The 57,671-nt window shown below is 37.4% G+C and carries 53 protein-coding genes and 1 tRNA gene (2 of these 54 running past the window's edge); 16 read left to right on the top strand and 38 right to left on the bottom strand.

The window, feature by feature from the left end:
• From era to M0D58_RS02830, 7 genes are all read right to left on the bottom strand, one after another.
• Positions 1-334: the 5' portion of a GTPase Era gene (gene era, locus M0D58_RS02860; RefSeq protein ID WP_072882662.1), read on the bottom strand. It extends 542 nt beyond the left edge of the window; the window shows 334 of its 876 coding nt (coding positions 1-334); the start codon lies at positions 332-334; its stop codon lies beyond the left edge, outside the window.
• Positions 335-460: 126 nt separating this feature from the next.
• Positions 461-865 (bottom strand): hypothetical protein, encoded by a 405-nt coding sequence (locus tag M0D58_RS02855; protein ID WP_248393506.1) that lies wholly within the window; start codon positions 863-865, stop codon positions 461-463.
• 827 nt (positions 866-1,692) lie between these two features.
• Positions 1,693-4,524 (bottom strand): excinuclease ABC subunit UvrA, encoded by a 2,832-nt coding sequence (gene uvrA, locus M0D58_RS02850; protein WP_248393505.1) that lies wholly within the window; start codon positions 4,522-4,524, stop codon positions 1,693-1,695.
• A 185-nt stretch (positions 4,525-4,709) separates the two neighbouring features.
• A complete protein-coding gene (locus tag M0D58_RS02845) occupies positions 4,710-5,627 on the bottom strand; it encodes a DUF3829 domain-containing protein (RefSeq protein WP_248393504.1) in 918 nt (305 codons plus the stop codon).
• A 46-nt stretch (positions 5,628-5,673) separates the two neighbouring features.
• On the bottom strand, positions 5,674-7,551 hold the full coding sequence (locus M0D58_RS02840) for a type VI secretion system baseplate subunit TssF (RefSeq protein WP_248393503.1): 1,878 nt from the start codon (positions 7,549-7,551) through the stop codon (positions 5,674-5,676).
• A gap of 24 nt (positions 7,552-7,575) precedes the next feature.
• Positions 7,576-8,016, bottom strand: coding sequence for a GPW/gp25 family protein (locus M0D58_RS02835; RefSeq protein WP_248393502.1), 441 nt, complete (start codon positions 8,014-8,016; stop codon positions 7,576-7,578).
• Between the two features lie 255 nt (positions 8,017-8,271).
• Positions 8,272-10,134: an endonuclease gene (locus M0D58_RS02830; protein ID WP_248393501.1), complete on the bottom strand. Its 1,863-nt coding sequence runs from the start codon at positions 10,132-10,134 to the stop codon at positions 8,272-8,274.
• A 191-nt stretch (positions 10,135-10,325) separates the two neighbouring features.
• On the opposite strand from M0D58_RS02830, the gene M0D58_RS02825 reads away from it, so the two are divergent.
• The 7 genes from M0D58_RS02825 (at position 10,326) to M0D58_RS02795 (ending at position 17,200) form a co-directional block, all read left to right on the top strand.
• Positions 10,326-11,465 carry an acyl-CoA dehydrogenase family protein gene (locus tag M0D58_RS02825; protein WP_248393500.1) on the top strand — a complete coding sequence of 380 codons (1,140 nt, stop codon included), beginning with the start codon at positions 10,326-10,328 and terminating at the stop codon, positions 11,463-11,465.
• Positions 11,466-11,491: 26 nt separating this feature from the next.
• Positions 11,492-11,992 (top strand): DinB family protein, encoded by a 501-nt coding sequence (locus M0D58_RS02820; RefSeq protein WP_248393499.1) that lies wholly within the window; start codon positions 11,492-11,494, stop codon positions 11,990-11,992.
• A gap of 205 nt (positions 11,993-12,197) precedes the next feature.
• Complete coding sequence (locus M0D58_RS02815) at positions 12,198-15,128, top strand: reprolysin-like metallopeptidase (RefSeq protein WP_248393498.1); 2,931 nt, start codon at positions 12,198-12,200, stop codon at positions 15,126-15,128.
• Between the two features lie 230 nt (positions 15,129-15,358).
• Entirely contained in the window at positions 15,359-15,826 is a 468-nt protein-coding gene (locus tag M0D58_RS02810) for a nucleoside triphosphate pyrophosphohydrolase family protein (protein WP_248393497.1), read from the top strand.
• A 1-nt stretch (position 15,827) separates the two neighbouring features.
• Complete coding sequence (locus M0D58_RS02805) at positions 15,828-16,394, top strand: TlpA family protein disulfide reductase (RefSeq protein WP_248393496.1); 567 nt, start codon at positions 15,828-15,830, stop codon at positions 16,392-16,394.
• Positions 16,395-16,397: 3 nt separating this feature from the next.
• Positions 16,398-17,003: a DUF4230 domain-containing protein gene (locus M0D58_RS02800; protein WP_248393495.1), complete on the top strand. Its 606-nt coding sequence runs from the start codon at positions 16,398-16,400 to the stop codon at positions 17,001-17,003.
• Between the two features lie 11 nt (positions 17,004-17,014).
• Positions 17,015-17,200 (top strand): hypothetical protein, encoded by a 186-nt coding sequence (locus M0D58_RS02795; RefSeq protein ID WP_248393494.1) that lies wholly within the window; start codon positions 17,015-17,017, stop codon positions 17,198-17,200.
• A 154-nt stretch (positions 17,201-17,354) separates the two neighbouring features.
• Here M0D58_RS02795 and leuB read toward each other — a convergent pair whose 3' ends face one another.
• From leuB to M0D58_RS02770, 5 genes are all read right to left on the bottom strand, one after another.
• Positions 17,355-18,476, bottom strand: coding sequence for a 3-isopropylmalate dehydrogenase (gene leuB, locus M0D58_RS02790; RefSeq protein WP_248393493.1), 1,122 nt, complete (start codon positions 18,474-18,476; stop codon positions 17,355-17,357).
• A complete protein-coding gene (gene leuD, locus M0D58_RS02785) occupies positions 18,460-19,065 on the bottom strand; it encodes a 3-isopropylmalate dehydratase small subunit (protein WP_248393492.1) in 606 nt (201 codons plus the stop codon). Before leuD ends, leuB begins: the two co-directional genes overlap by 17 nt.
• 57 nt (positions 19,066-19,122) lie before the next feature.
• Positions 19,123-19,269 (bottom strand): hypothetical protein, encoded by a 147-nt coding sequence (locus tag M0D58_RS02780; protein ID WP_248393491.1) that lies wholly within the window; start codon positions 19,267-19,269, stop codon positions 19,123-19,125.
• A 268-nt stretch (positions 19,270-19,537) separates the two neighbouring features.
• Positions 19,538-20,917 (bottom strand): 3-isopropylmalate dehydratase large subunit, encoded by a 1,380-nt coding sequence (gene leuC / locus M0D58_RS02775; protein ID WP_248393490.1) that lies wholly within the window; start codon positions 20,915-20,917, stop codon positions 19,538-19,540.
• A 27-nt stretch (positions 20,918-20,944) separates the two neighbouring features.
• Positions 20,945-22,108 (bottom strand): 2-isopropylmalate synthase, encoded by a 1,164-nt coding sequence (locus M0D58_RS02770; RefSeq protein ID WP_248393489.1) that lies wholly within the window; start codon positions 22,106-22,108, stop codon positions 20,945-20,947.
• 147 nt (positions 22,109-22,255) lie between these two features.
• Here M0D58_RS02770 and M0D58_RS02765 point away from each other — a divergent pair, with 147 nt between their 5' ends.
• The 8 genes from M0D58_RS02765 (at position 22,256) to M0D58_RS02730 (ending at position 31,258) form a co-directional block, all read left to right on the top strand.
• Positions 22,256-23,800: a hypothetical protein gene (locus M0D58_RS02765; protein ID WP_248393488.1), complete on the top strand. Its 1,545-nt coding sequence runs from the start codon at positions 22,256-22,258 to the stop codon at positions 23,798-23,800.
• 161 nt (positions 23,801-23,961) lie between these two features.
• Positions 23,962-25,881 carry a threonine--tRNA ligase gene (gene thrS / locus M0D58_RS02760; protein ID WP_248393487.1) on the top strand — a complete coding sequence of 640 codons (1,920 nt, stop codon included), beginning with the start codon at positions 23,962-23,964 and terminating at the stop codon, positions 25,879-25,881.
• A gap of 142 nt (positions 25,882-26,023) precedes the next feature.
• Positions 26,024-26,524, top strand: a complete 501-nt coding sequence (gene infC / locus M0D58_RS02755) for a translation initiation factor IF-3 (RefSeq protein WP_177175308.1) — start codon at positions 26,024-26,026, stop codon at positions 26,522-26,524.
• Positions 26,525-26,756: 232 nt separating this feature from the next.
• The gene (locus M0D58_RS02750) at positions 26,757-27,320 is read left to right on the top strand and encodes a hypothetical protein (protein WP_248393486.1); all 564 of its coding nucleotides are present in this window, start codon (positions 26,757-26,759) and stop codon (positions 27,318-27,320) included.
• Between the two features lie 139 nt (positions 27,321-27,459).
• A complete protein-coding gene (locus tag M0D58_RS02745; protein WP_248393485.1) occupies positions 27,460-29,229 on the top strand; it encodes a hypothetical protein in 1,770 nt (589 codons plus the stop codon).
• Positions 29,230-29,319: 90 nt separating this feature from the next.
• Positions 29,320-29,517, top strand: a complete 198-nt coding sequence (rpmI, locus tag M0D58_RS02740; RefSeq protein ID WP_002979658.1) for a 50S ribosomal protein L35 — start codon at positions 29,320-29,322, stop codon at positions 29,515-29,517.
• 120 nt (positions 29,518-29,637) lie between these two features.
• Positions 29,638-29,982 carry a 50S ribosomal protein L20 gene (gene rplT, locus M0D58_RS02735; protein ID WP_029293267.1) on the top strand — a complete coding sequence of 115 codons (345 nt, stop codon included), beginning with the start codon at positions 29,638-29,640 and terminating at the stop codon, positions 29,980-29,982.
• Between the two features lie 103 nt (positions 29,983-30,085).
• The gene (locus M0D58_RS02730; RefSeq protein ID WP_248393484.1) at positions 30,086-31,258 is read left to right on the top strand and encodes a M28 family metallopeptidase; all 1,173 of its coding nucleotides are present in this window, start codon (positions 30,086-30,088) and stop codon (positions 31,256-31,258) included.
• A 71-nt stretch (positions 31,259-31,329) separates the two neighbouring features.
• Here M0D58_RS02730 and hisIE read toward each other — a convergent pair whose 3' ends face one another.
• The 15 genes from hisIE to M0D58_RS02655 form a co-directional block, all read right to left on the bottom strand.
• Positions 31,330-31,920, bottom strand: coding sequence for a bifunctional phosphoribosyl-AMP cyclohydrolase/phosphoribosyl-ATP diphosphatase HisIE (gene hisIE / locus M0D58_RS02725; protein ID WP_248393483.1), 591 nt, complete (start codon positions 31,918-31,920; stop codon positions 31,330-31,332).
• Positions 31,917-32,669, bottom strand: a complete 753-nt coding sequence (gene hisF / locus M0D58_RS02720) for an imidazole glycerol phosphate synthase subunit HisF (RefSeq protein ID WP_248393482.1) — start codon at positions 32,667-32,669, stop codon at positions 31,917-31,919. Before hisF ends, hisIE begins: the two co-directional genes overlap by 4 nt.
• Entirely contained in the window at positions 32,662-33,384 is a 723-nt protein-coding gene (gene hisA, locus M0D58_RS02715) for a 1-(5-phosphoribosyl)-5-[(5-phosphoribosylamino)methylideneamino]imidazole-4-carboxamide isomerase (protein WP_248393481.1), read from the bottom strand. The genes hisF and hisA overlap by 8 nt, the downstream gene beginning before the upstream one ends.
• Position 33,385: 1 nt before the next feature.
• Positions 33,386-33,964 (bottom strand): imidazole glycerol phosphate synthase subunit HisH, encoded by a 579-nt coding sequence (gene hisH, locus M0D58_RS02710; protein ID WP_248393480.1) that lies wholly within the window; start codon positions 33,962-33,964, stop codon positions 33,386-33,388.
• A complete protein-coding gene (hisB, locus tag M0D58_RS02705; protein ID WP_248393479.1) occupies positions 33,964-35,058 on the bottom strand; it encodes a bifunctional histidinol-phosphatase/imidazoleglycerol-phosphate dehydratase HisB in 1,095 nt (364 codons plus the stop codon). The genes hisH and hisB overlap by 1 nt, the downstream gene beginning before the upstream one ends.
• 73 nt (positions 35,059-35,131) lie before the next feature.
• Entirely contained in the window at positions 35,132-36,157 is a 1,026-nt protein-coding gene (gene hisC, locus M0D58_RS02700; protein ID WP_248393478.1) for a histidinol-phosphate transaminase, read from the bottom strand.
• Positions 36,144-37,436, bottom strand: coding sequence for a histidinol dehydrogenase (gene hisD / locus M0D58_RS02695; protein WP_248393477.1), 1,293 nt, complete (start codon positions 37,434-37,436; stop codon positions 36,144-36,146). Before hisD ends, hisC begins: the two co-directional genes overlap by 14 nt.
• A 1-nt stretch (position 37,437) precedes the next feature.
• Positions 37,438-38,295, bottom strand: coding sequence for an ATP phosphoribosyltransferase (gene hisG, locus M0D58_RS02690; protein ID WP_248393476.1), 858 nt, complete (start codon positions 38,293-38,295; stop codon positions 37,438-37,440).
• Positions 38,296-38,543: 248 nt separating this feature from the next.
• The gene (locus tag M0D58_RS02685) at positions 38,544-39,638 is read right to left on the bottom strand and encodes a glycosyltransferase family 4 protein (RefSeq protein WP_248393475.1); all 1,095 of its coding nucleotides are present in this window, start codon (positions 39,636-39,638) and stop codon (positions 38,544-38,546) included.
• The gene (locus tag M0D58_RS02680) at positions 39,635-40,411 is read right to left on the bottom strand and encodes a polysaccharide deacetylase family protein (protein ID WP_248393474.1); all 777 of its coding nucleotides are present in this window, start codon (positions 40,409-40,411) and stop codon (positions 39,635-39,637) included. The genes M0D58_RS02685 and M0D58_RS02680 overlap by 4 nt, the downstream gene beginning before the upstream one ends.
• A gap of 1 nt (position 40,412) precedes the next feature.
• A complete protein-coding gene (locus tag M0D58_RS02675) occupies positions 40,413-41,342 on the bottom strand; it encodes a glycosyltransferase family 2 protein (RefSeq protein ID WP_248393473.1) in 930 nt (309 codons plus the stop codon).
• 5 nt (positions 41,343-41,347) lie between these two features.
• The gene (locus M0D58_RS02670) at positions 41,348-42,517 is read right to left on the bottom strand and encodes a glycosyltransferase family 87 protein (protein WP_248393472.1); all 1,170 of its coding nucleotides are present in this window, start codon (positions 42,515-42,517) and stop codon (positions 41,348-41,350) included.
• 28 nt (positions 42,518-42,545) lie between these two features.
• A complete protein-coding gene (locus M0D58_RS02665; protein WP_248393471.1) occupies positions 42,546-43,358 on the bottom strand; it encodes a 2,3,4,5-tetrahydropyridine-2,6-dicarboxylate N-succinyltransferase in 813 nt (270 codons plus the stop codon).
• 93 nt (positions 43,359-43,451) lie between these two features.
• Positions 43,452-44,024: a C40 family peptidase gene (locus M0D58_RS02660; RefSeq protein WP_248393470.1), complete on the bottom strand. Its 573-nt coding sequence runs from the start codon at positions 44,022-44,024 to the stop codon at positions 43,452-43,454.
• Positions 44,025-44,169: 145 nt separating this feature from the next.
• A complete protein-coding gene (locus M0D58_RS02655; protein WP_248393469.1) occupies positions 44,170-44,541 on the bottom strand; it encodes a hypothetical protein in 372 nt (123 codons plus the stop codon).
• Positions 44,542-44,927: 386 nt separating this feature from the next.
• Between M0D58_RS02655 and M0D58_RS02650 the strand changes: the two genes are divergently transcribed.
• Positions 44,928-45,001, top strand: a tRNA-Ala gene (locus tag M0D58_RS02650).
• 71 nt (positions 45,002-45,072) lie between these two features.
• On the opposite strand, the gene M0D58_RS02645 is transcribed toward M0D58_RS02650, so the two are convergent.
• The 11 genes from M0D58_RS02645 to M0D58_RS02595 form a co-directional block, all read right to left on the bottom strand.
• The gene (locus M0D58_RS02645) at positions 45,073-46,488 is read right to left on the bottom strand and encodes a TolC family protein (RefSeq protein WP_248393468.1); all 1,416 of its coding nucleotides are present in this window, start codon (positions 46,486-46,488) and stop codon (positions 45,073-45,075) included.
• A 79-nt stretch (positions 46,489-46,567) separates the two neighbouring features.
• Positions 46,568-49,714, bottom strand: a complete 3,147-nt coding sequence (locus tag M0D58_RS02640) for an efflux RND transporter permease subunit (protein ID WP_248393467.1) — start codon at positions 49,712-49,714, stop codon at positions 46,568-46,570.
• Positions 49,715-49,717: 3 nt separating this feature from the next.
• Entirely contained in the window at positions 49,718-50,905 is a 1,188-nt protein-coding gene (locus tag M0D58_RS02635; protein ID WP_248393466.1) for an efflux RND transporter periplasmic adaptor subunit, read from the bottom strand.
• 1 nt (position 50,906) lies between these two features.
• Positions 50,907-51,359: a transcriptional regulator gene (locus tag M0D58_RS02630; protein WP_248393465.1), complete on the bottom strand. Its 453-nt coding sequence runs from the start codon at positions 51,357-51,359 to the stop codon at positions 50,907-50,909.
• Between the two features lie 117 nt (positions 51,360-51,476).
• The gene (locus M0D58_RS02625) at positions 51,477-51,989 is read right to left on the bottom strand and encodes a GNAT family N-acetyltransferase (protein WP_248393464.1); all 513 of its coding nucleotides are present in this window, start codon (positions 51,987-51,989) and stop codon (positions 51,477-51,479) included.
• Positions 51,990-52,216: 227 nt separating this feature from the next.
• Complete coding sequence (locus M0D58_RS02620) at positions 52,217-52,447, bottom strand: DUF2007 domain-containing protein (protein ID WP_248393463.1); 231 nt, start codon at positions 52,445-52,447, stop codon at positions 52,217-52,219.
• A gap of 61 nt (positions 52,448-52,508) precedes the next feature.
• The gene (gene lat / locus M0D58_RS02615) at positions 52,509-53,831 is read right to left on the bottom strand and encodes an L-lysine 6-transaminase (protein WP_248393462.1); all 1,323 of its coding nucleotides are present in this window, start codon (positions 53,829-53,831) and stop codon (positions 52,509-52,511) included.
• A 118-nt stretch (positions 53,832-53,949) separates the two neighbouring features.
• The gene (amaB, locus tag M0D58_RS02610) at positions 53,950-55,500 is read right to left on the bottom strand and encodes an L-piperidine-6-carboxylate dehydrogenase (protein ID WP_248393461.1); all 1,551 of its coding nucleotides are present in this window, start codon (positions 55,498-55,500) and stop codon (positions 53,950-53,952) included.
• Between the two features lie 329 nt (positions 55,501-55,829).
• Positions 55,830-56,018 (bottom strand): type II toxin-antitoxin system antitoxin, encoded by a 189-nt coding sequence (locus M0D58_RS02605; RefSeq protein WP_248393460.1) that lies wholly within the window; start codon positions 56,016-56,018, stop codon positions 55,830-55,832.
• 49 nt (positions 56,019-56,067) lie between these two features.
• Complete coding sequence (locus M0D58_RS02600) at positions 56,068-56,934, bottom strand: SPFH domain-containing protein (RefSeq protein ID WP_248393459.1); 867 nt, start codon at positions 56,932-56,934, stop codon at positions 56,068-56,070.
• A 268-nt stretch (positions 56,935-57,202) separates the two neighbouring features.
• Positions 57,203-57,671, bottom strand: partial view of a cytochrome c biogenesis protein CcsA gene (locus M0D58_RS02595; protein ID WP_248393458.1) — the 3' portion only. It continues 2,786 nt past the right edge of the window; the window shows 469 of its 3,255 coding nt (coding positions 2,787-3,255); its start codon lies beyond the right edge, outside the window — the gene reads right to left on this strand; it ends in the stop codon at positions 57,203-57,205.

Genomic DNA, 57,671 nt, shown 5'->3' with positions numbered 1-57,671 from the left:
CGGGAATTTTATTCAGTTTATCAATTAAAAATTCTGAAGGCTCTGCTTTGTCGGTAACATCAACGATGAACAGGAATACGTCTGCATCCTGAAGGGAATCTTTTACAAAATCCATCATTTTTTCCTGCAAGCCATATTTTGGGTCAAGAACTCCCGGCGTATCGGAAAATACGATCTGCAAATCTTCTTCATTATAAATTCCAAAAATTCTGTGGCGTGTTGTCTGTGCTTTCTGGGTAACAATGGCCAGCTTCTCGCCCATCAACTGATTGAGTAAGGTTGATTTTCCGGCATTCGGTTTCCCGACGATATTTACAAATCCTGCTTTGTGCATAAAAATTATATTGAACTGCAAAGTTAATAAAACAAATCTGGTCTTTCGGCCTATTCTCGGGATTTAAAATAATAAGCCCCCGAAAATACTTTAATTCCGGGGGCTTTTTCAATTAAATATATACTTTTATCTGTTGTTGATATCCACTCTTACCGGCATTACATAGGTAGAAGCGATCATATTTTCGTTTAATTTTCTGCTGTCTATTCTGTATTGTAGCTTGCTCAATACGTTTTCGATTTCTCTGCTTACGTTTTTACAGTCGCCTTTGGAGTGAACATTAACAATCTTTCCGTTTTCGGCGATGTCAAATTTCACTTCAGAATTTACAATTCCCTGCTTGTAATCGGAATTGGTAAAATCGAAATTATCCATCAGAAGATTTCTTATTTCGCTGAATGCATCGGCTTTATTCAACTGTACTTCCTGAATGGTATTATTATTGGTTGCCTGCGCTTTTGCCGTATTCATTAAGGTTACCAATCCACAAACTAAAAAAGAAGCGATTACTATCTGAATTTTATTTTTCATAACTCGTTGGTTTTAAGGGTTGTTTTAAATTTTCTACTAACTCTTTACCAAAGATATATAAAAAAATTCATATTAATTTTACATACAGTTAACATTGAGTTAACATTGGAAATTAAATTATTGATTGTCAGTATTTTAAAATTTTAAAATAATTGAAAATTTAATATTGGGAGTTAATTTCGAGATGAAAAAATTTAAAAACTATTAAATTTTAGGGGTAAAGTTTGTCAAAGTTAAAATCTTTGACAAAGTGTTACCTATGGTTTTCTGTAAAAATTTATTGTAGCTTTTCTTCGATTTTACGACCAATTTCCAGATGATTGTTAAGCTGAATTATTAATTGGGATTTTTCCTTATTACAAAATACCAGAAAATACATATGGAAAAGACAGAAAGTAATATATTTTCAATCTGAAAAAAACCGAAAATATTTGTGAAGATTAATCTATTGATCCAATAGCATAGGAAAATCTGAAAGGATACCAAAAGCAACAACAGCCATACTTTTTTTAATATAAGCTTTAAACATTTTAAAATATAAGCACTTATTAAAGACAACAATAAAAAATAAATGGGCCACCAAACTGAGATTCTCAATAAGCCATAACCAAATGTACCTTCAGTTTCAACTTTTGTATATGTAAAATCTTCAAATCGTGAATCCAAATAAGATGGCATCATAAACTCTTTTGCAATAAAAAAGGTATTGAGTATTATCAGAAAAATAAAGTTGGAAATAATTAGTTTTTTCATGGTATTAGATTGTTATAAAAATAAAAAAAGGAATCTGCATTCACAAATTCCTTTATAATTAATTTAATATTTCCCTATTCTAACTCCCTCTTCAAAAACTTCCCTGTCAGACTCTTCTTCGACTTCACGATTTCCTCGGGTGTTCCCTGGGCCACGATCTGTCCGCCGTGTTTTCCGCCTTCCGGACCAACGTCGATGATGTGGTCTGCCATTTTGATGACATCCATGTTGTGTTCAATAATGATGAAGGAATTTCCTAATTCCACCAGCTGATTAATCGCATCCATCAGGATTTTTACGTCTTCAAAATGAAGTCCGGTGGTTGGTTCATCCAGAATGTATAGTGTATTTCCGGTTTGTCTTTTCGCAAGTTCCGTAGCTAATTTAATACGCTGTGCCTCTCCTCCACTTAACGTCGTTGACTGCTGTCCCAATGTGATATACCCTAAACCTACATCATGTAAGGTTTTCACTCTGGAATAAATTTTTGGAATCGGCTGGAAAAATTCCACCGCCTCATCAATCGTCATATCCAGCACATCGGAAATCGATTTTCCTTTGTAACGAACCTCTAAAGTTTCCCTGTTGAATCGCTTTCCGTTGCAGGTTTCGCAATGAACATAAACATCCGGCAGGAAATTCATTTCAATCACCTTTAATCCGCCTCCCTGACAGGTTTCACATCTTCCGCCTTTTACATTGAAAGAGAATCTTCCGGGTTTGTATCCACGGATTTTACTTTCAGGCAATTCTGCAAAAAGATTTCGGATGTCGGTGAACATTCCGGTGTAGGTTGCAGGATTGGAACGCGGCGTTCTTCCGATCGGGGTCTGGTCTACATCCACAATTTTATCGATGTTTTCAAGACCTTCAATTTTTTTGTACGGCAAAGGTTCCTGAACAGCTCTGTAAAAATGCCGGTTCAGAATCGGATATAAAGTTCCGTTGATCAGGGATGATTTTCCGCTTCCTGAGATTCCGGTAACCACCACCAGCTTTCCTAAAGGAACATTAAGGGTAACGTTTTTAAGGTTATTTCCGGTTGCACCCTTCAACACGATATTTTTACCGTTCCCTTTACGTCGTTCTTCGGGAATTTCGATCTTTCTTTTTCCGTTGATGTACTGTGCGGTGATCGTATCTGCTTTCAACAGATCTTTGGGTTTTCCCTGCCAAAGAATTTCGCCTCCGAATTTTCCGGCTCTCGGACCGATATCCAGTACCTCATCGGCTTCCAGGATCATATCTTTGTCGTGCTCCACAACCAATACGGAATTTCCGATATCACGAAGGTTTTTCAGGGAATTGATTAATCGTTCGTTGTCTCTCTGGTGGAGTCCGATACTTGGTTCATCCAAAATATAAAGAACATTCACCAGCTGCGATCCGATCTGTGTTGCCAAACGAATCCTCTGGGATTCTCCTCCGGAAAGTGTTCTGGAACTTCTGCTCAAGCTTAAATAATCCAACCCGACATCCAGCAGAAACTGAAGTCTTGTTTCGATCTCTTTTAATATTTCGTGGGCAATAATTGCATTTTTTTCGGAAAATTTATCTTTAACATCGGCCAGCCATTCTTTTAAATCAATAAGGCTTAAAGCATTAACTTCAGCAATATTTTTTCCGTCAATCTTAAAGCTGAGGCTTGAAGGCTGCAGACGTGTTCCTTTACATTCAGGGCATGTTTCTTCTGTTGTGAAATGTCTTTCAAGAAGTATCGCTTCGTAAGATTCCCTGTCTTCTATGATTTCTTCCATAAAGGCAATAAGACCATCAAAGCTTATTTTAATTTTTTTCGTAATTCCGGCGTATTTCAGGTCTTTGTTAAACTCTTTATGACAGCCGTTATACATATAATCCAATGCTTCTGCCGGAATGTCTTTCATGGGAGTGGTCATTCCCAACCCGAAGATTTCAAGAATATTTTTGATCTGGGAAAGAATCCATTTATTGGATTTAAGATCTTCCAAAGGCAGTAAACCTCCCTGGTTGATTGATAATTTAGGATTTTCAATAAAATAATCAGTGTTGATTTTTTTAATGGTTCCCAGTCCTTTACAGGTTGGACAGCTTCCTTTCGGCGAGTTGAACGAAAAGGTATTCGGTTCCGGTAAAGCGAGTGAATGACCGGTTTCGGCATCCATTAAATTTTTAGAGAAATACTCAATATCGGTACTTCCCAGCTTTTGGATTCCGATAAGGCCTTCTCCCATTTCCATTGCCGTACGCAGGGATTTTTCCATTCTGTTTTCCGAGGCACTTTCCCCGATAATCCAGCGGTCGATCACAATATCGATATCGTGGGTTTTATAACGGTCAAGTTTTAAATCATATTCAATGTCCTGCAATTCACCGTCAATTCTTGCCTGTCCATATCCTTTTTTTGCCATCTGTACGAAAAGCTCATGATAATGACCTTTTCTGGCTCTTACGACAGGAGCCATCAGCATGATCTTTTCGCCTTTATAATTTTCTTTGATGGTTTCGAGAATCTGCTCTTCGGTGTAGCTTACCAGTTTTTTTCCGGTGGTTTGGGAGTAGGCATCCGAAACTCTGGCAAAAAGGAGACGCAGGAAATCATACAATTCCGTTACGGTTCCTACAGTTGAACGCGGGTTTTTGTTCGTCGTTTTCTGTTCGATGGCAATTACCGGAGAGAGCCCTTCAATTTTGTCAACATCAGGACGTTCGAGCCCTCCAAGAAATTGTCTTGCATAGGCCGAGAATGTTTCGATATAGCGGCGTTGGCCTTCTGCAAAAATCGTATCAAAAGCCAGCGATGATTTCCCGCTTCCTGAAAGACCGGTAATCACAACAAGTTCGTTTCGGGGAATTTTGACATTGATGTTTTTCAGGTTGTGCTCGCGCGCACCGTAAACTTCTATATATTCTGTTGATTTACTCATAATTTGGTGTGATTTTACATGAAAATCACGATGTGCAAAATTACGGAATTTTATGGAATTTTCTGTGTTAAAAAACGTTAGAATATTGATCCTTCATTTCCATATGATTTTTAATTTCAAAAGATTAATCTATAAAAAAAATACCGATATGAATTTTACCGGTATAAATTATATTAATGCAGAATTTATTGTACAAAAGAATTGTAGGAACTCAGGACAGAATCATAAGCAGAACTGATCTCCTGAATATTGCTGTCAGGAATCTTACTGGCCGCTTTAGAATCCCTGATCAGCTTCCTGTACTTATCCAGAAACTCAGTCGCCCTTTTATTGAAGTTTTCAAACAGGGTTTTCTTATAAGCATATTGCTGCCCTTTCACGTCGAATTGTTTTTTTGCATTTAGATCAACTGCTTTTTCCAGTTCGTCATATTTTTTCTGCACTTCTGCTTCATTGAAACCTTGTGTATATTGTTTATCAAGCACATCCATGGTGGCATCAAGATCATTCATCACCGATTTGGATGACACAATATAATCTTTCATCGGATGATCTTTTAAGATAACTTCTTCAGCGGCTTCGGTAGCAGGTTTTATTTTGGTAACAATATTATCACCTGCCAGGAAAAATGCTTTTACTTCTTCATCAATATCTTTTTGTAAAGCCAGGGCTTTTGCTCCCTGATCGTCCTTATAATCTTCCGAAGTGATATAGGATTTTAGCTCTTCATATTTTTTATCAATACTTTCACGCTTTCTCTTATAGGTAATGAGCTCTGTTTCAATAATTTTCTGTTCACTATCAAAACCGGAAGGAACACCTTTAATTTTGCTTAAAGAATAATCTATTGAGTTAATGACCATCGGCATACTGTAGACGGTTTCTCCTTTAGATTTTTTTACTGCGGCTTCGGCATATTCAACAATGTTCTCTACATGTCTGGAAGAGCTTTTGTAGGAATCAAGGAAATTGTTGTTAAAATCAATAATGGCCTGTGACTGGTCTTCCCCAGCCTTTTCTACTGCATTTTCTATTTTATCAATTCCTTTTTTGCAGCTCACTGCTGTTACACTCACCGACAGGGCAAGTGCAATCGTCATCATTTTTTTCATAAAAATATTGATATGGTATTTATTGTATAATTATTGGTCAGGAAAAATCGGTGTCTTCATTGGTTACCTTCACTACATATTCTATGCCGTCGATGGCTTTAAGAATAATCTGGTTCCTGAGGATATTGGCCATATTTTCCCAGTAGAGTCTTCCGTAAAATGAATAATTGTTCGGGACAATTTCAACTTCTACGGTTCTTATGAAACCTTCTTTCGGCTTATTGCTGATCATGGTCCCACGTTTTACCCGGACTTCTTTCAGTTCGTCCTTCAGTACCATCCGGCAATAGTTTTTCACATCTTCCAGGGAAATAATTTTATCCCTTGTGGTTAAAGCATATTTATATGCCTGGATACTGTCGGTTCCTTTCTGCTCTTCAGCTCCACCAATGGTTTCACTGAGTAATATAAGAACCTGAGATTTCAACTGGTTGGACAATTCCGTTCCCGGACGCATGTGGTTGGCAAGGGTACAATGTGTGATCCAAAACGAAGCGTAGGTATGATCCGTTTTCTCAACCGGTTCCATAATTACATAGTTCAGCTCCTGCTTAATGCTTCTTTTAGCGTTATTTACTTTCTGAACCATGGACTTCATTTTATCAGACATTTCGCTCAGCAAACCTTTTACATTATCTCTGTTTAATAGAGAGAAAGCGGCGATTTCGTCGCGTGTGAGTTCAAGAACATTGGCAATCATGTCGACAGCGTTTCTGTTTGTAAAACGTTCCATTCCGCCTTTTCTTACGGTGTATAATCCTTTTTTAAGGTTATCGTTCGGAGTAAAAGGAATTTCGGTGTATCTTCTTCCGTCGCCATCCTGAACTTCATCAACATACAGGAAATGTTCGCCTTCATCGGTGACCAGCGGAATATTATTTCCCATAATATCGAGGCTGTATTCTGTTTTTTTCCAGCCGCGGTTATAGATCGGAAAGGCATTCAGGACGAAAGAAAAATTATCAAGGATTTCTGCGGAAAACTGTGGTGGAAACTCAAAGGTAAGCCACAGGTAGCGTTTCCCTTCAATATGTTTGGTGATTTCTTCTTTATAATCAACATAACTCAGATTCTCCGGAAGTTGGCCGGGTTCGGAAAATAATGAGTTTGAAATTCCGCTTACTTCAATAAATTTATTATGGTAAATACTTTTTACATCTTCAATGATTTTATTGCGGATAGACTGTTCGTAAAAAATCTGCTCATATCCTTCAGCCTGAGTATTTTTGTAATACGTTAATCCTTCCTTGATGAAAAGCGGATTTCCATTGCTTGTAACCGTAATGTAAGGCAATAACTTATACGTGAAATCCAGGTGCTCAAATGCCGGATTAGAGCAGTAAATGCTTATATATTTCGGAAAAGTTTCCTGGGAATATTTACTAACATCAATGCCGATTGTTACTTTGCGGTAGTCTTCAGGTTTTCCCTGAAACCTTGCAATCGGAATTTTATTCAAACGCTCATCAATGCTGTAGCAGGTATTCCCGACAAACATTATTGCGGTTTGAACGTTGTTAATTCTTACATTTCCCACTGGTGTAAAAGGAATGTTGATCTGTTTATCGGATTCCGATTTTATGGTGGATGTCATATGTTTCCTGAAGAAAAATTCAGTATGTTCCAACATAATTTCTGAAGACTCGAAAGGCTGCGTAAAAGCAATAGCATGTGCAGGAACCGGATGAGTATAGATAGACGGAGTTAACAGTTTTGCCAGTTTTTCAAGAATTCTGGCGTTTACCGTCTGTATTTCATTATTGGCTTTAAAAACTTCCGTGCTGAAAGCGTCAATCAGTAGTTTTACGAACGGATCGAGCGACTGCGGGCTTTTCAGTCCCCATACTTTAGTGGCATTCTGAAGCATTCTCGCCTTTACCGATTCTTTGGAATATATATTCTGATCTAAATTCATAGTTTGTGATTGTGGTGTTAGAAATTAATCAATTGACATCGGGCTGAGAAACAGTTCCGTAGAAAAGCTGAAACGTTCTCCTGTAGCCTCCATTTTTGCATTGATGGCAATTTTTACTTTCTTTTTGATTTCGGTATGTTCTTTTGTGTCGTACGTATGCTCCACAATCTGGATATGGGCATCAATCTGGGGATTTACAATTCGCGGTTCATATTCCTGAATCTGCCTTTTGAGACTTTTAATAAAGACCGTTTCCCAGACGGCGCTGGTAACGCCATTGTCGAATTCAAGGTTCCAGACATCATTTCCGTAATTTTCATCATATCTGTTTTCGCCTTTTTTGGTGGTGATCAAAAGCATAATATTATGGGCAATGCTTTCTCCCATATCGCATGTATCGATGCTTCCTCCTTCCGTCATCAGGGTTGACGGTACAAAAGGCATTCTGTAATTTGGTGTGTCCATAATTCTGCTTCTATATTACATCATAATTGTCGTTTGACAGAAGAGAATACCAAATTAATGATTTTTCACGAAATATAGTACAGTAAAATTCTAAAATTAATGAATGTTTTTAAACCTTTTTGATGTAAAGGGTAAAGAAATTAAGATAAATTATTTCGAATGGATAATTGTACGCTGTAATCTGTTTATTTAAGGATTCGGGGCTTCAAACAAAGTTTGAAGCCCCGAATCCTGCTTTCATTAATATCTTGAAAATTATTTTTTAATAAACTGATAAACCGCATAATCAATCTTAAGGAGATAAGATCCCGAAACAAGATTCTGTACAGGAATGCTCTTTTTATTTTTAAATGGTAAGTTTTCAGAATATATCAACTTTCCTGAAAAATCAAGGATTTGTACCGACTTAACCTGATCTGTTTTTCCTTCAACAAATATTTCATCTTTGGCCGGATTCGGATAAATTCTGAATGCGTTTCCTGATGAAATGAGATCTGACACGGAAAGCACACCCAGATTCTGGCAGTAATCGGAAGGATAAGAATCCCATTCATTATTATTGAAAACTGTGTTAGGCTGGTTGATACCCGCTTTTCTGTATAAAGAAACATTTCCTAATACCGAAAAATTATTCGTGGAAGGAACACCAATTGCATCAACGGTAGTAGATTTATATCTTAATTCTAAATACTGGCTGCCGGAAAATGTCATTTGTGGAGCCGCTGTCGCAAATTTTGCCTGGTTGATGGTATAGCATGAAAAATTAGCATTCGGATTTAAAACTACAAATGTTTCATTGTTCTGTACGATCCCTTCCAGTTCATAAGGGTCAGGGAAATAATAATTGGATCCGCTCGGAAATTGAATAGATAATCTGTAATCACTCAGGTTGACGGCGTGGCCTGTTCTGTTGGTGATTTCAAGACCTTTATTATTCGAACTTCCCTCAAGATATTTCGAAACAAAAAGATCTTTAGCATAGAGATCTGACGCTAAAGTTGTCATGGAAACGGCATTGCTGTCTGGAGAAAGTAAATAGCCGTTGTCGTATGCTTTTACTGTAAAAGTATATGTGGTGGAGGGTGTTAAATGATCCGCACTTAAAGTAGACCCCTTTGTTGTTGCCACCAGATTTCCATTCTGGTACACTTTATAACCTAATACATCGGTGCTTGTACTTGGTGTCCAGCTGAGGGTAACAAAGTAAGCGCTGTTTTGTGTAACCGCTAAATTTGTAGGGCTTTGTGGTGCAGTATTGTCACTCGTTTGATTCCAGATTGCATTTGCCCACGAAGGATTATCAATAAAGGGATTTCTGTTTTTCTGAATAGCATATACTGCATTATTTCTGTCAATTTCCCTTTGAGAAACAGGATCTTGCTGATGCCACTGAAGCAGCATCGCAATATAGGCCGGATCATAAGCTCTTTCTTCGGTTCCATCCAGAGGATTGGTATCTGAAGCAGGATTGGTATTATTGTCAAAATTAAAAGTTCCCAGTTTCCCCTCATAGCGTACGGCGAAGTAAAGGAGACTTCTTGCTACATCTCCCTTAAATTCATCAATCGGCTCATAAACCCGACCAGTATAAGCCATTCCCGGAATAGCAGATTTTGCGATTTTCGATGAATTGGTAAATGTATAATAAACCGGAGATCCTGCAATCCCGTATGGATAATTGCTCCGCAGCTGATTGATTCTGGCATCGGTGGGAACTACATAAAATAAATCGGAATACATAGGATAATTGCTGTAAAAAGTACTTTGAGGCATCATGTGTTCCCTGTTCCAGCCCATGCCTTCCGCGCTGGCGTTCCCGATGATATTTGCAGTCGTATATTCGTAAGCATCCGGACCGGAAGGAATTTCAGAATAAATATCCAGTAATATAGTTGTGTTAGAAGAACCATAATCATAATACCGATCCAGGTCAGTCTGGTTGTAATAGTTGGTGAGATCGCCATAGTGCCAGTTGATATTTTTTTCAGAGATAATATCATGGAGCTTGGACTTCAAAGCATATCCAGATAAACCCGTAGTTCCATTATAATATCCCGCCGGAGCCTGCGCTGCAGAATAAGATACTATAAGAATGATAAGATGTAGAAATTTTTTCATGCCGTAAAAATTGGGTGGCTAAAATAGTAAATTAATATTCTTAAAGTTCGGGATTTTTTATTAAATATTATTAACTTTTAAAATATAAAAACCTGAAAATTAAAAAATTGCAACAGGAGTAGAATGCTTTGAATAATTTTTTTGGGCGTTCCGTCAATTTAATTATCTTTGGGAATTAACTATATATCTATATGAATACAGAGACTATTGACAACATTAAAATGATAGCGGAAACAGCAAAAGAGTTTGCTGAAAAGAATATTAGACCTAATATTATGGAGTGGGATGAAAGTCAAACGTTCCCTAAAGATTTATTTCATGAATTAGGAGAAATGGGGTTTATGGGAATTGTTATTCCTGAGCAGTATGGTGGTTCAGGTCTTGGATATCATGAATATGTTACCATTCTGGATGAGATCTCTCAGGTTGATCCTTCTATCGGTCTCTCCGTAGCAGCACATAATTCCCTTTGTACGAATCATATTTATGAATTCGGGAATGAAGAGCAAAGAAATAAATGGCTTCCGCAGCTTGCATCAGGAAAAGTAATCGGTGCATGGGGACTTACTGAACACAATACAGGTTCTGATTCCGGCGGAATGTCCACTACTGCTGTAAAAGACGGTGATGAATGGATTATCAACGGTGCTAAAAATTTCATTACCCACGCTATTTCAGGAGATATCGCAGTAGTGATGACCAGAACGGGAGAAAAAGGAGCTAAAAATAATTCCACTGCTTTTGTACTTGAAAAAGGAATGCCGGGTTTCAGTTCCGGGAAAAAAGAAAATAAACTGGGGATGAGGGCTTCTGAAACGGCAGAACTTATTTTCGATAATGTACGTGTGCCGGATTCTCACCGTTTGGGAGAAGTGGGAGAAGGTTTCAAGCAGGCCATGAAAATCCTTGACGGAGGAAGAATTTCAATTGCTGCTTTAAGTTTGGGAACAGCAAGAGGAGCTTACAAAGCTGCTTTAAAATATGCTAAAGAAAGACATCAGTTCGGGAAATCGATTTCAGAATTCCAGGCCATTAACTTTATGCTTGCAGATATGGCTACGGAAATTGATGCGGCAGAATTGCTGATCCAAAGAGCAGCTACTCTGAAAAATGCAAAACAGAAGATGACCAAGGAAGGTGCAATGGCAAAACTATATGCTTCCGAAGCCTGTGTAAGAATCGCCAATAATGCCGTTCAGATATTCGGAGGATATGGTTATACCAAAGATTTCCCTGCTGAAAAATTCTACAGAGATTCAAAGCTTTGCACCATTGGTGAAGGGACTTCTGAAATTCAGAGACTCGTAATCGGAAGAGATATTACAAAATAAAAAAAACATTTTTAAAATAAATACAAATGATTAAACAAGCACTTTTAGGTGAATTCCTGCATGAGGCAGAGAACACCAGAAAACTTTTAAATGCAATTCCGGACAGCGCATTAGAATGGAAACCTTCTGAAAAAAACTGGACAACGGCACAGTTGGCGTCCCACATTGCAGAAGTCTACAACTGGTATGACGGAACATTTAACAAAGATGTCTTTGATATGGGAACTTATCATTACGATAAAGGCGACATTTCAAAAACGCAGACTATTGTGGAAAAGTTTGAAGAAAATGTAGCCAAAGCTCACGACGTCCTGAATAATTGGGATGAAAGTACGATGATGAATGAATGGAGAATGGAAATGAATGGAAATGTCGCTTTTCCTCCAATGCCGAAGATTCAGGTTATAAGAGCTTTTTTGTTTAATCATTTATATCATCACAGAGGAGAACTGATTGTTTACCTGAGATCAACGGGAAATAAAGTCCCGGGAATGTACGGTCCTACTGCTGATGATAACTCATTTTAAAAAAATTAGAATTATATCATTAAAAGTGAATAGTACACGTGTTTTGCGTGTGCTATTTTCTTTTTAGGAAAAAATGTAAAAACAGAAATATTTAATGTATTGCATAATTATTTAGATGGAATATCTAAAATATTCTTAAAAAATTTTGTTTTTCGTAATCATATTTTTATTAGATTTGGTATTCCACAATCAAATAAGAATTTATATGAAAAAACAATTAACGTTGTTGGGAATGCTTTTTCTATCCGGCATTTCCTTCGCGCAGACCGATCGTCTCTGGTCTTCAGGTTCAGGAAAAATAACTTCCAACATCTTCGAAAACAAAAGCAGTATTATTAATCCTAAAATTTACAGCCTTGACATTAATGGGTTAAAAAATGCTCTTGTTAAAGCTCCAAAAAGGCTGGCTGCCGGAGAAAAATCTGAAATTATCATCTCTTTTCCCAATGCTGAAGGAAGAATGGAAAACTTCAAAGTCAGAGAAAATTCCAATTTCGATCCTCAGCTGGCTGCAAAATATCCTGATATAAAAGCATATGTGGGTGAAGGTCTTGAAAACCCTTCTTCAACTGTTTATTTCAGTGTTTCACCATTAGGACTTTCGTCCATGGAAATTTATGGTGATAAATCTGCGGTTTTTATTGAACCGTACACCAAAGATCTTTCCACTTATATTGTTTATAAAAAATCTGATAAAAAAGACGATCTCAATAAATTTGAATGTACCGTGCTGGATGTTGCCCAGAAAGGCGCTTCAGTGTCTACCAATATGGCGGCAAGGCCTAATGCGGATGATGCTAAATTAAGAACATTCAGACTTGCATTGTCTTGTACGGGAGAATATACGGCTTATTTCGGAGGAACTAAAGCGAATGCTTTAGCTGCAATGAATAACACCATGACCCGGGTCAACGGCGTTTTTGAAAAAGATTTTTCGGCAAGAATGGTTTTAATTTCCAATAATGATGCTGTGATTTATACAAGCGCCTCATCGGATCCCTACTCTGCTGCTGCACAGATGAATAACTGGAACTCCCAGCTACAGTCGACTTTAACATCAGTTATCGGCGAAGCCAATTACGACATCGGTCATCTGTTCGGAGCTTCCGGAGGTGGTGGGAATGCAGGCTGTATCGGATGTGTATGTACCAACGGATCCAAAGGAAGCGGCTATACTTCTCCGGCAGACGGAATTCCTTCAGGAGATAATTTTGATATTGATTATGTAGCCCATGAAATGGGACATCAGTTTGGCGGAAACCATACCTTTTCTATGAGCAATGAAGGCACTGGCGCCAATATGGAACCGGGATCAGGATCAACAATTATGGGATATGCAGGAATTACCAGCCAGGATATTCAGCCTCACTCCGATGCGTTCTTCCATGCAATCAGCATTCAGCAGATTACCAATAATATTAAAGCCAAAACCTGTCCTGTAAGCACCAATACCGGAAATTCAATTCCTACAGCTAACGCAGGGTTAGATTACACTATTCCTAAAGGGACACCGTTTATGTTAACGGGAACCGGAACAGATGCCAACGGAGATTCGTTAACCTATATCTGGGAACAAATGGATAATGCTTCTTCTTCCCAGACCGGTGCAAGCTCCGCGGCAAGTGCAACAAAGGCTTCAGGACCTACTTTCAGATCATTTACTCCAACCGCTTCACCGGTAAGATATTTTCCGAGAATGTCTTCTGTTCTAGCCGGAGCTACAACAACGGCTGGTTCGGAAATTACCGTGGAAGCTTTATCTAATGTAGCTAGAAGCTATAATTTCAGATTTACTGTTCGTGATAACAGAGCAGGCGGTTCAGGGAACAATTCTGATGATGCTGTGATAACGGTAAACGGAACTGCAGGACCATTCAGCGTAAGCTCTCAGAATTCAGCAACAACATATACGGGAGGAACATCTCAAACGGTGACCTGGAATGTTGCGGGAACTACTGCAAATGGCGTAAATGCAGCGAATGTTGATATTCTTTGGTCAACGGACAGCGGAAATACATGGACTACCCTGTTGGCAGGAACACCAAATGACGGGTCTCAGGCAGTAACGATTCCTAATTCATCTACCACTACAGGAAGAATTATGGTGAAGGGATCCAATCATATTTTCTTTGATGTAAACAATGCCAATATCACGGTAAATGCAGGATCCGGAACAACAGATACAACAGCTCCGACAGCTCCTACTCTTTCTGCCTCAGGAACCACTTCTACAAGCACCAATTTATCATGGTCCGGAGCAACGGATAATGTTGCGGTAACAGGTTATGATGTTTACCAGGGAGCTTCTTTAATCGGTTCTACGGCTTCTACATCGTATACCGTAACAAGTCTTAGCCCTTCTACAACATATACTTTCTCGGTAAGAGCAAAAGATGCGGCTGGAAACGTATCATCTTCAAGCAACTCGGTAAGCGTAACCACATTGTCCGGAAGTACTGTTTCCTATTGTTCGGCATCTGCAAATAATACAGCAGATGAAAGAATCGGAAATGTAAAATTCGGTACGATTAATAATACTTCTACAGGAACTGCGGGATATGAAAACTTTACATCAATCTCTACCAATGTTACCAGAGGAACAGCTTATGCAATTTCGGTAACTCCTGTATGGACATCGACAGTGTATAGTGAAGCATACGCGGTATATATCGACTACAACGGAGACGGAGACTTTACAGACAGCGGAGAACTGGCCTGGTCCAAAACAGGTTCTACCACAAGTCCCGCAACAGGTTCTATCACAATTCCTTCAACAGCTACTTTAGGTAGCACAAGAATGAGGGTCATGATGCAGTACAGTTCTGTTCCTTCCTCTTCATGCGGAACGTATACCTACGGACAGGTGGAAGATTATACATTAAACATCGTATCTTCCGGAAGAGGTGAAATCGGTACGAAAGATCTTATAACAGATATTAAACTGTATCCAAACCCGGTGAAAGACATTTTATATATATCAAATACGACGGCAGAAGATTATAAAATCTTCGATATGGGTGGAAAACTAATCAACTCTGGAAAACTCGAAAGAGGTTCTGTCAATGTAAGCAGTCTTATAAAAGGAGCTTATATGATTCAGATCGGAGAAACCTCCAAGAGATTCATTAAAAACTAATAACTGATCAATTAATATTGAGTAAAGGCTGTCCGGAAACGGGCAGTCTTTTTTTATGGGTGATGAGCAATTAGTAATAAGTAATAAATCATGATTGATTTGCAATTCAAAATTTAGAATTTAAAATTCAAGATTAAGAACTAATGATTTTCATTTAATTATAAAAACCTAAGTCCTGAATTCTGATTTCTGAAACCTAATTTTTATATTTGCCTAAATAAAAAATATTCATGGATAAAATTGACAGTCTGAACCAGGTAGCAGAATTCCACACAACTTTTAAAGCCCCTATTTTAGATACCCCGCAGATTCCTTCACCGGAAAGATGCAACCTAAGGGTTGAACTTTTACAGGAAGAACTGAACGAATTGAAACAGGCCATTGCAGATAATAATATCGTAGAAATTGCCGATGCTTTGTGTGATTTGCAATATGTATTAAGCGGTGCGGTTCTGGAATTCGGACTTGGCAGTAAATTTGTAGAACTGTTCAACGAAGTACAGCGATCCAACATGTCGAAGGCTTGTGACAATGAAGAGCAGGCACAGGAAACTGTAGAATTCTACAAAGAAAAAGAAGTAGAATCATTTTTTGAAAAATCAGGTGAAAAATATAATGTTTACAGGAAAGCAGATCATAAAGTTCTGAAAAACAAATATTATTCTCCTGCCGATCTGAAGACAATTATTGAAAAATAGAATGAAAAAAATTATTAAAAGTATTCTTACGGTCTCCGTATTGTTCCTTGCCCTTCAGCAGTTCTCTGCACAAAAAGTCGTTGTAGGCCGCGAAGTGGAAACCACCAGCGACGGGAAAATGCTGCTGGGAAATCAGCTGAAAGAAAAATTCCTGGAAGCTCCGTATTCGGATTGGTATGTAAAAGAGCACGACGAATATGCACTGGACCAAAAAGCCATCAGCGAACTTAAAAAAGCGAAAATTAATTCTTATAATATGGTTGTTTTCATGGGAACATGGTGTGAAGACAGCCACAGGGATTTCCCACGCCTCATGAAGATTCTTGAGGAAGTAAAATTCCCCGAAAGCAAGCTTACCATTATCGCAGTCAACCGTAAAAAAGAATCCCCGACAGGAGATGAAGTACGGTACAACGTTCAGAAAGTACCTACAATTATTGTAGAAAGATATGGTAAAGAAATCGGCAGGATTATAGAAATGCCGACGACCGGATATATTGAAAGAGATCTTGCTGAAATATTAAAAAAGGATGACCAGTCCGTAATTAAAGAAATTTTTAATAAATAAATCTTGAGAAATCTAAAAGTAATATTACCGTTTCTGGCAGGTGTCATTCTAATGATGATCCTGTTTTTCAGCTTCAGATCCTGTTTAAATCCTGCTGAGAAAACTGAAAAGTCAGATTATTATATTCTGACCAATCAGATTTCAAAGATGAATAAAATGGTCGTTCTGGAACAGAATACTTCCTCCATGCAAAAGACCAAAATGGGCTATGAATTCTTCGGAAAAGAAGTATCCAGCAACAGTATTATTACTTATACTAAAACCAATGCGCAGGTTTCTTATGATCTGAACAAAATGAAAATGGAAGTAGATTCCATTAATAAAAAATTAATTATTACAGAACTTCCGGAGCCGGAGATAAGAATTACGCCAAGTGTGGAAATCCAGTCGCTGGATGATTCTTTCTTTAACAGAATTTCTGAAAAAGACATTAAAAATGTTACTCAGAAAGCTAAAACTACAGCTATAAATTCTATCGATCAGAACAGGCTGAAAAGTGAAGGCAAAGAGCAGCTCATGGAAAATCTCAATACGATTTTCGTTTTGGCAAAGGCTTTGAATTATACAATAGAAGACCAGACAGGAAAGCTGGGCATTCTAAAACTGTAAAATTTAAAGCAATGAACTCAGAAGAAAACAAAAAAAAGGAATCTGCAAACACCGCAGAAACAAAAAAGCAAAATGAGGATTTCCAGAATATCCCTGCAGCATCAAAGAAAACCAACCCTTCTGATGTAGACAAGGAAGACGTTCAGAAATCTTCAAAAAACAATGAATCCGGAAAAACGGACAATATCAAAGGATAACATAAAAAGGTTCTGCTTATAAAAGCGGAACCTTTTTTAGAAAAAAAATATACAAATAAAAATCAAACCATATAAAAATTCGCTCCGCCGTCTGAATTTTATGGACTGTTAACTATATTATCTAATTTTCAGCGAAGCGAAATTATTTTTTTAATCAGACAATCGTAGATTTTCCGATTTTTACATTCTCAAAATTATAATAAGACTTTTCGGAATATTTAATGTAATCGGCAATAAAGCTCCCTACTTCACCCGTCGAATAATGCTGTTCTGCATTCAGATCCATTGTTACATATTTATTTTCGATCGCATATTCTACAGACTGTCTTAATTTTTCCGCCGCCTGTCCCAGTCCGAGATAATCCAGCATCATTGCTGTACTTAAAACAGATGCCACAGGATTGGCAATTCCTTTTCCTTTTGCCTGAGGATAAGACCCATGAATCGGTTCAAATAAAGCATTTTCATTTCCGATGGAAGCCGAAGGAAGAAGACCGATAGACCCTCCGATCACGCTCGCTTCATCCGAAATAATATCCCCGAACATATTTTCCGTTACAATTACATCAAACTGTTTCGGGTTTAAAATCAACTGCATTGCTGCATTATCCACGAACATAAAATCAAGTTCCACATCCGGATATTCCTGTGCAATCTCTTTACAGACTTTTCTCCATAATCTGGAAGTATCTAAAACGTTAGCTTTGTCAATCAGGGTTAATTTTTTCCTGCGTTTTTGCGCTTCCTGAAAAGCCATATGAACGATCGGTGCAATTTCATCACGATAGTATTTACAAATATCATAAGCGTATCCTGCTTCTTCATCGGTAAATTTTTCACCGAAATAAATTCCGCTCACAAGCTCCCGGAAAATCTGGATATCGGCACCTTCAATAATTTCTTTTTTTAGAGGACTTTTATCAATCAGGGAAGAATATGTTTTTAAAGGACGGATGTTGGCAAAAAGTCCGAGCTCCTTTCGCAGTTTAAGTAAACCTTGTTCCGGACGAACTTTTGCATCAGGATTATGATCAAAAGACGGATCTCCGATCGCTCCGAAAAGTACTGCATCAGCCTCTTTGCAGATTTGCAGCGTCTCTTCCGGTAAGGGATTTCCCGTCTTAAAAATCGCTTCTGCGCCCATCAATCCGTACGTGAATTCGAAGGTATAATTAAAAACTTCGCCAATTGCGTTCAGAATTTTAGTGCTTTCGTTCACTACTTCCGGTCCTATTCCGTCTCCGGGAAGAACGGCAATTTTAAAACTTGTTTTCATATATTTTCTGCGTTTTTAATTCAAACTCCTGAATGGCTTTTTTCCTGCTGATCAGAAAATCAATATCATCATACCCGTTCATCAGGCAGATTTTTTTATAAGAATCAATTTCAAAATATTCGGAACGATTTCCAAATTGTATGGTCTGGCTTTCCACATCAACCTTTATTTCTGCTTCAGGATTTTCGGTAATGCCGTCTAAAATTTTCTTTAAAAAACTTTCCGAAACTTTTACAGGAAGCAACCCGTTATTTAAAGCATTTCCTTTAAAAATATCGGCGAAAAAGCTGGATATAACAACTTTAAAACCATAATCCGTCAACGCCCACGCTGCATGTTCCCGACTGCTTCCACAGCCGAAATTATTTCCCGCCACCAGAATTTCACCTGAGTATTTTGAATTATTTAATACAAAATCGGGATTCGGGTCATTCGTATGAACACTGTACCTCCAGTCCCGGAAAAGGTTTTCACCGAACCCTTTTTTATCAATACTTTTTAAAAACCGGGCCGGAATAATCTGGTCGGTATCTATATTTTCTGCCGGCAACGGAATTGCCCGGGATTGTATAATGACTAATTTTTGCATTTTGTGCTAAATCAATTATAGTTATTTATTCAATTAATTTTCAGGAGCTTAATCCCGCTATCCACTCATACTCCTCGCTCCCATTCTTCCCGCCTTCTCCAATGCTAAATCCTTATATTCCAGCATTTCTCCAGCTCTTGCTCCGGGGTAACCGTTTCTATCGGGGCTAGGAAAGTGAACGGTTAATTTCACTTTGTGAATCATTAACCAATTTCTAAAATTCACTATTGATAATTCACTTACTAAAAGCTTGTTTAAACCAATTTTTAAATTTAACCGCAAAAGATATAAAAGACTTTATTGGATTTATTTAAAGTATTTCAAAGTCTGCAAAGAGAAAATCTTTGATTTTTTAACTTATGTGTTCTTTTTTTCCACTTAAGTATTAAATTTAAAAAACTAAAATGTTTAAATCTTTTGCATCTTTTGTGGTAAAAAAGTTTAGACAAGTTTTAAGTAAAATTCATCTCCATCAGTTTTCAAAAGCCGAAATTTTCCCTTCCACAGCAACCTTAGCAGCCGTTAGAGGACTCGCCAGGATTGTTCTTGCCCCCTGTCCCTGTCGTCCCTCAAAATTCCTGTTGGAAGTCGAAACACAATATTCACCTTCCGGAATTTTATCATCATTCATCGCCAGACAAGCCGAACATCCCGGCTGCCTGATCTGGAAGCCTGCTTCCGCAAAAATTTGGTCAAGGCCTTCTTCATATATTTGTTTGGACACCTGCTGAGAACCTGGAACAATTAAAGCATGAACGTGTTCGGATTTTCTTTTTCCTTTAATATAGCTGGCTGCCGAACGGAAATCTTCGATTCTTGCATTGGTGCAGCTTCCGATGAAAACATAATTCACTTTAATATCGGAAAGAGCCTGTCCTGCTTTTAATCCCATATATTTCAAAGCCTTTTCTTCAGAGTCATTTTGCGGATCCGGAATGTTCTGACTGATTGAGATTCCCATTCCTGGATTTGTACCGTACGTTACCATCGGATAAATGTCGGAGGCATCAAAGACAAATTCCGCATCAAAAACAGCTCCTTTATCGGATTTCAAAGTTTTCCAGTATTCCAGCTTCTCTTCCCATTCTTCTCCTTCCGGCGCAAATTTTCGTCTTTTTACATAGTTGAAAGTGGTGTCGTCCGGAGCGATCATTCCGCCGCGGGCACCCATTTCGATGCTCATATTGCAAACCGTCATTCGGCCTTCCATCGACATTTCCTCAAAGACATTTCCGGCATATTCACAGAAATATCCCGTTCCGCCATCAGTCCCGACTTTTGAAATGATATAAAGAATAACATCTTTTGGCTGAACGTTTTTATTTAATTTACCATTTACGGTAATTCTCATTGATTTAGGCTTATTCAGTAATAAACACTGGCTTGCAAAAACCTGAGCCACCTGGCTGGTCCCGATTCCAAAAGCGATCGATCCGAAAGCGCCGTGCGTAGAAGTATGGCTGTCGCCACATACGATGCTCATTCCCGGTTGGGTAATCCCCAGTTCCGGAGCAATGATGTGGACAATTCCCTGGTAAGGATGCCCCAAACCGTATAATTCGATATGGTTTTTTCTGCAGTTTTCCGTTAATTGCTGAACCTGGTTTCTGGAAGATTCATCGCGTATCGGCTTATCCTGATCCCATGTCGGAACATTGTGATCTGCAGTCGCTATAATCTGTTTCGGCCTGAAAACTTCAAGGTTCCTGGATTCCAGTTCTGCAAAAGCCTGCGGGCTTGTCACTTCATGGATCAAATGTTTATCGATATATATAATCTGAGGCCCGTCGGGAATCGTTTCCACCACATGAGCATCCCAGACTTTGTCAAAAAGTGTTTTCTTAGTGTCCATTGTTTTGTTTAATTGAAAACCAATTCCTTATCCTATTTTTCTTGTTACCCTTTCAATAATGGCAGTTAAATCGTTATTATCAATTTCTTTTTTGCGGTCAGCCATTTTGAGGAATTCCTGATATAAAAAATCCAGCTCATTTTTGGTAACATCAAAACCGATGTTCTTGAACCGGTACGCCAGCGCAGAGCGCCCGCTTCTGGCAGTAAGTACAATAGTTGAGGCGTTGACCCCTACTTCCGCAGGATCAATAATTTCGTAGGTTTCCCTGTTTTTGATCACGCCGTCCTGATGAATTCCTGAGCTATGGGCAAATGCATTGGCTCCCACAATGGCTTTGTTGGGCTGTACCGGCATTCCCATCAGATCAGACACCAAAACACTCATGTAATTGAGCATTTTGGAGTTGATCTCTGTGTATAATTTTAAATTTTTATGTTGTTTCAAAATCATAACAACTTCTTCCAAAGCTGTATTCCCGGCTCTTTCTCCAAGCCCATTGATGGTACATTCTATTTGCCTTGCTCCATTAATCACACCTGAAATTGAATTGGCTGTCGCGAGTCCAAGGTCATTGTGGCAGTGGCATGACAGCACCGCTTTTTCAATACCTTTTACATTTTCTTTCAGGTATTTTATCTTTTCCCCGTATTCTTCAGGAAGGCAATATCCTGTTGTATCCGGAATATTGAGGACTGTAGCTCCTGCTTTAATAGCTTCTTCACAGACTCTCGCGAGGTAATCATTATCGGTTCTTCCGGCATCTTCGGCGTAAAATTCTACGTCTTCTACAAAGCTTTTGGCATATTTTACGGCCTGTACCGCTCTTTCAATAATATCTTCCCTGTTGGAATTGAATTTATATTTAATATGCGAATCTGAAGTTCCTATTCCTGTATGAATTCTTGGCCTCTTCGCAAACTTCAGTGCTTCCGCTGCAACCTCAATATCTTTTTGATTGGCCCTTGTTAATCCGCACACTTTTGCATTTTTCACCAATTTTGAAATTTCGGAAACAGAATGAAAATCTCCCGGACTGGAAATGGGGAATCCAGCTTCAATAATATCAACTCCAAGTTCATCCAGCTTTTCCGCAATAGCCATTTTCTGTTCCGTATTCAGTTTACAGCCGGGAACCTGCTCACCATCCCGTAGCGTGGTATCAAAAATTTCAACTTTTTCGGAATTCATAATGCAGTATTTTACTTAATTTTGATTCAAAACTAAAAAGATGAAACGTTTATTCATTTCTGGTTTTATAAAAATTACAATATTCAAATTAGTGTAAATTGAATATAAAATTTTGTTTATCAGTATTTTAAAATTTAAAAATTTACAATGGCAGAATTGCATAAAGATTTTTTATTCATCCTCATTAAGTCGCTTACGACTTCGGAAAAAAGACAATTCAGGCTGTATGTAAACCGGCTCGGGATCAATGTGGATGCAAAATTCCTGCTTCTTTTTTCTGAAATGGATAAAATGAAAGAATATGATGAAAGCATTATTATTCAAAAGAAAATTTCAACAAAACAGCAGTTGTCCAATCTGAAAGCGCATCTTTACAAACAGATTCTGGTAAGTTTACGAATGAATCCGAGTCATCAGAATTATAGGATTCAGCTGCGCGAACAGCTTGATTTTGCCAATATTCTTTACCAGAAAGGCCTTTACAGGCAGGCTTTGAAAATTTTGGATAAAACAAAACAGACTGCTCTGGAACTTGACGAAAAAACCATTGCTTCCGAAATTATTGACCTTGAAAAAGTAATTGAATCACAATTTATTACGAGAAGTATTGAAGGCCGTGCCGATGAACTGATCAGACAATCCACAGAAATCAGCAAACAGAATCATTATGCCACTGAACTTTCCAATCTTTCTTTGAAACTGTACAGCGAAATGTTGACGCACGGGTATGTGAAAACTGATGAAGAGCGTGATGAAATCATGAAAATATTTGATGAGCAAATTAGAAAAATCACTTTTGAAAAACTGAATTTTACAGAAAAATTATGGTATTTTAAGGCTCATGTGTGGAAAAATCAGCTGCTGCAGGAATATAAATACACATTGAAATATGCCTTTCTCTGGGTAGACCTTTTTCACAACAATCCGGAGATGATTATGAGTCATCCGGTATGGTATATCAAAGGAAATACTTATCTCCTTAAAATCCTGTTTCTTTATGGAAATATTAATATTTTGGAACAGCGTTTCAGAAAATTCAATGAAGTAGTTTATTCTTCAAGCTTTGCTCAAAATGAAAATTTGCAATCTCTTGTTTTTCTGACTCATTATAATACTTTAATGAATATCCACTTTGTGAAAGGTGAATTTTTTTCCGGAACTAAAATAGTTCCGGAAATTGAGCTGAAAATGGAAAGGTTGCGCGATAAAATTGATGAGCATCATTTCATGATTCTGTATCTTAAAATGGCAGCAATGTTTTTCGGAAGTAAAAAATTTAAAGACTCGATAAAATACGCGTTAAAAGTAATTGAATCAAAAGGAAATGTTCAGGAAGATCTGCTGTTTCATACAAGAATTCTTATTTTAATGGCAAAATATGAATCGGCAAATGATGAAGATTATGATGATTTTATAAAAGCAACTCTAAAATTTGCGAAAAAAATGAAAAAACCGGATGAATTTCATTTTGAAAGTGTAAACTTCTTTAAAAATCTGAATAATTTAACGCCTCACAATCAGTTGGAATCTTTTAAAGAATTTAATAAAAAGCTTGACGTTTTTGAAGAAAATGAATATTACAGAAGGTCTTTATTGTACATAGATATTCACGGCTGGGTAAAATCTAAAGTGAGAAATGTTGATGTTATTGAAATTATTAAAGAGAAAGTAAGGTATAAAAGAAATAATTAAATCTATTCTAATATATTCATAATTAAAAGGTTGATATGATTTCAATCTTTAAAAACGTTTTTATTTGCTTTTTAGTATTAAATATTCCGTCAAATAGATACATCTGTAGCATTTTAAATAAAAATTCCGTATTTTTGCATCTTAAAATTTCTTAGTAAACAATGATAAAAATTACACTTCCAGACAGTAGTGTCAAAGAATTCGAGGCGGGAGTTACTCCGCTAGATGTGGCAAAATCTATAAGCGAGGGATTGGCTAGAAACACCATTTCCGCAATTGTTAATGACAAACAAGTAGAGACAACCACACCTATCACCACGGATTCTACGATACAACTGTTGACATGGAATGATGATCTTGGAAAGAAAGCATTCTGGCATTCTTCTGCCCACCTTCTGGCGCAGGCGATCCTTGAGTTTTATCCCAATGCTAAGTTAACCATCGGTCCTGCCATCGAAAGCGGATTCTACTATGATGTAGATTTCGGGGACGAAAGCTTGTCTGAAAAAGACTTCGAGAAAATTGAGAAGAAAGTATTGGAAAATGCTAAAAAAGGCTCAACTTTCTCTTTATATCCTGTTTCTAAAGAAGAAGCATTAAAGGTCTATGCAGATAATCCTTATAAGGTAGAATTGATTTCTAATCTTAATGACGGAGAAATCACTTTTGTAACCCACGATGATTTCACAGATCTTTGCCGTGGAGGACATATTCCGAATACGAATATTGTAAAAGCTGTTAAGATTTTAAATGCAGCAGGAGCATACTGGAGAGGAAATGAAAAAAATCCTCAATTAACAAGAGTGTATGGTATTTCTTTCCCTAAACAGAAAGAATTAACAGAATATCTTGAAAGGCTTGAAGAAGCTAAAAGAAGAGATCACAGAAAATTAGGTAAAGAATTAGGAATTTTTGCTTTCTCTGAAAAAGTTGGTGCAGGCTTACCGCTTTGGCTGCCAAAAGGTACTGCTTTGAGAAGAAAGCTTGAAAATTTCCTTTCTGCAGCTCAGAAAAAAGGAGGATACGAATTCGTAATGTCACCGCATATTGGCGCCAAAGAATTGTATGTAACTTCCGGACACTGGGATAAATACGGTGCAGACAGCTTCCAGCCGATTAAAACCCCAAATGAAGGTGAAGAATTCATGCTGAAGCCAATGAACTGCCCGCACCACTGTGAAATTTATAAAACTTCGCAATGGAGCTACAGAGACTTACCGAAAAGATACGCAGAATTCGGAACGGTTTACCGATATGAGCAATCAGGAGAACTTCACGGCTTGACAAGAGTTCGTGGATTTACTCAGGATGATGCACACTTATTCTGTACTCCTGATCAGTTGCTGGGAGAGTTTGAAAAAGTTATTGATCTTGTACTATACGTTTTTAGGTCTTTAGGTTTTGAAGATTTTGTTACTCAGGTTTCATTGAGAGATCCTGAAAACAGAGAAAAATATATCGGTTCCGATGAGAACTGGGAAAAGGCGGAAAATGCTATCATCACAGCGGCAAAAAACAAAGGTTTGAAAACTGTTGTTGAATATGGTGAAGCCGCATTCTACGGTCCTAAGCTTGATTTCATGGTGAAAGATGCTTTAGGCAGAAAATGGCAGCTTGGAACGATCCAGGTTGACTATAACTTACCGGAAAGATTTGATCTTCACTATATTGGGAATGATAATGAGAAGCACAGACCGGTGATGATCCACAGAGCGCCTTTTGGTTCTATGGAGCGCTTTATCGCTATTCTTCTGGAGAATACTGCCGGAGACTTCCCTCTATGGCTGAGTCCGGAGCAGTTTATTATTCTGCCGATCAGTGAAAAATATGCAGATTATGCTAAAAAAGTTTCAGAATTTTTAGAAAATCACGATATTAGCGGTCAGATTGATAATAGAAACGAAAAGACAGGTAAGAAGATTCGCGATGCAGAATTAAACAAAATTCCATTCATGCTGGTTGTAGGAGAAAATGAGGAGAAGGATGGCACAATTTCTGTACGTAGACGGGGTGAAGGAGATTTAGGAGTAATGAATTTAGAAGACTTCGTTTCTTATTTCAAAAAAGAATCTGCGATCTAAAATCAAGGATTTTAATTCAGACTTAAAACTATTGAGTTTGAATACAAATTAAATTAGAGTTAACCAATAAAATTATAATACAATAGCACAAAGATTTAACAACAGGGGCCCACAAAGACGTCCTGTACAGGAGGACTTACACTTGATCAACGATAAAATTCGTGTGAGAGAGCTTCGTTTGGTGGGCGATAACGTAGAGCCGGGAGTATATCCTACAGAAAAAGCAAGACAGATTGCTCAAGAGCAAGAACTGGATCTTGTGGTAATTTCTGATAAGGCTGAACCGTTTATTGCTAGAGTTTTGGACTATAAAAAGTTCTTATACGAGCAAAAGAAAAAACAGAAGGAACTTAAAGCCAAGCAGGTAAAAGTAGTGGTAAAAGAAATTCGTTTCGGACCTCAAACTGATGAGCACGATTACGAATTTAAGAAGAAGCATGCTGAAAAATTCCTTGAAGAAGGTTCAAAGTTAAAAACCTACGTATTTTTTAAAGGACGTTCCATTATCTTTAAGGATCAGGGAGAGATTCTTCTTTTAAAGCTTGCCCAGGAACTGGAGCATGTTGGAAAAGTAGACCAGCTTCCTAAGCTTGAAGGAAAAAGAATGATTATGATGATGAGTCCTAAAAAACCGGCTAAATAATTATATGTGGCGGTAGCTCCGTCAATTAACAATACAAAGCTCCAATTTATTGGAGCTTTTTTTATTTAATAACCTGATTCAAGAATATTTTAAATCACAAAATAGAGATTATAGTAATGTTTAATTTAATATTAACAGTACTTTAAATAAAGGGTTTTTCAGTATATATTATATCTTTAATATGGGATATATTATAAATAGTTATATATTTGCAACGTCAAATAAATAAAATATGAAAATTAAACTTTTAACAGGATTTGCAGCAGCAATGTTATTAACTTCTTGTGCTCAGGATGAAACATTTGAAAACACAGGCCTTAAAAACGAAGAATTAAAAACTTCAGAAATTGCAGCCCGTGGAATTTCCTCAACAGTAACTTTCGTTAAAGAAACAACGAACCATCCACAAAGGCTGGATCCGGGCCAATCAATCAGTTTATCGTATAATATCTATACCTACAGATTGGAAATGCAGGGAGACAGTAATCTTGTGCTTTATCAGGATAGGCCGGGCTTTACGCGTGCTATCTGGAGTACAAACACGCATCGTGACAGCGGTACACCTTGGCTCATTGCGCAAAATGACGGAAATCTTGTAATTTACAATAACGGGAATCCACTTTGGCATACCAACAGTTCTGTAAGTGAAAATGTATCCAATCCTCATATAAAAATGCAGTTATATACCAGAAGCGGTGGTTCTATTCCTGCAGGAATAAGAATCAAATTGGTATTAGGTGGAAATAACGTTGAAAGAAAAACCTTTGCTGAAGTTGATCTTAGTGATTTTTACTAAAAAATCAACCACTTAAACGCTATATTTAAATATAAACCGCCCATTATCAGGCGGTTTTATTATTAAATTTTAATGCCCTTTGCTTTTTATAATTTTTCGTTATTTTGCAATTATTATTAAAATTTTTTAATTTAAATACATGAAGCCAGGATATTTTTCCTTTTTTTTATTCATCCTGATTATTTTCGCGCTGGGCTGTTATTACCACTACCCTTTTCTTTCAGACGACAGTCTGATCTCCCTTCGCTATGTACAGCGTTTCATTGAGGGTAAAGGACTTACCTGGAACGATGGCCATCCTGTAGAGGGCTATTCAAATCTGCTGTGGATTCTTATGATTTCTTTTTTAGGAAAATTAGGAATGAATCTCATTATTTCAGCCAGAGTATTGGGAATAGCATGTTCCGTAGGTACACTTGCCGTAATCTGTTCTTATTTTAAAACAATAAACGTCAGAAAAGAATATGTTTTTCTCACGGTATTTCTTTTGGTAACGACTCCGTGTTTTACCGTTTGGGCCATTGGCGGACTGGAGCAGCCTTTATACATTTTTCTCCTTACACTCACTTTGACTGAAGTTTCGAAGATTATTAACGATAAAAATAAAGGACGCGTCTATTTTCTGTCATTGTGGCTTGGACTTTTGGCAATTACGAGGCCGGATGGTTTTCTGTTCACTATTTTAACAACAATATTTTTAATTTTTATTTTCAGAAAAAGCAGGAAAGGTCTTATCAGAGTTTTTGTTTTCGCAGGAATGATACCGGCTCTATTTTTATTGGGACAACTCCTTTTCAGGTATAATTTTTATGGTGAACTGGTTCCGAATACCGCTTTGGTTAAAGTAAAAATAACTCTGCATCATGTTGTACGGGGCGGCTTTTATGTTTTCAAATCATTCTTCGGGACTTTATTATTTTCTTCTCTTGGATTATATTGCTTGTTTTATCTTGTATACAAAAAGAAAAATCTTTTCGGCTTTTATTTATTGTTGAATGTTGTGGTATGGACAGCTTATATAGTCACAGTAGGCGGCGATATTTTTCCGGCCTTCCGTCATTATTATGTAGTGCTGATTTTACTTGTATTTGCGATTATTTTTGGGTTAAATGAAATGCAGTTTCGCTTTAAAACAAAAATGACCAGGGTCGGATTTATTGTTTTATTGTTAATAAACCCATTTATACAACTTTTGATTCCGGATAATCATTATGCGATTGAAGAACGATGGGAATTCCGCGGATTGAATTTAGGTAAAACCTTGAAAAACACTTTTCCGGAAACAACTTTAATTGCTGTTACAGCAGCCGGCTGTATTCCTTATGCTTCTGAGCTTCCTACGGTTGACATGCTTGGATTAAATGACTACTACACACCGCGTCATCCACCGAAAAATTTCGGTACCGGGATGCTGGCTCATGAATTGGGCGATGCAAGCTATGTTCTTGGAAGAAATCCCGATATTATCATTTATCACATGGGCGCTGTTCCCCGTTTTAATGTGGGCGACCAGATGAAAAACAATCCGGTTTTTATTAATAATTATGTGGAAGTACTAGCCAGGCAAAATCAGGATGAACATATTTTGTACTTCAATAAATACGGTAAAAGTGCCGGTATCATCAAAGAAAAAAATATACTGACAATCCCGGCTTATCTGATCACTTCAGTTAAAGACAATGAAAGTGTTTTCAAAAACAAAAGACTTCTGAAACATTTACAAAAAGGAAAAAAATATATTCTTTCCATTAAAAATAATGAAGCGGAAAAATGGGAACTGAGCAGATCTGCCGCAAATTTATTTTCTCCTGAATCCAAGATCAGTTACAGGAATAATGAAATGATCCTTACTCTTATTCCGAATAATGAAATGTTTTTAGAAAATATAGAATTGCACAGGAAATATTAATAATTTTTTGTAATTTTGCACCCTATTATTTCCGGGAATTGCCGGAAACCAAAAACAGATATTGATAACAAAACAATAAAAAGCAAAACAATGCCAAAATTAAAAACGAAATCAGGTGCTAAGAAACGTTTTGCTCTTACCGGATCTGGTAAGATCAAAAGAAAAAACGCTTACAAAAGCCACATCTTAACTAAGAAAGAAACAAAGCAGAAGAGAAATCTTACTACTACTTCTTACGTAGCTAAAGTGGACGAGAAAAGTGTACAACGTCAATTAGCAATTAAGTAGTTTTTATAAATCTATATCCGGTTTATAAGAATTCAAAACAAATTCAACATTTTAACCCTGAAATGGAGCAGCTAAGAGTAATGAAACAATTACCGCACATTTCAAAAAAACAATTTAATTATGCCAAGATCAGTAAATTCGGTAGCTTCAAGAGCTAGAAGAAAGAAAATTTTTAAGCACGCTAAAGGTTATTTCGGAAGAAGAAAGAACGTTTGGACTGTAGCTAAAAACGCGGTAGAAAAAGCAATGCAATATGCTTACCGTGGTAGAAAAGAGAAGAAAAGAAACTTCAGAGCACTTTGGATCACTCGTATCAACGCGGGAACCAGAGAGCACGGAATGTCTTACTCTCAGTTTATGGGAGCTCTTAAAAAGAACAACATTGAGCTTAACAGAAAAGTTTTAGCAGATTTAGCAATGAATCACCCTGAAGCTTTCAAAGCAGTTGTAGATCAAGTAAAATAATGTAAAATTTTTGTTATCAATATAAATCCCGGGTTTTTTTGCCTGGGATTTTTTTATTATATACATTTGCTAAATTATTAAATACGTAAAACTTTATTTAAGGGTGAAAAAACTAACTTCTTTATTGCTTATTTCATTGGCTTTTTATAACCTTCAGGCCCAAAGTCTTATTCAGGCATATAAAAACAGGGCAGACCAGGTTTCACAGACTAATATCACGACAATTCTTCAGGAATTTGAAAATCTTGGCATTAAAACTACCGGATCTGCAGCCAATACCAATGCTCTGAACTGGCTTAAAGCGAAATACCAATCGTATGGATATACTGCCAGCCAGATCGTGGAAGACCCTTTCACATTCGGCAGCACCAGCTCAAAAAATTTAATCATTACGAAAACAGGAACACTATATCCTAATATTTATGTAATTATTTGCGGGCATTACGACACGATCACCGGGCCCGGCGTAAGCGATAACGGAAGCGGAACATCCATTATCCTTGAAGCAGCAAGGATTCTGAAGGATATTCCTACAGATTATTCAATTAAATTTATTCATTTTTCCGGGGAAGAACAGGGGCTGTATGGAAGTGCCCATTATGCGGATAATGTAGTTTTTCAGAATAACGTAAGACAGCTGAATATAAGAGTGGTATTTAATATTGATCAGGTTGGAGGTAAAATCGGCAATAATAACAATGCCATAAAATGTGAAAGCGACCAGTCCGGACAAAGCGGAAACAATGCCCAGTCTCTTGCTTTTACCCAGCAGCTGGCAAACTGTACAACGCTGTACTCTCCTCTGCAAACGGTAATGTCTAATGCCTACGCTTCAGATTATATTCCATTTGAACAGAATGGGGATATTATTACAGGGTTTTATGAAAATGTAAGGAGCTATAATGAGCATACGGTGAATGATACATTCATAAACGTAGATCCTACTTATGTTTTCAATGTAGGAAAAGCTGCTGTGGGAGCATTACAGCATTTCGCGACTGCTTCAACAACACTACTGGCTACAGAAGAAAAAAATGTAAACAACCTGGAAACAGTAAAAATTTATCCGAATCCTGCAAAAGATATCCTGAATATTGAACTTCCGAAAGATATTAAGAATTTTAATCTTGAAATTACAGATATGAATGGAAGAGTAATTCTAAATAAAGAAAATGAAACAAAAGTTAATGTTTCGGGATTAATAAACGGAGCTTATTTAGCAATCATAAAAACCAAAGACAGCAAAGCGGTAAGAAAAATAATTATCGGAAAATAATTATCAAAAAATATAAATTAAATCCTGAGTTACTGCTCAGGATTTTTTATTTTCATCTGCTTTCAAAAAACTTACCGGTTCCGTCTGTTTAAAATTTCTTCAATGTTTTCTAAAGTACAATTTTTAGCTTTCAGTAAAATTAAAAAATGGTACAGCAGATCTGCGGCTTCATTTTTAAATAAGTCATCATTACTGTCTTTGGCCTCAATGACCACTTCAACCGCTTCCTCTCCCACTTTCTGAGCCACTTTATTAATTCCTTTCTGGAATAGCGCATAGGTATAAGAATCTTCTGTTTTTTCATCAATTCTTTGGGAGATCTTTTCTTCCAACTCATACAAAAACCCTTTAGAATCCTTTTCTCCGAAACAGCTGAAACTTCCTGTATGGCAAACCACGTTGGTGGGAATTACTTTGATTAAAATGGCATCCTGATCACAGTCAACAGAAATATTTTTTACCGTTAAAAAGTTACCAGACTCTTCTCCTTTCGTCCAAAGCCTGTCTTTTGAACGGCTGAAAAAAGTAACAATGCCTTCTTTCTCTGTTTTTTTCAATGCCTCTTCGTTCATATAACCTAACATTAAAACCTGCAAGGTTCTGTCGTCCTGAATCACCACAGGCACAAGTCCGTCTTTATTTTTATTGAAATTAATATTCATCGTAATGCCAATTTTTTAGATTTTAAATTATTTTTGAGATCATGGATCTTTATTTCTCCGAAATGAAAAACACTTGCTGCCAAAGCTCCTGTAGCTCTTGTACGATTAAAAACATGTTCAAAATGTTCTATATTTCCTGCACCTCCTGAAGCAATGACCGGGATATTTACGCTCTCCGTAATAAGACTGGTTATTCTGATATCAAAACCGTTTTTGGTACCATCGCCATCCATTGAAGTAAGCAGAATTTCTCCGGCTCCGAGCTGTTCGGTTTTTTTTGCCCAGTCGAAGGTTTTAAGTTCTGTTATTTCTCTCCCGCCTTTGATGTGAACCCAGTCTGAACCGTTCACCAGTTTCGTATCAATGGCGACCACGATGCATTGGCTCCCGAATTCTTTGGCTAATTCTGAAATCAGCTGTGGATTTTTTACGGCTGAAGAATTAATGCTGATTTTATCTGCTCCTGCCTCGAGAAGTTTTCTTACGTCTTCCACGGTAGAAATTCCGCCGCCGACTGTGAATGGAATACTGATTTCACTAGCAATTTTCCGTACAAGTTCCGCAAAAGTTTTACGCTCTTCAATGGTTGCTGTAATATCCAGAAAAACCAATTCATCAGCTCCTTCTTTCTCATATCTTTTGGCAAGTTCGATAGGATCACCTGCATTTCGCAATCCTTCAAAATTGATTCCTTTTACCGTTGTTCCGTCTTTGATATCCAAACACGGAATAATTCTTTTTTTAAGCATTTTCTATAAAATTTTGGAGTTGCTGCAGGTTTATTCTTCCTTCATAGATCGCTTTCCCGATAATGGTTCCGGAACAGCCTATTTTTTTCATCTGCTCAACATCTTCAATGCAGGAAATTCCGCCGCTTGCAATGAGCCCGATGTCTGTTTTTTCTAGAATTTCTTCATAAAGTTCATCTGAAGCGCCCTGAAGCATTCCGTCTTTTGAAATATCTGTACAAATCACATTTTTAATTCCTTTATTCTGATACTTAAGAATAAAATCGATTATATCAAAGGAACTTTCTTCCAGCCAGCCTGAAGTTTTTATCTTTCTGTTGTCACAATCGGCACCGAGCATGATTTTTTCCGGACCATATTTTTCAATCAGATCAAAACAGAAATCAGGATCCTGAACCGCAATGCTTCCGATGGTGATCTGCTTTGCTCCCGAATTGAAAGCAATTTCAATATCTTCCAAAGTTTTCAAACCTCCTCCGAAATCAATTTCCAGGGAAGTTTCTTTCGCAATGGCTTCCAGAACTTTCTGGTTGACAATATGCTTAGATTTTGCACCATCAAGGTCTACCAGATGCAGGTATTTTATTCCAAAATTTTCAAATTCTTTGGCAACTTCAAGAGGATTTTCATTGTATATTTTTTTAGTACCGTAATCTCCTTTTGACAGTCTCACACATTTTCCGTCGATGATGTCTATAGCAGGAATAATTTTCATTTTAAATTTTTAAAAAGTTTTGTAATAAACGGCTTCCCACATCTCCCGATTTTTCCGGGTGAAACTGCATGGCATAAAAGTTATTCTTTTGCAGTGAAGCACTGAATGGCAGAATGTAATTACAAACAGACGTTGTATTTTCAGATAATTCGCAGTAAAAACTGTGGACAAAATACACATCGCTCTTCTCTTCAATTGCTGAAAATATATCGGATCTAAAGTCTGAAATTGTGTTCCATCCCATGTGTGGAACAATATCTGTTGCAGGGAATTTTTTAACATTGATATCAAAAATTCCTATTCCGGACGTATTTCCTTCTTCGTTGGTTTTACACATCAGCTGCATTCCCAGGCAAATGCCTAAAACCGGCTGTTTCAATGTCGGAATTAACTGATCAAGACCTTTTTCCTTTAGTAATTTCATGGTGGAGGATGCTTCTCCCACTCCCGGAAAGATCACTTTATTGGCATTTCTTATCAGCTCAAAATCATCGGTCACCACAGATTCTATATTCAGTCGGTTAAGCGAATTTTGTACGGAATTAACGTTTCCTCCGTTGTATTTTATGATGGCAATCATTATAAACTTCCTTTGGTTGATGGTAGATTAAAATTACGGTCTGTCTGTTTTACTGCCATTTTCACCGCTTTGGCAAACGCTTTAAAAACAGATTCGATCTTGTGGTGTTCGTTCTCGCCTTCTACTTTAATATTGAGATTACATTTTGCAGAATCTGTGAATGATTTAAAGAAGTGATAAAACATTTCTGTGGGAACATCTCCAATTTTTTCACGCTTAAACTCAGCTTCCCAAACGATCCAAGGTCTTCCTCCAAAGTCGATGGCAACTTGTGCCAGACAATCATCCATTGGAAGGAGAAATCCGTAACGTTCAATACCTTTTTTCTTTCCTAAAGCTTTTAAAACAGCTTCTCCAAGCACAATTCCCGTATCTTCTATCGTGTGGTGTTCATCAACCAGCAAATCACCTTTTACTTCAATTTTTAAATCTAAATTACCGTGCTTTGAAATTTGTTCCAGCATGTGATCAAAAAAATGCAATCCTGTTGATATTTCGGATGTTCCGTTTCCATCAAGGTTGACTTCAACTGCAATTTCTGTTTCATTAGTTTTTCTTGAAACCTTTGCTTTTCGCGGAATGCTGGTCAAAAACTGTGCAATTTCGCTCCAGCTTTCGGTTGTGAATACTGCTTCCTGACTAGGAGTTTTACTAATGAAAATTGATTTTGAACCTAAATTTTGAGCCAGCTGAATGTCCGTAAACCGATCTCCGATGACAAAGGAATTTTTCAGATCATAATCTCCGTAAATGTATTTTCCGAGCATTCCTATCCCCGGTTTTCTTGTAGGTAAATTTTCGTTTTCAAAGCTTTTATCAATTAGAATATCACTGAAAACAATTCCTTCGTTTTCAAATGCTTTTAACATTTTTTCCTGAGGTTTGCTGAAGTCTTCATAAGGGAAACTTTCCGTTCCCAGTCCGTCCTGATTGGTGATCATGACCAATTCATAATCAAGTTCTTTTGCAATTCTTGAAAGATTCTGAAAAACTCCGGGATAAAATTCCAGCTTTTCCAAAGAATCAACCTGAAAATCAATCGGGGGTTCTAAGATTAAGGTTCCGTCGCGGTCTATAAAGAGTACTTTTTTCATTTTTAATTTTCTTTTTAATTTCTTTTTTGCTAAACCTCAAAGGTTTTTAAAACCTGTGAGGTTTCAGATTTAATTAAATACTTTTTAAGACGTTAATCAGCTTATTGTTTTCATCTCTTTTTCCGACATTAATTCTGATACAGTCAGGAATCTGCGGACTTCTCTTGCTGGTCAGAATTTCATTTTTCAGTAATTCCTGATACACTATTTCCGAATTGTTAAATTCAATTAAAAAGAAATTCGCATCGGTAGGAAATACTCTTTTAACACACTTTATAGTAAGCAATTCATTTTTTAATCTTGAAATTTCACTTAAAGTGTTTTTTATATTTTCTTCAATAATATACTTATAATTAATTAATTGCATAATTTTATTTAAACTTAGTGAGTTAATATTATACGGTGCTTTTACAGTATTAATCAGACTTATGATTTCGTGTGATGAGTAAGCGGTGCCTACTCTTGCTCCTGCCATTCCCCACGCTTTTGAGAAGGTCTGAAGAACGATTAGGTTTGGATATTTTCCAAGCAATTCGATGCAAGATGTCTGTTCTGAAAATTCAATATATGCTTCGTCCAACACCACAATTCCATCAAAATTTTTAATATAAAATTCAATATCCTGAATAGAATTTCCGGTAGGATTATTGGGTGAACACAGAAAAAAAATCTTAGGCTTTTTCTCTTCTGATACTTTTAAAAATGCATCTTTACTGATCTGGAAATTTTCATCTAAATTTAATGTTACAACGGTGTTTTCATTAATGGAAGCATAAAATCTGTACATCGCAAACGAAGGATTCATCATCATAATCGAATCTTTTTTCGGCTCACAGAAAATTTTTATGATAAGGTCGATAAGCTCATCGCTTCCGTTTCCTACCGCAATTTGTGGTGCTGAAACATTTTTTAATGTTGCCAATTTATTTTTTAATTCTTTCTGGGTAGAATCAGGATAGCGGTTGTATTCTCCAAAAGGGCTTTCATTCGCATCCATGAAAACCGGATTTTCAAATTCGTTCTGATCCCTGAAACTTATATAAGGCTGCAGTTCCAGAATATTTTTCCGTACTAACTTTTTAATATTAAATTCTTTCATTTTGTTTTTTTAATCTGATACTTACAGCATTCTTGTGAGCAAAAAGTCCTTCTGTTTCTGCCATTACTTCAATGGTTTTCCCTAAATTTTTTAATCCTTGTTCCGATAAATTCTGAAAGGTAATTTTCTTTACGAAGCTGTCGAGAGAAACGCCGCTGTAGTTTTTTGCAAAACCATTGGTGGGAAGGGTGTGATTGGTTCCGCTGGCGTAATCTCCTGCGCTTTCACATGAATAATTTCCCAGGAATACAGAACCCGCATTCCGGATTTGCGGAATATACTTTTCAAAATTATTTAAGGCCAAAATCAAGTGTTCCGGCGCGTACAAATTGCTGAATTCCAAAGCTTCCTCAATAGAGCTCAACAGGATAAAATGACTGTTATTCAACGATTCAGCTGCCATTTCATTTCTCGGAAGTACTTCAAGCTGTTTTCGGGTTTCCAGAATAGTTTCATTAAAAACCTTTTCGTCTGTTGCCAGAAAAATCACCTGGCTGTCACTTCCGTGTTCTGCCTGAGAAAGTAAATCAGCCGCACAAAATTCGGGAACTGCATTTTCATCGGCAATCACAAGAACTTCACTTGGTCCGGCAGGCATATCGATGGCTACATTATAATTCTGGGCAAATTCTTTCGCTGCTACAACATACTGATTTCCGGGCCCGAAAATTTTATAAACATTGGGAATACTTTCTGTACCTAATGTCATTGCTGCAATCGCCTGAGCACCACCGGTCTTAAATATTTGTGTAATACCACAAAGATTAGCTGTATATAAAATGGCAGGATTTATATTTCCCATTTTATCGGGCGGTGTACAGAGAATAATTTCTTCGCATCCTGCTAATCTAGCCGGAACGGCAAGCATTAAAACCGTAGAAAATAAAGGCGCTGTTCCGCCCGGAATATAGATTCCAACTTTTTCGATCGCCCGGTTTTCCCTCCAGCAAATTACTCCGTTTGTTGTTTCAATCTTTTCAATTTCAGGAATTTGAGAAGCATGAAATTTGGTAATATTTTCTTTCGCTTCCTGAATGGCCAGTTTGAGTTCTTCGCAGATCCGTTCTTCTGCATCTTTTATTTCTTCTTGGGAAACACTGATATTTTTAACTTCTGCTCCGTCGAATTTTTTGTTAAATTCAACCAAAGCACTGTCGCCTTTTTTTTCAACTTCATCGAAAATTCCGGCAACTATTTCTGTTAACTGTTCTCTTTTGATAACAGGTCTTTTTGTTAATTCAGACCATTTTTCCTTTTCAGGATATATTTCTACTTGCATATTAAATTACCATTTTATCGATTGGAATTATTAAAATATCCTGTGCTCCTTTGTCTTTGAGCTCATCAATTACTTCCCAGAAGCGGTTTTCATCAATCACAGAGTGAATGCTGCTCCAGCCTTCTTCTGCCAGTGGAATAACCGTGGGGCTTTTAAGAACCGGAAGCGTTTTAGAAATGATTTCAATTTTTTCATTCGGAACATTCATCAGGATATATTTTGAATTTTTCGCTTTTAAAACTGCTTTAATCCTGAATACGAATTTTTCGAGAACAGCGGTTTTCTCCGTGCTGAGTTCTGAGGTTTTGGCAAGAACCGCTTGTGAATTAAGAAGGCTTATGGTTTCTCTCAATCCGTTTTTAAAGAGTGTACTTCCGGAACTTACAATATCACATATTCCGTCGGCAAGACCAATGTTCGGGGCGATTTCTACAGAGCCTGAAATGATGTGAATGTCGGCAGAAATATTATTTTCCTGCAGGAATTTTTTTAGCGTATTTGGGTATGAAGTTGCAATTTTTTTGCCCTGAAAATACTCAATATCATTTGTTTCCACTTCCTTTGGAATGGCAAGAGAAACCCTGCATTTTGAGAAACCCAAAGGTTGTACAATCTCAATTTTCTTCTGTTTTTCTACTAAAAGATTTTCACCTACGATAGCAACATCTACTACACCGTCTTCCAAGTATTGGGGAATATCTGAATTTCGCAGGTACATGATTTCCATCGGAAAATTGTCTACGGAAACTTTAAGCTGATCTTTTCCGTTGTTGACAAAAATGCCGCAGTCTTTAAGGAGCTGAAGAGATTCTTCATAAAGCCTTCCACTTTTTTGTATCGCTATTTTTAATGTACTCATTTCACTTTTTTGTTGTGTCTGAGTAACCAAATGGTAAGTTGAAATAAATTGCCCGGGAAGAATTTAGAACAAAAAAACCGCCTGTTTACTCAGACGGTTTTAATTATTTTGATTTTTAACATAGTCACATATCAATCAATTCCGTCTTAGCAGAGATGATGATAATGATGTACTGTTAAAAAATTCGGTTTCATTTGTTTGAATTGTATGGTGCAAATTTAAAGCAATAAATTTTACAAATGCAAATATTATTGTAAAATATTTTCATAAATTTTTATTAATTCTTTAGCAATTGACTGATCATTAAACTTTTGCACAAACTCAAAACCCTTTTCCGCACGGCGTTTCCTTTCCGATTCGTTTTGCCATAAAAATTTAATTTTTGCCTGAATATCAAGAGGATTTTTAGGATCTATATAAACTGAATCCGGTCCGCCGGCTTCCGGAAGACAGCTTGTATTGCTGGTAATGACTACTGTTTCGGAAAATAACGCTTCAATCACAGGAATTCCGAACCCTTCAAATAAACTCGGATAAATGAAGATATCTGCAAGTTTGTAGATTACAGCTAATTCGTCCATCGAAACACTTTCCAGAAAATAAACCTTCATTTTATTTTCACGGACAAAACGTTCTACTTTTTTGAAATATTTTGTTTTTTTGCCAACTACCACCAACGGAATATCAGTATCTTTTAGTGCTTTAACAACATTCAGAAGATTTTTGCGCTCTTCGATGGTTCCCACATTTAATACAAAACGCTCAGGGAGATCAAATTTTTCTTTTGTCTGTTGAATAAAATCTTCCGACTGCTGTTCTTTAAAAGCTTTATGACAGCCTTGGTAAATCACTTCAATTTTAGATTCCGGAATGTTGAGAAACTGAATGATATCGCGTTTTGTCTGTTCGGAAATGGCGATGATTTTATCGGCAGAATCTGCTGCTTTTTTAAATTTCCAGAAATGGATCTTACGATCAAAAAAAGAATAATACTGCGGATATCGTACGAAAATAAGATCGTGAATGGTCACGATTTTTTTAATAGGTTTTTTGTCCCATTTCAGAGGCAATTCACCTGATAAACCATGAAAAATATCAGCGTTTTGCTGCTGCGCGTCTTTCCCCATTTTCAGCTGACGGGAGAAGTTTCCTTTTGTGGTTTCAACGAAATGGACGTTAGGAAAACTCAGCAGATCAGTGGCTCTTTCGGATTTATTTTTGTTTAATAAAATGTATTCGTTTTCGGGGAAATACGTTGCCAGAATTCTCACAAGATCTCTCGAATAGTTTCCTAATCCGGAAGTATTATGGAAAAAACGTTTTGCGTCAAAAGCTATTTTCATGAGGTGATCTGTTTTTGAAATTCCTGAAATGTACCGAATGTATGATTTTTACTTTTTAACCAAGATACAAATTCATCAAAACGTTTGACCATATCTTCGCCTGAATTTTTTACCGTAAAGCCAGGTAATTTAAAAGCTTCATCCTTAATTTCCGCAAATTCCCAGGGATGAAAATAAATATTCAGATATCGATCTTTCTGCAGTACGTCTGAAGAAAGTTTTTTATAAAAAGATAGAGGAAAATTATGGAAGCTAAGCCAGAACAAAGGAATTCTGAAGTTGGGAGAAACCGAAGCGGGAATCTGCGTCACATTTCCTTCTTTAAAATAAGTTCTGGAGACTTTGAGGTTATTGTATCTTCCCGGAAGAAAGGTTGGATTAATCGATGAATTGTAAGAATAGCCTGCATTTTCAACGGCATTTTTACTTACCGGCATCATCCTCGGCATTCTCAATCCGGTCACTTTTGTACCGAATAGTTCTTCCAATTTTTCTTTAGAATGCTTCAGGTGTTCTTCTTTAAAATCCGAATGATACCAGGTATGAGAAGCCAGTTCGTGTCCTTCTTTAAGCAATCTTTCTATTAAATTCTTACTGTTTTCCGCAAAAACAACGGTTGAAAAAAAAGTAGCTTTTGCCTGATGTTTTTTCAGAATATCTAAGATTTTTTCCAATCCTGTCTGAGAAATTGAGATTTGTTTCTCAAAAGAAATCTCCCCTTTGTATTCCAATGGCATATCAAATTCCTCGATGTCAAAACTTAATAAAACCATGTTAAAAATTTTTGTTTTTGATGATATAATTGGGCCGTTGTTTTACCTGCTTAAAGATTTTGCCTAAATACATTCCGATGATTCCCAATATGATTAACTGCAGTCCGCCGAAAAAAACAATGGTCATAATCAGTGATGCCCACCCTGAAATTTCTGTTCTGGCAATGAAAGAATGGATAACATATGTTGCGTATCCTATCACAGAAAGTCCGGAAAACAGGAATCCAAGATATGCGGCAATGTAAAGTGGTTTTACACTAAATGCCGTAATTCCCGTAAAGGCAAAAGTTACCATTTTTTTAAGATTGTAGCTGCTTTTTCCGGAAAGCCTTTCATTGGCAATAAAACTGATTCCGGTCTGTTTGAAACCCATCCAGCTGGTAAGGCCTCTGAGAAAGAGATCATCTTCATTAAGATTCCTCATCACTTCTACGGCACCTGCATCCATTAGCCTGAAATCTGAGCCGCCGCCTTTTGTCAAATCAACATCAGACAATCCTGAAAGAATTTTATAGAAAAAATCAGAGGTTTTTCTTTTGAATACTGAAATTTCTTTGGGATATTTTCTAACGGTAAAAACAATATCATAACCTTCTTCCCATTTTTTGATCATCTCCGGAATAAGTTCGGGCGGATGCTGCAGATCGCCGTCCATTGAAATGACGGCATTTCCGCTTGCGTTGTCCATTCCTGCTTTTACCGCAGGCTGATGTCCGAAGTTTCTTGAAAATTCAATAAATTTTACCTCTTCAAACTGTTCTGAAAGCTCTTCCAGTTTTTGCTGGGTATTGTCTCTGCTGCCGTCATTTACAAATATGATTTCAAATCTGTAATGCTCCAAACCATCAAAAACTTCTTTTATTTTCTGATGTACCAAAGCTACGTTTCCTTCTTCGTTATGCGCAGGAATGACGATCGAAATTTTCTTCATACTGATTATTCAAGGCTGTAATTTTTCTCAAAATCTTTGGTGAGAAGTTCATACGTAACTCTCAGCCAGACGACAATGCAAGGTACGGCTTTTAAAGAGTATTTAATGATATAATGTTCTTTTACATATTTCGGAAACAGGTCTGAAGTTGAAAAACATGTGAATATAATTACGAACACCAATAATCCGATAACAAGAGGAGTTCTTTCTTTCTGAAGGAAAAACCAGATCAGTACGCCAACTATTGCAATGATATAGGTAGGAGATTCTGAACTTGAGCTGAATAATACTAAAAACAGCAATGTTGAAGCTAAAATCATCAGCTGAAAAGCATACTGTTTGTATTGTTTGATTCTAAAATACGGTGCGGCGAAAAGTGGTAGTCCGTAAGCAAGAAATACAAGATTCGAGATGGAAGCATCTCCCAGAATCCTTCTGAAAAATCCCATCAGCGATATATCCTGCATATTTCCCAATACCTGATTTTCATTGTTCTTTTCTACAATAGACTGAAACCAGTCTGCGTAACACTGGATCACAAATTTCGGACTTGAATATAGCATAGGTAATGCAAAGAAAACTACCGCTATGATTAATCCGGAAAGAATAAATTTTGTTTTATTTTTAATGAAGAAAAATTGTGAAAGTCCTACAATTCCGTAGATTTTTACGAAAACCCCGATCAGTATTGCCGTTACTGATTTCACTTCTTTTTTCTCGTAAATGTACACTGCAGATAAGAGCAACAGTCCGGTAAGAGCAACGTTGAATTGCAGACTTAAAGCTGCCGTAATATATTCCTGAAGGCAGAACAAACCGAACAATGCTTTTTTGGAATCGGAAAAAGGCAGTTTATGAATACCGTAAATGAGAATAAACGTATTGGCAGCATTCCAGAGCGATATTCCGAGCCAGTCCGGCATTACGGCAAAAGGAGCAATAAGTGCACTGAAAAATACTCCGTAATGGTTTAAATCAAAATAAAGATCAGGATAATGGATAAACAGATTTTTCTGATGAATGGTATTAAAAAATACGTTTTTGAAAATCAGGTAATTGTTAATCGCGTAATCTCCTCTCAGATACTTGGAAATAGCAGTAACCACCGATATAATAAGATAAACCCCAAATATATATTTAGGGTTTAATAGTATTTTAAGAAATTTTTCTTTCAAAATATTGGTATTAGTTTAGAATATATTCTTAAACGGCAACATTATTATCTCTCAAAGCATCATTTAAAGACGTTTTTTTGTCTGTAGATTCTTTTCTCTGACCGATGATCAAAGCACACGGAACCTGATACTCTCCGGCTGGATACTGTTTGGTGTAACTTCCCGGAATTACAACCGAACGTGCAGGCACTCTTCCTTTAATTTCAATCGGTTCAGAACCTGTAACGTCAATAATTTTCGTTGATGCCGTAAGAACGACATTCGCTCCTAAAACGGCTTCCTTTTCTACATGAACCCCTTCTACCACGATACATCTTGATCCGATAAAGCAGTCGTCTTCAATGATTACCGGAGCAGCCTGAAGCGGTTCCAGAACACCGCCGATTCCAACACCGCCACTAAGGTGAACATTTTTACCGATCTGTGCACAACTTCCCACTGTTGCCCAGGTATCCACCATTGTTCCCGAATCTACGTAAGCGCCAATGTTTACATAAGAAGGCATCATGATTACTCCCGGAGCAATGTAAGCGCCTTCTCTAGCCACTGCATGCGGTACAACTCTTACCCCTTTTTCAGCATAGTTCTTCTTCAAAGGCATTTTATCATGAAATTCAAACGGACCTACCTCAATAGTTTCCATTTTCTGGATCGGAAAATACATTACCACTGCTTTTTTTACCCATTCATTTACCTGCCATCCGTTTTCAGTAGGCTCCGCTGTACGAAGCTCTCCCTTGTCCACCAAAGCAATAACCTCTCTGATAGCCTTCTGGCTGTCTTCATTCTGCAATAATTCTCTGTTGTCCCAGATATTTTCAATTGTTTGTTGTAACGACATGTTTCTAGTTTAAAATTATTTGCGCCAAAGATACAAAAAGTTAAGGAAAATTTTTCTTCCGTAATGAGCAGAAATACTGTTTAAAGAATGGCTTTAAAGAATTCTTTTTGCATGCAGATAAGCTTTATTCCAGTATTTTTCTTTCAATGATGAGATGATAACGCCTTTTGTTGTGGAAGCGTGAATAAATTTTACTTCGCCGTCATTTCCGATATCATGAACGATTCCTACATGGGAAACTCTTGTCCCGCCGGCTGTTGCAAAGAATAAAAGATCTCCGGGCTTTACTTCTCGGATATCTATCGTGTTTCCGGTTTCGGCCTGGTCTGATGATCTGCGCGGAAGTTTATAGTCGTTTTCTTCAAAAACCTTTACGGCAAATCCGGAGCAGTCAAATCCTGAAGAGGTACTTCCTCCGAACTTGTATGGTGCGCCCAGATATTTTTCGGCGTCTTTAAGGATTTCGTTAATAGATTTTGAAACTTTGCCGTTGAATTTCGAGTCCAGGTTTCTGAGGCTTTCGGTATTTGAGATAGCTTTGCTTCCGGGGCTTTTATTTGAAGCCACTTTTTTCGAACTTCCACATGAAACGGTAAGTAAAGATACAATGAGCAACGAATGAATTGTTTTACAATTTAAAATTTTATAATTCAGACACTTCTTCATATTTCTTTTTTTTACGGGCAAACTGATTACAAATATAAATAAATTATGTTTTTCTTATCTTCATTTTGTGGTATGAAATTGATAAAACCCGGCAGAAATAAAAAAAGCTATTCGTCTGAATAGCTTTATATTTTGAGTGATTGTATTAATTGGATGTTTTTTCACCTTTCCAGGTTCCGGATCTGGTAGGCGTCGGAACTGCATTTACCCAGGTTCCGTTTCCTTTTTTATCCCTGGTAAGTGTTCCCTTAAACTCTCCGTCTGCAGGAGAACCGATTGTAGCATTGAGTTCGCCGGATTCGGTAAGAGTTCCTGAAATGTAATAATTTTCCGTAGTCTGTTCAGAATCCAGTGTTCCGGTTACTTTACCGTCGCTTGCCACAACGATGTTCCAGCTTCCTTTTTCTGTTCCCGAATAGGTTCCGGCCCAGGTGCCGATGAAGTCGTAGATGGTATCTTCATCTTTGCAGCCGATGAATAAAAAAGCGGTGAATACAAGTAAAAATAATTTCTTCATAGTCTTTGTTTTATAAACAAATATGGAGAATACGGGTTTTTTAATGAAATTCCTTATCTCCTGATTAATAATTGGTTGTATTTTGATTTTCTTGTAAAAATAGTCAGTTTTTGCCTGCTTTTCTTCTATTTTTAATTATTTCCAAAGATAATAAAATATCTGGAATGAACTATTGTTGCTGGAAAAAAATAGTAATTTCCTTATTATTATTAAAGTTGGACGGATTTTATTATTCTAATAATTTTAATTTCCATTGATTATTTTAAAATCCCTGAAAAATTGACAGTTAGCTGTAATTGTCATTTTCTTCTCAAATAAAATTTAACAAAATGTTTGCACATATAGTTTAAATAGTTATTTTTGTACCGCTTTAAAAACAGCAATATGGGGAATTAGCTCATCTGGCTAGAGCGTTAGACTGGCAGTCTAAAGGTGACGGGTTCGATCCCCGTATTCTCCACAGCAATTAAAAAAACGCACATTATTTAATGTGCGTTTTGCTTTTTATATGGTTTTACTTTTCAGTAAAAATTATTTCCATCCTCCGCCAAGAGCCTGATAAAGCTCAACGGCAGCTCTCATTTTACTGTATTCTGCATTGGTAATATTCAGTTCTGCATTCAGTGAGTTTACGCTGGCATTCAATACTTCGAGGTAATTGGCCATTCCGTAGTTTACCAGTTCCTGAGAATATTCAACAGAGTTTTTGTAAGCATTCAGCTCCTTTTGTTTTAATTCAATAAAAGAATCCTGCACAGAGAATACTCTTATGGCATCAGAAACTTCTTTTCCTGCCGTAAGAACCGCTTTTCTGAAATTCAGATACGCTGTTTCCTGGTTGGCAAGACTTACATCATAATTGGTTCTGATAGCTCTTCTGTTTAAAATAGGCTGTGCCAGACCGGCCACAACATTGGCAAACAATGAGTTTACACTGAATAAATGGTCAATATCTACGGACTGCACTCCCCCGCTTCCGGTTAGTCTTAAAGTAGGATAAAACTGTGCCTTCGCAGAATTGGTTAGCTCAAAAGCATTGATCAGATTGTACTCCGCTCTCATCACATCAGGACGGTTGGCCAAAAGCTGTGCCGGATATCCAAGCTTTACATCGATTGGCAGGCTCTGGCCTTCCAGTGTGGATCTTTCTATAGTATGCGAAGGTTCTCCCATCAGAAGGCTCATGGTATTTTCCAAAAGCTGGATCTGGGTATCGATATCGATCAATAAAGATTTTGCATTAAAAACCAATGCTTCACTCTGCTGTACGGCAACTTCGGTTAAGGTACCTGCAGTTTTTAAAGCTCTCGTTGTTTCAAGATTTCTTTCGCGCACCGCAATGGTTTCATTAATGATTCTTTTCTGTGCATCAAAAGTAAGAAGCTGGTAATAAGCCGAAGCTACGGATGCTACCAAATCACTTTTTACGGCTTTATGTGCTGCAATGGTTCCAAGATAAGCGGCATACTGCGCTTTTTCCTGTGATTTCAGCCTGCCCCAGATGTCTGCTTCCCAGCCGATGCTTGCTGTGATATCAAACTGATTCACATATCTTCTTTCCCCGATAATCTGTCCGAACTGTGTGTTGATAGACTGGGTCTGAAAAGTATAGTTTGGACCTACAGATAAAGTTGGCTGATAAGCCGCTTTGCTTTGTTTCAGATATGCTTCTGCAGAAGCTATACTTTGTAAGGCAATTCTTATGTCAAGATTGTTTTCCAACGCTTTAGAAATGTGTCTCTGAAGGATAGGGTCCGTAAAGATTTCTTTCCAGGAAACATTGGCGATATTGGTGCTGTCTGAAGGAAGCATGTCTGTGCGGTACAGTTTTTCATCGACCACATTATTGGGTCTGTTGTATTCTTTTCTGGCCATGCAAGATGATACAACTGCCAGAAGTACCACTGAAAAAGAGAGTCCTTTTATAATATTTAAAATATTCTTCATTATTTGAAGTTTAAGGTTTAAAGTTCAGGGCCACCGATCAGTATTAAACTTTTAATCTGAAAACCCTGAACATGCTTAATTATTCTGCTAAATTGATGTCCTCTTGTTTAATAGGTTTCACTTTCTCCTGCAGGTATTCGAAAATAACATATAGTACAGGAATAACGAAAAGCCCTAAAATAGTACCTATCAATAAACCGATTGCCGCTCCTGTAGCGATGGATCTGTTACCAACGGCCCCGATTCCGCTTGCTAATACCAATGGTAAAAGTCCGAAGATAAATGCAAATGAAGTCATCAGGATAGGTCTTAACCTTGCTTTTGCAGCATTAATAGCAGACATGACGATTGTTTCCCCATGATGCCTTCGCTGAACGGCAAATTCCACAATTAAGATGGCATTTTTCGCTAAAAGCCCCACCAACATAATCAATGCAATCTGGAAATAAATATTGTTTTCCAGTCCCATGATTTTCTGCCCGAAATATGCTCCCATTACCCCAAGAGGAAGAGATATTACCACAATCAGCGGAAGAATATAACTTTCATATTGTGCCGAAAGAATGAAGTAAACGAAGATCAAACTTAAAGCGAAGATAAGCACGGTTTGAGATCCGGAATTCAATTCCTCTCTGGTCAATCCGGTAAACTCAACATCATAATTCTGGTTTAATGTTTCTTTTGCTACCTCCTGAACGGCTGTAATTGCATCCCCAGAACTGAATCCTGCGGAATTGGCTCCCGTTATTTTTACGGAGGTAAACAAGTTGTAACGGCTTACCGACTGCGGTCCGTATGCTTTATTTAAAGTAACGAACTGGGAAATAGGAGACATTGCTCCTGATCCTGTTTTTACATACAGTTCATTCAGGTTTTCAATTTTCTGTCTGTTTTCAGGAAGAGCCTGCACCATTACCCTGAACTGTTTTCCGTACTTCGTAAAATCTGCAGTATAAATTCCTCCGATGTACCCTTGCATGGTTGCAAGAATGTCACTTACAGAGACGCCAAGCTGTTTGGCCAAAGGAACGTTAATCTGCATTTCATATTGCGGATATTTTGTGTTGAATGAAGTCTGTGCAAATTCAATTTCAGGTCTTTGCATCAGCTTCCCGATAAATTCATTCGTTTTATTATCCAGGTCAACATATTCGCCTCCTGATTTATCCAGAAGAACCATCTCGAAACCGGCGCTGCTCCCGAATCCGGGTACACTCGGTGGCTGGAAGAATACTACTTTGGCATCCGGAACAGCTCCCGTAATCCCGAACAGTCTTTTAGTAATGTCTTCTGATGTCTGCCCATCCTTTTTCCTTTCATCAAAAGGTTTCAGCTTTACGAAGGCAAGACCGTTATTACTTCCGTTTCCGGAAAGGAATCCTCTACCGGTTGAAATGGTAACGTTTTGAACCCCCGGAACTTTTAAGGCTTTTGCCTGAAGCGTTTTCAAAGCGTTGTACGTTCTTTCCATGGAAGCGCCCGGAGGAAGCTGAACATCGGTAAAGATAATTCCTCTGTCTTCCGTCGGTACGAAACCTTTTTTCATCGTGGTACTTGCCCAGTATAAAATTCCTCCTGTAACGGCAAAGATGATCAGGGTAACCCATTTATGTCTTAAAAGAAAAATAAATCCTCTTCCGTAACGCTCCGTTGTTGTTCTGAAGGCAATATTAAACTTATAGAAAAACTTTTGGATGAAATTTAAATTTTTATATTCCGCATGGTGCGCATCGTGAGGTTTTAAGAATAATGAACATAAAACCGGACTTAATGTTAATGCATTAATTGCAGAAATAATGATCGCTACAATAAGCGTAATCCCGAACTGCTGGTAGAAAACTCCGGTAGGTCCCGTAATAAAAGTTACCGGGATAAATACGGATGCCATTACGAGAGTAATTGAGATAATGGCTCCTGTGATTTCATCCATTGCCTCTACGGTCGCCTTTTTCGCATCGGAAATTCCGTTTTCCATTTTGGCATGAACGGCCTCGACGACGACAATGGCGTCATCCACCACAATACCGATCGCAAGAACCAAAGCGAATAAGGTTAATAAGTTTAAAGAATATCCGAATAAATTCAGGAAGAAAAATGCACCCACAATGGAAACCGGAACTGCAATCGCCGGGATCAGTGTGGATCTGAAATCCTGGAGGAAAATATATACTACAATGAATACAAGGATGAATGCTTCAATCAACGTATGAATTACTTTTTCGATAGATGCTTCAAGGAATTCATTGGTGTCAAAGTTAAATGTATATTTAATTCCTTCCGGAAAACTTCCCTCTGCTGATTTCAGGTATTCTTTGATGTTTTTGATAATCTCCTGGGCGTTGGAACCCGGTGTCTGGAAAATCCCCATACTGATGGAAGGATAATTTCCGTTTTCACCGATTCCTGTATAAGACTGTCCTGCCAGTTCAACTTTGGCAACATCTTTCAGCATCAGGTTCTGTCCGTCTCCGAGCGATTTGATGATGATATTATCATACTGTTCTTTTTCGTTGAATTTACCGACATATTTAATGATATATTCGAAAGAGCTTCCGCTGTTCTGCCCGATGGAACCCGCTGCCGCTTCTCTACTCTGTTCGTTGATGGCATTGGTAACATCCGTAGGAGTAATTCCGTAGGCCGCCATTTTCGCAGGATCCAGCCATACTCTCATGGAATAGTTTTTACCCCCGAAAACGTTGGCGTCACCTACTCCGTTAATTCTTTTTAGATTCGGAATGACATTGATATTCAAAAAATTCTGAAGATATACATCATCAAGATCTTTATTTTCAGAATAGAATGACATATACATCAAAGCACTGGTCTGCTGCTTCTGCGTTACAACCCCGGAACGTGTTACTTCGCTTGGTAATAAAGGTGTTGCTCTTGTTACACGGTTCTGAACGTTTACCGCTGCAATATCAGGATCAATTCCCTGTTTAAAAAACACCTGGATATTGGCTGAGCCATCATTTCCTGCACTGGAAGTGATGTAATCCATCCCTTCCACCCCGTTGATCTGCTCTTCCAGAGGAACAACCACACTTTTCATTACGGTTTCCGCATTGGCTCCGGTATAGTTGGCCGTAACACTTACGGTTGGAGGGGCAATGTCCGGATATTGTGTCACGGGAAGGGCGATTAGTCCCAGTACCCCGAGAATCACAATCAGAATTGAGATTACGGTGGATAAAACCGGTCTGTTTATAAAATTTTTAATCATTTTTTAGAATTTCGGTTTTATAGATTGAACGAGACTATCCATTTTTACAGGTTGCTTTTTAACGGCAGTTCCCGGCTTAAGTCCACCGATTCCTGCTGCAATTACCGTTTCTCCTTTATTAACACCGGATTTTATCAGTGCCATATTATCAATTCTGTCGATCACATTGACAACAGCATTTCTTGCAGTGTCGCTCTTATCAACTTTATATACGTAGACAATTCCCTGCTGTTCGTAAGTAGCGCTTTCCGGTACAACCAGTACGTTGTCATAATGTTGAGGAAATCTTATGGTTCCGCTGTTTCCGTTACTAAGGAGCTTTTGGGCATTGGTGAAGGAAACCCTGAATTGTATGGTCCCTGTTGTAGGATCAATTTGTCCTGTAATGGCTTCTATTCTTCCTTTTTCAGGATAAATACTTCCATTGGCTAATTGTAGCTCTACCATGGGAAGATTTTTAATTTTTTCCGGCATGGTAGCCCCTACAGATTTTTCAAGAAAATCAAAATATTCCTTCTCGTTCATTGAAAAGTATGCGTAGATTTCTGAAGTGTCTGAAATGGTGGTTAAAGGCGTCTGATCTGATGGTCCGACAAGACTTCCAACCTTTAAAGGAAGTTTACCGATTACTCCTGAAATAGGAGCGCGGATAATGGAATATTGGATATTGGCTTCTACTCCTTTATAATTGGCCACCGCCTGGCTTTTAGCCGCCTGAGCCTGTTTCAGCTGTGCCTGAGCCTGCGCTAAATTTGCCTGAGCAGTCTGTAACTGTACATTACTGATGATATTTTTCTGCACCAGGGGTTTCAGTTTATTTACCTCTACGTTTGCTGCACTTACAGCAGCCTGGGCAGCGGCAATGTTAGATTCGGCAGCACCGATTCCTGCTTTTGAAGCTGCTGCATTTTCGTTCAGGATATTGGTTTCAAGCCGGAACAAAGGCTGTCCTTTGGTTACGTACTGTCCTTCGTCTACCAAAACCTGTGTGATATATCCCTGGATTTTGGCACGTACATCATTGTTTACCTTACCCTGGATGGTAGCCGGAAAAGTCTGATAACCCACTATATTTTTCGCTTCCACGTTTACAACAGGATACGGTTTCGGGCCGTCCTGCTTAGGAGCTTCTTTTTTGCAGGCTACTAAGGAAAGGGCCGCAAGAGAAAGTATAACTAGCTTATTATTCATTTTATAGTTTATTAAGAGATTCCTGAATATTTATTATATTTTTATTTAAAAGCGCTTTATAAGCTTCTATTTTTTCATCGTAACCATTATGATTTTTCTTAAAATGGTCCAGGTCGTCCAAAAGTTTTAATTCGTCTTTCATTTTCTGTACTATTTTTTCAAATCTGATTTTTTTATAGCCGTCATTGATGAAAAAATACCGTTTACGTTCGTCCATTTTGTTGTGGTCAATAATCAGTTCAGCATTTAATAAAAGCGAAATACTTGTTGATACGGAACTTTTACTGGCCGAAAATACTTCCACAAATTCATCAAAAGGAATACCTACTTTATCATAATCGAATAACAGGTAAGCATATATTTTTGATGCCAGAGGAGGTATATTGAAAACTGTGCCATAGAATTTTACAGCATCCTGGAAAATTTTCTCATCAATTTCTATACTCTTATGCATTGTATATAAATTTTGAGCAAAAATAAAAATTAGTTCTGAACTAAACGAACAAACCTGATAGAGTTTATAAATTTTACTTTTTTTAAAAAATCAATGAAGTTGGATTTAACTTTTCCTTTAAATTATAATCTTCTCAAATGCTTTCCTGATTCCGCCAGCCAGGTAAACTTCCCCGCAATAGGTGTAGCCTTTGCTTTCAAGGATTTTCAGCATGGCCATGTTATCGAAATTGGTATCTACTTTAATGCTCTGAATTCCATGAGATTTTGTAAATTCTTCAATATGGTCAAACAGTTTTTTTGTCATTCCCTGTCCGGCAAATTTTTCATCCACCGCTACTCTGTGGACCACAACAAATTCTCCGTTGCTCAGCCAGGATCCTTCAATCGTACTGTAAGCCGGTTCATCATTTAAAATAAGAGCAGCATATACTGCAATTTTTCCCTCTACGGTCATAACATATCCAAACCCTTTTTCTATATCACTTTCCACGGTATTACTGTTGGGATATCCCTGTTGCCATTGGTCGCTCCCGTCTTTTCTTCTTCTTTCTATCGCCTGCTGTAAAATGTCCCAGATAACTTCTCTGTCCGCCATTTCCGCTTTTCTTAATTGGGTTTCTGAATTCATTATTGTGAAAAATTTTAATTAATAAGATTATTTTGTTTTAAATATGCTACTTCGTAAACACTAAATTATGATGCTTAGACCGACACTGCATGAATAATTAATTATTCAATGTTTGCTGATGGTTTTGAACTATTATTATTCAGTTGTGATGTAACCAAAAAAAACCGAAAACTAATTGTTATTAATTTTCGGTTCGAAGTAGTAAAATTTAAAATTATGAAATTGTTTTATTGATTTTCATTTTGCTGGAGATAGGCATCAATTACTTCAAATGCTTTTTTTTCATCTTCCAGTTTTACCAATACTTTCAGCGACGTTGCCGTAGGCGTAGTTGTAAAAGTAAGGTAGTTGTTTTCTACGGCATTGGTAATGTTCGCATCATCCAGTTTGGATTTAATCAGCTGAATTTCTGCAGGTTTATCACTTTCAAAAACGGATACTCTTGTACTTCTTTCCATGTTCTGTTACGTTTGAGTATCTAAATTTATGACATTTTTTTTAAAATTACAAATCCGTAATTTAAATTTTATTAATGTTATTCTCAATTTTATCCAGTGCAAGCCTGATTTCCTCCCTGGTCACATTAAGATGCGGTCTGAAACGCAACGACTGATCTCCGCAGGCCAGAATAATCATTCCGTCTTTCCAGAGCTCGTCTCTCAGAGTATTTCTTTGCTCATGAGTGACAAGGTCAATAGCACACATTAATCCTCTTCCTCTTGCGTTGGTTAGCTTTTCAGGATATTTTTCGGAAAGGCTTTTTAAGCCTTCAAGAAGGTAATCGCCCATAACTCTTGCATTTTCAACAAGATTTTCCTTCTCAATAACTTCCATTACCAGCTGGAAACGGAGCATGTCTATAAAATTACCTCCGAAAGTAGAATTGATTCTCGAGCTTTCACGGAAAACATTATCAGGAACTTCATCAAACTTTTCTTTATTGGCCAAAATACCGCAAACCTGCGTTTTTTTCCCGAAAGAGATGATATCCGGTTTTGCGGTGAAGTGTTGAAATGCCCACATTTTCCCGGTAATTCCAATTCCTGTCTGAACTTCATCAAAAATAAGAAGAACTTCATTTTCATCGCATATTCTTCTTAATCCTGATAAAAATTCATCCCTGAAATGGTTGTCTCCACCTTCTGCCTGGATCGGTTCTATGATGATACATGCCACTTTATTCGGATTCATTAAAATAGCTTCTTCAATATTTAAGAGAGCCAGTCTTTCGTTTTTAATGGTTTCCTCCAGGTTTTCTTCCGTTATCGGGAAGGTAAGTTTAGGATTCAGGATTCTTGGCCATTCGAACATCGGAAAATATTGATATTTCCTTGGATCTGCAGTATTTGTAAGACTTAATGTATATCCGCTTCTTCCGTGGAATGCCTGTCTGAAATGAATACATATTCCGGCTTCTATATCAAGACCTTTTTCAAAATTCTTGCGTGTTTTCCAGTCGAAGCAAGCTTTCATGGCATTTTCAACAGCCAATGCTCCGCCTTCAATAAAGAAAGCATACTGCAATTCTTCAGGGATCACTACTCTTTCGAAAACTTCCAGGAAATGAGCATATTCTTCAGAATATACATCAGCCAGTGTCGGTTTGTTCACTGCCATTTTTCCCAGCCATGCAGATTTTTCCATGAGGTAAGGATGATTGTAACCGATGGATGCTGAGGCAAACATGGAAAACATATCCAGATATTCTTTATTGGTGAGTTTATCGTAAAGCCATGATCCGTGCGATTTTTCGATATCCATTACGAAATCGAATCCATCGGCCAGAACGTGCTTTCCTACTATTTCTTTTACTTTGTTTACTTGTATGTCAATTGTTTCCATTTTAATTAATCTTAGGGTTGATTAAATAAGTTAATGATGTTGAAACAAAGAGATTTATGTTATTTAAAAGTTGACAATTTTTAATTTTTAAATCTCTGAATTTCTAAATATTTTTATATTAAAGGTCAAACTTGATTCCCTGTGCCAGAGGAAGGTTTGTTGTATAGTTGATGGTATTTGTCTGTCTTCTCATGTAATATTTCCAGACGTCTGAACCGGATTCTCTTCCGCCGCCGGTTTCCTTTTCTCCACCGAATGCACCACCGATTTCCGCACCGGATGTTCCGATATTTACATTGGCAATACCACAGTCTGAACCTGCATGGGAAAGGAATAATTCCGCTTCTCTTAAATTCTGCGTCATGATTGCAGAGGATAAACCTTGCGGAACATCATTCTGAATGGCGATGGCTTCTTCTAATGTTTTATACTTGATAAGATATAAAATCGGGGCAAAAGTTTCGTGCTGAACGATTTCGTAAGAATTTTTTACTTCTGCGATACATGGTTTCACGTAGCATCCGGATTCATAGCCTTTTCCTTTCAGTACTTCTCCTTCCACAATGAATTTTGCACCTTCTTTTTTACCTTTTTTAATAGCTTCCTGGTACATGTTTACGGCATCTGTATCAATAAGAGGCCCTACATGATTGGATTCGTCTAAAGGATTTCCGATTTTAAGCTGTCCGTATGCTTTTACCAAACGATTTTTCACTTCATCATAAACACTTTCGTGGATGATCAATCTTCTTGTTGAAGTACATCTTTGTCCGGCTGTACCCACCGCTCCGAAAACAGCTCCGATAATTGACATATTGATGTCCGCATCCTGAGTAATGATAATCGCATTATTTCCTCCCAGCTCCAGGATAGACTTCCCGAATCGTTGTGCCACATTTGCAGAAACCATTCTGCCGACTCTGGTAGAACCGGTAAATGAGATTAAGGCTACTCTTTTATCATCAACCAGTTTTTGTCCGATTTCATGATCTGCAACCAAAACACTTGAAATTCCTTCGGGAAGATTGTTTTCCTTTAAAACTTCATTCATGATATTCTGGCAGGCAATTGCACAAAGCGGTGTTTTTTCTGATGGTTTCCAAATGGTGACGTTTCCGCAGATCCATGCTAAAGCAGTATTCCACGACCATACGGCAACCGGAAAATTAAAAGCGGTAATAATCCCGACGATTCCCAGTGGATGATATTGTTCATACATTCTGTGCCCCGGTCTTTCGGAGTGCATGGTATAACCGTGAAGCTGTCTTGAAACCCCCACTGCAAAATCGCAGATATCGATCATTTCCTGAACTTCGCCTAAGCCTTCCTGCAGGGATTTTCCCATTTCATAAGAAACAAGTTTACCAAGATCGTTTTTGTACTGTCTTAATTTCTGGCCAAGCTGCCTTACGATTTCACCTCTTTTGGGTGCAGGAATGAGCCTGAATTCTTTAAAAGCATTTTGCGCAGCTTCAAGAACTTTTTCGTAATCAGATGTTCCGGAAGTTTTCACTTTTGCAATTAGATTTCCGTCTACCGGAGAATAGCTTTCTATGGTTTGCCCTGATGCAAAGTATTTTCCGCCTGTTGAAGTCCCCTTATTTTCATTCTTAATTCCTAGATTTTTGAGCGTGTTTTCAATCCCAAAATCTTTTACTTTTTTAGACATAAAAATTTTACTTTTCGTTTTCCCTAAAGTTAAAAATATTAAACGAACTGCAAAATTTAAATTTTTTTAACGGATTTTTTATTTGGACTAATTATAAACATGACTATATTTGTATGGTAATCTTTTGACACACAGAAATGGAAAGCTCTCAGGAAAATAATTCGAAGTTTAAAAAATGGTTTAAGCGTGTTGGATGGGCAGGATTCGCCTTCTTTACCATTAAAGGGCTGATTTGGCTGGTAATATTTTACTTTGGGGCAGATACGCTTCAAAGTTGTATAAAATAAAAAGCCGAGAAAATTTCTCGGCTTTTGTTTGGTTGTATCATCTTATTCTTTTTTCTTCCTTCCGGAATGGAGTAAGCTTTGATGAAGCAGAAACTCAATTTGTCCGTTTACACTTCTGAATTCATCATTGGCCCACTTTTCAAGAAGCTTATAGGTAGACTCATCAATCCTTAAAACAAAAGATTTTTTGTCTTTATTTTCGGAAGTGTTATGAGTTTTTTCTGATTTCATTTTTGTTAACTTTTTCTGACGTTTGTATAAACAAAATTCTGATCTTGATTTAATTATAAAGTGTCCCGGCATTTAAAATAGGTGTTGCCGCTTTTTCACCACACAAAACAACCATTAAGTTGCTTACCATCGCGGCTTTTCTTTCGTCATCGAGCTCCACAATATTTTCTTCGGAAAGTTTCTTTAATGCTAAATCTACCATCCCTACGGCTCCTTCCACAATTTTGGTTCTTGCCGCAACAATCGCTGTTGCTTGCTGTCTCTGAAGCATGGCGCCTGCAATCTCCGATGCGTAAGCAAGATGGGAAATTCTAGCTTCCTGGATAATAATTCCTGCTTTTGAAAGACGCTCTGTAAGTTCCTGTTCCAAAATGGCATTGATTTTTTCCCCGCCTTCTCTTAATGTAATCGGTGCATGATCGTCTTCCAGGTTGTCGTAAGGAAAACTCATCGCCAAATGACGTACCGCAGCCTCGCTCTGCATTTTTACAAAATCAGAATAACGTTCAACATCAAAAGCGGCTTTATAAGTGTCGCCAACTTTCCATACGATAACGACAGCAATTTCGATGGGATTTCCCATTTTGTCATTTACTTTCAGTGTCTGGCCCTGTAAATTTTCGGAACGGAGACTGATTCTTTGGGAAGAATATAAAGGATTAATGAAAAACAAACCGTTATCTTTTACGGTGCCGACATATTTCCCGAAAAAGTTCAATACTCTTGAATGGTTCGGCTGAATAATCATCAGGCCTTTCAGGAAGAAACAGAATACAATAAAGGCAACTATTGAAAGAACAACAAATGTAATGTTCTCATCAATTCCTATTGCAAACAGGTAAATTGAAGCAATGAAAAGTCCAAGACAGATTACTAAAGTAATATATCCGGACATCGGTTTAAGGATTTTTTCCATGATATTGATTTTTAATTTTGATATTAATTTGATATCATAAAGATATGATTTTTTTACATTAAAATTATTTATTTTAAATTTTTTTGATTTGAATCAAAGAAACAAAAGTTCAGGTTTGGAATCTGAATGCTAAAATTTAAATTTAGTACTTAAAATCCCCAAAACTTGCGCGAATCAGACATTTGTTCTTCGGTTTAAATTAAATAGCCAGTATAAAAAAATCCCTGAAAAATTAATTTCAGGGATGGTATGAATGATAAATTAAAATTTATTTTTTATTTAAGATTCTAAACTTGTAATACGAAACGGCTGATAAGAGTGCCATTGTTCCAAGTCCGATATATACCCAAGCCGGAACCGGAACAGGATCTCCTGCTGCATAAGAGTGAAGTCCGCTCAGGTAATAATTTACTCCGAAATACGTCATTACCATCGAACAGAATGCAAACATTGTTGCCACGTGGAACGCCCATCTGCTTCGTAAACCAGGAACCAATCTCATGTGTAGAACAAACGCATACACCATAATGGAAATGAAAGCCCATGTTTCTTTCGGGTCCCAGCTCCAGTATCTTCCCCACGATTCATTGGCCCAGATTCCTCCCAGGAAGTTTCCTACCGTTAATGCAAATAAACCTATTGTTAAAGACATTTCAGAAACAATCACCAGTTCTTTCAAAGTCGTATCGTGGTGTAATTTGTAAGTTTCTTTATTTGAAATGATATAAAATACAAGA

Origin of the sequence: Chryseobacterium nepalense (assembly GCF_023195755.1) — a bacterium.
Lineage (GTDB): Bacteria > Bacteroidota > Bacteroidia > Flavobacteriales > Weeksellaceae > Chryseobacterium > Chryseobacterium nepalense.
Note: the sequence above shows the minus strand (reverse complement) of the source record. Positions and strands in the feature narration are given on the sequence as shown.

What these genes read in the sequence shown, in the direction of transcription:
- M0D58_RS02855 (WP_248393506.1), bottom strand. Translation starts at nt 865, where the DNA reads ATGAAAAATAAAATTCAGATAGTAATCGCTTCTTTTTTAGTTTGTGGA.
- uvrA (WP_248393505.1), bottom strand. Translation starts at nt 4,524, where the DNA reads ATGAGTAAATCAACAGAATATATAGAAGTTTACGGTGCGCGCGAGCAC.
- M0D58_RS02845 (WP_248393504.1), bottom strand. Translation starts at nt 5,627, where the DNA reads ATGATGACGATTGCACTTGCCCTGTCGGTGAGTGTAACAGCAGTGAGC.
- M0D58_RS02840 (WP_248393503.1), bottom strand. Translation starts at nt 7,551, where the DNA reads ATGAATTTAGATCAGAATATATATTCCAAAGAATCGGTAAAGGCGAGA.
- M0D58_RS02835 (WP_248393502.1), bottom strand. Translation starts at nt 8,016, where the DNA reads ATGGACACACCAAATTACAGAATGCCTTTTGTACCGTCAACCCTGATG.
- M0D58_RS02830 (WP_248393501.1), bottom strand. Translation starts at nt 10,134, where the DNA reads ATGAAAAAATTTCTACATCTTATCATTCTTATAGTATCTTATTCTGCA.
- M0D58_RS02825 (WP_248393500.1), top strand. Translation starts at nt 10,326, where the DNA reads ATGAATACAGAGACTATTGACAACATTAAAATGATAGCGGAAACAGCA.
- M0D58_RS02820 (WP_248393499.1), top strand. Translation starts at nt 11,492, where the DNA reads ATGATTAAACAAGCACTTTTAGGTGAATTCCTGCATGAGGCAGAGAAC.
- M0D58_RS02815 (WP_248393498.1), top strand. Translation starts at nt 12,198, where the DNA reads ATGAAAAAACAATTAACGTTGTTGGGAATGCTTTTTCTATCCGGCATT.
- M0D58_RS02810 (WP_248393497.1), top strand. Translation starts at nt 15,359, where the DNA reads ATGGATAAAATTGACAGTCTGAACCAGGTAGCAGAATTCCACACAACT.
- M0D58_RS02805 (WP_248393496.1), top strand. Translation starts at nt 15,828, where the DNA reads ATGAAAAAAATTATTAAAAGTATTCTTACGGTCTCCGTATTGTTCCTT.
- M0D58_RS02795 (WP_248393494.1), top strand. Translation starts at nt 17,015, where the DNA reads ATGAACTCAGAAGAAAACAAAAAAAAGGAATCTGCAAACACCGCAGAA.
- leuB (WP_248393493.1), bottom strand. Translation starts at nt 18,476, where the DNA reads ATGAAAACAAGTTTTAAAATTGCCGTTCTTCCCGGAGACGGAATAGGA.
- leuD (WP_248393492.1), bottom strand. Translation starts at nt 19,065, where the DNA reads ATGCAAAAATTAGTCATTATACAATCCCGGGCAATTCCGTTGCCGGCA.
- M0D58_RS02780 (WP_248393491.1), bottom strand. Translation starts at nt 19,269, where the DNA reads ATGATTCACAAAGTGAAATTAACCGTTCACTTTCCTAGCCCCGATAGA.
- leuC (WP_248393490.1), bottom strand. Translation starts at nt 20,917, where the DNA reads ATGGACACTAAGAAAACACTTTTTGACAAAGTCTGGGATGCTCATGTG.
- M0D58_RS02770 (WP_248393489.1), bottom strand. Translation starts at nt 22,108, where the DNA reads ATGAATTCCGAAAAAGTTGAAATTTTTGATACCACGCTACGGGATGGT.
- M0D58_RS02765 (WP_248393488.1), top strand. Translation starts at nt 22,256, where the DNA reads ATGGCAGAATTGCATAAAGATTTTTTATTCATCCTCATTAAGTCGCTT.
- thrS (WP_248393487.1), top strand. Translation starts at nt 23,962, where the DNA reads ATGATAAAAATTACACTTCCAGACAGTAGTGTCAAAGAATTCGAGGCG.
- M0D58_RS02750 (WP_248393486.1), top strand. Translation starts at nt 26,757, where the DNA reads ATGAAAATTAAACTTTTAACAGGATTTGCAGCAGCAATGTTATTAACT.
- M0D58_RS02745 (WP_248393485.1), top strand. Translation starts at nt 27,460, where the DNA reads ATGAAGCCAGGATATTTTTCCTTTTTTTTATTCATCCTGATTATTTTC.
- rpmI (WP_002979658.1), top strand. Translation starts at nt 29,320, where the DNA reads ATGCCAAAATTAAAAACGAAATCAGGTGCTAAGAAACGTTTTGCTCTT.
- rplT (WP_029293267.1), top strand. Translation starts at nt 29,638, where the DNA reads ATGCCAAGATCAGTAAATTCGGTAGCTTCAAGAGCTAGAAGAAAGAAA.
- hisIE (WP_248393483.1), bottom strand. Translation starts at nt 31,920, where the DNA reads ATGAATATTAATTTCAATAAAAATAAAGACGGACTTGTGCCTGTGGTG.
- hisF (WP_248393482.1), bottom strand. Translation starts at nt 32,669, where the DNA reads ATGCTTAAAAAAAGAATTATTCCGTGTTTGGATATCAAAGACGGAACA.
- hisA (WP_248393481.1), bottom strand. Translation starts at nt 33,384, where the DNA reads ATGAAAATTATTCCTGCTATAGACATCATCGACGGAAAATGTGTGAGA.
- hisH (WP_248393480.1), bottom strand. Translation starts at nt 33,964, where the DNA reads ATGATTGCCATCATAAAATACAACGGAGGAAACGTTAATTCCGTACAA.
- hisB (WP_248393479.1), bottom strand. Translation starts at nt 35,058, where the DNA reads ATGAAAAAAGTACTCTTTATAGACCGCGACGGAACCTTAATCTTAGAA.
- hisC (WP_248393478.1), bottom strand. Translation starts at nt 36,157, where the DNA reads ATGAAAGAATTTAATATTAAAAAGTTAGTACGGAAAAATATTCTGGAA.
- hisD (WP_248393477.1), bottom strand. Translation starts at nt 37,436, where the DNA reads ATGCAAGTAGAAATATATCCTGAAAAGGAAAAATGGTCTGAATTAACA.
- hisG (WP_248393476.1), bottom strand. Translation starts at nt 38,295, where the DNA reads ATGAGTACATTAAAAATAGCGATACAAAAAAGTGGAAGGCTTTATGAA.
- M0D58_RS02685 (WP_248393475.1), bottom strand. Translation starts at nt 39,638, where the DNA reads ATGAAAATAGCTTTTGACGCAAAACGTTTTTTCCATAATACTTCCGGA.
- M0D58_RS02680 (WP_248393474.1), bottom strand. Translation starts at nt 40,411, where the DNA reads ATGGTTTTATTAAGTTTTGACATCGAGGAATTTGATATGCCATTGGAA.
- M0D58_RS02675 (WP_248393473.1), bottom strand. Translation starts at nt 41,342, where the DNA reads ATGAAGAAAATTTCGATCGTCATTCCTGCGCATAACGAAGAAGGAAAC.
- M0D58_RS02665 (WP_248393471.1), bottom strand. Translation starts at nt 43,358, where the DNA reads ATGTCGTTACAACAAACAATTGAAAATATCTGGGACAACAGAGAATTA.
- M0D58_RS02660 (WP_248393470.1), bottom strand. Translation starts at nt 44,024, where the DNA reads ATGAAGAAGTGTCTGAATTATAAAATTTTAAATTGTAAAACAATTCAT.
- M0D58_RS02655 (WP_248393469.1), bottom strand. Translation starts at nt 44,541, where the DNA reads ATGAAGAAATTATTTTTACTTGTATTCACCGCTTTTTTATTCATCGGC.
- M0D58_RS02645 (WP_248393468.1), bottom strand. Translation starts at nt 46,488, where the DNA reads ATGAAGAATATTTTAAATATTATAAAAGGACTCTCTTTTTCAGTGGTA.
- M0D58_RS02640 (WP_248393467.1), bottom strand. Translation starts at nt 49,714, where the DNA reads ATGATTAAAAATTTTATAAACAGACCGGTTTTATCCACCGTAATCTCA.
- M0D58_RS02635 (WP_248393466.1), bottom strand. Translation starts at nt 50,905, where the DNA reads ATGAATAATAAGCTAGTTATACTTTCTCTTGCGGCCCTTTCCTTAGTA.
- M0D58_RS02630 (WP_248393465.1), bottom strand. Translation starts at nt 51,359, where the DNA reads ATGCATAAGAGTATAGAAATTGATGAGAAAATTTTCCAGGATGCTGTA.
- M0D58_RS02625 (WP_248393464.1), bottom strand. Translation starts at nt 51,989, where the DNA reads ATGAATTCAGAAACCCAATTAAGAAAAGCGGAAATGGCGGACAGAGAA.
- M0D58_RS02620 (WP_248393463.1), bottom strand. Translation starts at nt 52,447, where the DNA reads ATGGAAAGAAGTACAAGAGTATCCGTTTTTGAAAGTGATAAACCTGCA.
- lat (WP_248393462.1), bottom strand. Translation starts at nt 53,831, where the DNA reads ATGGAAACAATTGACATACAAGTAAACAAAGTAAAAGAAATAGTAGGA.
- amaB (WP_248393461.1), bottom strand. Translation starts at nt 55,500, where the DNA reads ATGTCTAAAAAAGTAAAAGATTTTGGGATTGAAAACACGCTCAAAAAT.
- M0D58_RS02605 (WP_248393460.1), bottom strand. Translation starts at nt 56,018, where the DNA reads ATGAAATCAGAAAAAACTCATAACACTTCCGAAAATAAAGACAAAAAA.
- M0D58_RS02600 (WP_248393459.1), bottom strand. Translation starts at nt 56,934, where the DNA reads ATGGAAAAAATCCTTAAACCGATGTCCGGATATATTACTTTAGTAATC.